We start from the raw sequence: 55,089 nt of genomic DNA on the forward strand, positions 1-55,089 counted from the left end.
GCCGCTGGTGTGCTGCACGGCGGTCATGAGCGGCGCGTACTCGGACTTGAGCGCGTGCTCGTAGGTGAGGGCGATGGCGTTGATGCCGGGCTGGAAGGCCGGCTCGTCGGCCACGCTGGCGACGCGGCGGCCGTCGACGAACACGGTGGGCGTGTAGCGGCGCAGCGATTCACGGTAGTCGGCGCCGGACATGAGGAGGGCGTCGGAAGGTGGGGCATTCATGCGTGTTGTCTCCAGGGGCTCGTGGGGATTTTTTGGACCGTCGGCGTGAAGATTTAAACACTGTTCAATTTTTAGATCAACGTTCGAAAAAATGATCGGCGACCAGATCGAGGGCTATAGTCCCGCCCATGCACGCCAAGCTCCAACGCCGCCAGACCCTCACCGACGCGCGCCGCGCCCTGGTGCTCGACGCCGCCCGAACGGTGTTTGCCGAGGCGGGCATCGAGGGCGCGAGCATCCGCGAAATCGCGAAGAAAGCCGGGTACACGCCGGGCGCCATCTATTCGTACTTCGAGAGCAAGGAGGCGATCTACGCGGCCTTGCTCGACGAGTCGCTGCTGCGCCTGCAGGCCGCGGTGGCCGAGGTGGCGGTGTCCGAGCGCCGGCCCGACCAGACCCTGGCCGCCAAAGCGCAGGCCTGGTTCAACTTCTACGCGGCGAACCCGCGCGACCTCGACCTCGGCTTCTATCTGGTGCATGGCATGCGTCCCCGGGGACTGACGCACGCGCTCGACCACGAACTGAACGACCGCCTCTACGATGCCCTGCGCCCCTGCGAGGAGGCGCTGCTCGCCCTGGGCCTCGATGCCGACCTCGCGCAGCAGGAGAACACGGCGCTGTTCGCGCACGGCGTCGGGCTGCTGCTGATGCAGCACACGGGGCGCATCCGCATGTTCAGGCAGTCGGCCGATGCGCTGTTCAAGACCTACCTCGCGCAGCTGGTGCAGCGATCGACCCCTGCCGCAACGGCGGAAGACGGTGCAAAACCCGCGCTTTTCGGTGGTACGGTTCAGCCCAGTTCAACCGATACCTGAAAGAAGAAGTCCATGCTGCTCGACGCCACGCAATCCCAACTCGTCCTGGTCGATTACCAGGCGCGGCTGATGCCGGCGATCTTCGAAGGCGAAGCGGCGGCGCGCAATGCGGCGCGCCTGGGCCAGATGGCGCAATGGGTCGACGTGCCGGTCTGGGGCACCGAGCAGAACCCGTCCAAGCTGGGCGAGAACCTGCCCGAGATCCGCGCCTTCTGCCGCAAGACGCTGGCCAAGATGCATTTCAGCGGCGTGGAGGAGGGGCTCGGCGAATGGCTGCGTCCGCCCGCCAAGGCGGCGCCGCAGGGCAACGCCCGCAGCCTGCCCAAGCACCTGCAGAAGCCCCCGGCCGCGGCCGAAGAGCGCAACACCATCGTCATCGCCGGCTGCGAAGCCCATGTCTGCCTGCTGCAGACCGCGCTCGACCTGCTCGAGGACGAGTTCGACGTGTGGGTCGTCACCGACGCCTGCAGCTCGCGCACCGAGCGCAACCGCGACGCCGCCTTCGACCGCCTGGCTGGCGCGGGCGCGGAACTCGTGACCACCGAGATGGTCGGCTTCGAGTGGCTGCGCACCGCCGAGCATCCGGCGTTCCGCGACCTGCAGGCGCTGATCCGCTGATCTACTGAATTGCTGTTGAGGGGCGGCCCGGCAAGGGGGTCGCCCGGATTGCCGCGGCTGTCAGCTTCCCGCAAGATCGACTCCCATAATTATGAATTCAGTTTCGGCGCGAGTCCGGAACGGCATCCATAAAACAGGAGACAGATCCCGATGAGCCGCTATGAAGAGTTCTACCGCCAGTCCGTCGACGCGCCCGAGGCCTTCTGGGCCGAGCAGGCGAAGCTGATCGACTGGCACACGCCCGCGCAGCAGATCCTCGACGCCAGCCAGCCACCGTTCGCGCGCTGGTTCGTCGGCGGCACCACCAACCTCTGCCACAACGCCGTCGACCGGCACCTGGCCGATCGGGGCGACCAGCGGGCGCTGATCTTCGTGTCGACCGAGACCGGCACCGAGAAAAGCTACAGCTTCGCCGAGCTGCATGCCGAGGTGCAGCGCACCGCCGCCAGCCTCGTCGAACTGGGCGTGGGCAAGGGCGACCGCGTGCTCATCTACATGCCGATGATTCCCGAGGCCGCCTTCGCGATGCTGGCCTGCGCGCGCATCGGCGCCATCCACTGCGTGGTGTTCGGCGGCTTCGCCAGCGGCTCGCTGGCCACCCGTATCGAGGACGCCGAGCCCAAGGTGGTCGTGAGCGCCGACGCCGGTTCGCGCGGCGGCAAGGTCATCGCGTACAAGCCGCTGCTCGACGAAGCCATCCGCCTGTCGAAACACAAGCCCGAGGCCGTGCTGCTGACCGACCGCGGCCTGGCGCCGATGACGCTGGTGGCCGGCCGCGACCATCTGGCGGGCGAACTGAGACACAAGCACCTGGATGCGCAGGTGCCCTGCACCTGGCTGGCCTCGACCGAGATCAGCTACACCATCTATACCAGCGGCACCACCGGCAAGCCCAAGGGCGTGCAGCGCGACGTGGGCGGCTACGCCGTGGCGCTGGCCGCGAGCATGAAGCACATCTTCGACGGCCGGCCCGGCGAAACCTACTTCTCGACCAGCGACATCGGTTGGGTGGTAGGCCACAGCTACATCGTCTACGGCCCGCTGATCGCGGGCATGGCCACCATCATGTACGAGGGCCTGCCCACGCAGGGCATCGACCAGCAGCCCGACGGCGGCATCTGGTGGCGCCTGGTCGAGAAGTACAAGGTGACGGTGATGTTCAGCGCGCCCACCGCCGTGCGCGTGCTCAAGAAACAAGACCCGGCGCTGCTCAAGAAGTACGACCTGTCGACCCTGCGCGCGCTCTTCCTGGCCGGCGAGCCGCTGGACGAGCCGACCGCGCGCTGGATCAGCGACGGCCTGGGCGTGCCGATCATCGACAACTACTGGCAGACCGAATCGGGCTGGCCGATGATCACCATCGCCAACGGCGTGGAAGCCAAGCCCAGCAAGTTCGGCAGCCCCGGCGTGCCGATGTACGGCTACCGCATCAAGATCCTGCACGAGTCGACCGGCGAAGAACTGACGGCGCCGAACGAGAAGGGCGTGGTCGTGGTCGAGGGGCCGACGCCGCCGGGCTTCATGCAGACCGTGTGGAAGGACGATGCGCGCTTCGTCAACACGTACTGGAAGAGCGTGCCGGGCAAGATGGTCTATTCGACCTTCGACTGGGGCATCCGCGATGCCGATGGTTATTTCTACATCCTGGGCCGCACCGACGACGTGATCAACGTCGCCGGCCACCGGCTGGGCACGCGCGAGATCGAGGAGAGCATCTCGGGCCACGCCAACGTGGCCGAGGTGGCCGTGGTCGGCGTGGCCGACACGCTCAAGGGGCAGGTGGCGATGGCCTTCGTCGTGCCGAAGGACGGTCTGGCCGTGACCGACGCCGATGCGGCGCTCAAGCTCGAGGGCGAGATCATGAAGGTCGTGGCCGACCAGCTCGGCGCCTTGGCGCGGCCTGCGCGCGTGCGCTTCGTGAGCGGCCTGCCCAAGACCCGCAGCGGCAAGCTGCTGCGCCGGGCGATCCAGGCCGTCTGCGAGCAGCGCGACCCGGGCGACCTGACCACCATCGACGATCCGGCCACCCTCCAGCAGATCAAACAGTTACTGTCCGCCACCTGACCGCAGGCGCGAATCGGGGTAGGGTTGCGGGCCTTGCGCAGCCGCGTTCTGTCGTCATATGGTTGACGTGGCACAATGCCAAGGTACTCAGGCCCTTCCCCAGCCACAGTCGCATCCGCCAATCGGTCCAGCCGTGTCGCGGAAGGTTTCTTAACCAACTCGTGCTTCCTCCAGGGAAGCGAAGGTCAGCGGATCATGAGCGATTCCTCTACGCCCACGGCGTACACCGCCTATCAAGGCAACACCTACCTCTTCGGCGGCAATGCGCCCTATGTCGAGGAGATGTACGAAAACTACCTCGCCAACCCCGGCAGCGTTCCCGACAACTGGCGCACGTATTTCGACGCCCTGCAGAACGTTCCCGCCGCCGACGGCACCAGCGCCCGCGACGTCCCCCACCTGCCGGTCATCAACGCCTTTGCCGAACTGGCCAAGCAGGGCACGACCCGTGTCGTGCAGGCCAGCGGCGCCGACTCCGAACTCGGCCGCAAGCGCACGGCAGTCCAGCAGCTGATTGCCGCCTACCGCAACGTCGGCGCCCGCTGGGCCGACCTCGACCCGCTCAAGCGCGCCGAGCGTCCCGCCATTCCGGAACTCGAGCCCTCGTTCTACGGTTTTGCCGACGCCGACCTCGAGACGGTGTTCAACACCAGCAACACCTTCTTCGGCAAAGAGACCATGTCGCTGCGCGACCTGCTCAATGCCCTGCGTGAAACGTACTGCGGCACGATGGGTGCCGAGTACATGTACACCACCGACCAGAACCACAAGCGCTGGTGGCAGCAGAAGCTCGAAAGCGCGCGCACGAACCCCAAGCTCAGCGCCGAGCAGAAGAAGCACGTGCTCAACCGCCTGACGGCCGCCGAAGGCCTCGAGCGCTTCCTGCACACCAAGTACGTCGGCCAGAAGCGTTTCTCGCTCGAAGGCGGCGAAAGCTTCATCGTCGCGATGGACGAGCTGATCAACCAGGCCGGCGTCAAGGGCGTGCAGGAAATCGTGATCGGCATGGCCCACCGCGGCCGCCTGAACGTGCTGGTGAACTCGCTGGGCAAGATGCCCGCCGACCTGTTCGCCGAGTTCGACCACACCGCCCCCGAAGACCTGCCCTCCGGCGACGTCAAGTACCACCAGGGCTTCAGCTCGGACGTGACCACCCCCGGCGGCCCGGTCCACCTGAGCCTGGCGTTCAACCCCTCGCACCTGGAAATCGTGAACCCCGTGGTCGAAGGCTCGGTGCGCGCTCGCATGGACCGCCGCGGCGACCCGCTGGGCAAGCAGGTGCTGCCCGTGATCGTGCACGGCGATGCCGCCTTCGCAGGCCAGGGCGTCGTGATGGAAACGCTGGCGCTGGCCGAAACCCGTGGCTACTCCACCGGCGGCACGGTGCACATCGTCATCAACAACCAGATCGGCTTCACCACCAGCGACCCGCGCGACAGCCGCTCGACGCTGTACTGCTCGGACATCGTCAAGATGATCGAAGCGCCGGTGCTGCACGTGAACGGCGACGACCCCGAAGCCGTGGTGCTCGCCACCCAGTTCGCTCTTGATTTCCGCATGGAATTCCAGAAGGACGTGGTCGTCGACATCATCTGCTTCCGCAAGCTGGGCCACAACGAGCAGGACACGCCTTCGCTCACCCAGCCGCTGATGTACAAGAAGATCGCGGCCCACCCCGGCACGCGCAAGCTGTACGCCGACAAGCTGGCCGCGCAAGGCCTGGGCGACACGCTCGGCGACGACATGGTGAAGGCGCAGCGCGCCGCCTTCGACGAAGGCAAGAACACCGTCGACCCCGTGCTCACCAACTTCAAGAGCAAGTACGCCGTCGACTGGAGCCCGTACCTCAACAAGAAGTGGACCGACGCCGGCGACACCGCCATTCCCTCCGCCGAGTGGAAGCGCCTGGCCGAACGCATCACCAAGGCACCCGAGAACTTCACCGTGCATCCGCTCGTGAAGAAGGTGCTGGACGACCGCGCAGCCATGGGCCGTGGCGACGTCAACGTCGACTGGGGCATGGGCGAGCACATGGCGTTCGCCTCGCTGGTGGCCAGCGGCTACCCGGTGCGCCTGTCGGGTGAAGACTCGGGTCGCGGCACGTTCACGCACCGCCACGCCGTGCTGCACGACCAGAACCGCGAGAAGTTCGACACCGGCACCTACACGCCGCTGCAGAACGTGGCCGAGAACCAAGCCCCGTTCGTCGTCATCGACTCGATCCTGTCCGAAGAAGCCGTGCTGGCCTTCGAATACGGCTACGCCTCGAACGACCCCAACACGCTCGTCATCTGGGAAGCCCAGTTCGGCGACTTCGTGAACGGCGCGCAAGTGGTGATCGACCAGTTCATCGCCTCGGGCGAAGTGAAGTGGGGCCGCGTCAACGGCATCACGATGATGCTGCCGCACGGCTACGAAGGCCAGGGCCCCGAGCACAGCTCGGCCCGCCTGGAGCGCTTCATGCAGCTGAGCGCCGACACCAACATGCAGGTGGTGCAGCCGACCACGGCCAGCCAGATCTTCCACATCCTGCGCCGCCAGATGGTGCGCAACCTGCGCAAGCCGCTGATCATCCTCACGCCCAAGTCGCTGCTGCGCAACAAGGACGCGACCTCGCCGCTGTCCGAGTTCACCAAGGGCAGCTTCCAGACCGTCATTCCCGACAGCAAGGGTCTGAAGGCCGAGAAGGTCAAGCGCCTGATCGCCTGCTCGGGCAAGGTCTACTACGACCTGGCCAAGAAGCGCGAAGAGCAGGGCAGCGACGACGTGGCGATCATCCGCGTCGAGCAGCTCTATCCGTTCCCGCACAAGGCGTTCGCCGCCGAGGTCAAGAAGTACCCCAACCTCGTGGACATCGTGTGGTGCCAGGACGAGCCGCAGAACCAGGGCGCCTGGTTCTTCGTGCAGCACTACATCCACGAAAACATGCAGGAAGGCCAGAAGCTCGGCTACTCCGGCCGTGCCGCCTCGGCATCGCCTGCGGTCGGCTACTCGCACCTGCACCAGGAACAGCAGAAGGCGCTGGTCGATGGCGCATTTGGCAAACTCAAGGGCTTCGTGCTGACCAAGTAAGAACCGTCCCTTTTCACACGAACACCCTCAAGAACAAAACGGAGCTCACTCCAAATGTCTATCGTAGAAGTCAAAGTCCCCCAGCTGTCCGAATCCGTGGCCGAGGCCACCATGCTCACGTGGAAGAAGAAAGCCGGCGAAGCCGTCGCCGTCGATGAAATCCTGATCGAGATCGAAACCGACAAGGTCGTGCTCGAAGTGCCGGCACCCTCGGCCGGCGTGCTGGTCGAGATCGTTCAGCCCGACGGCGCCACCGTGGTGGCCGAGCAGCTGATCGCCAAGATCGACACCGACGGCAAGGCCGCCGCTGCAGCGCCTGCTGCTGCAGCTGCACCTGCCGCCGCGCCGGCCGCTGCTGCCCCCGCAGCGGCAGCCGCCGCCACCGGTGGTTCGAAGGCCGACGTGGCCATGCCCGCCGCCGCCAAGCTGCTGGCCGACAACAACCTGAAGACCAGCGACGTGGCCGGCACGGGCAAGGACGGCCGCGTGACCAAGGGCGACGTGCTCGGCGCCGTGGCTGCCGGCGCCAAGCCTGCCGCCACCATCGCCGCACCGGCTGCCAAGCCCGCGCTGCAACAGGTCGCCGCGCCCGCCGCACCCGACCTGGGCGAGCGCCCGGAACAGCGCGTGCCGATGAGCCGCCTGCGCGCCCGCATCGCCGAGCGCCTGATCCAGTCGCAATCGACCAACGCCATCCTGACCACCTTCAACGAAGTGAACATGGCCCCGGTCATGGACCTGCGCAAGAAGTTCCAGGACGCGTTCACCAAGGAACACGGCGTGAAGCTCGGCTTCATGAGCTTCTTCGTGAAGGCCGCGGTGCACGCGCTGAAGAAGTACCCGGTGCTCAACGCGTCGGTCGACGGCAACGACATCCTGTACCACGGCTACTTCGACATCGGCATTGCCGTCGGTTCGCCGCGCGGTCTGGTGGTGCCCATCCTGCGCAATGCCGACCAGATGAGCTTCGCCGACATCGAGAAGAAGATCGCCGAGTACGGCAAGAAGGCGCAGGACGGCAAGCTGGGCATCGAAGAAATGACCGGCGGCACCTTCTCCATCTCCAACGGCGGCACCTTCGGCTCGATGCTCTCGACCCCGATCATCAACCCGCCCCAGTCGGCCATCCTAGGCGTGCACGCCACCAAGGACCGCGCCGTGGTGGAAAACGGCCAGATCGTCGTTCGCCCGATGAACTACCTCGCCATGAGCTACGACCACCGCATCATCGACGGCCGCGAAGCCGTGCTGGGCCTGGTCGCCATGAAGGAAGCGCTGGAAGACCCGTCGCGCCTGCTGTTCGACATCTGATCCGGGGAGCAAGAACCAGATGGCAAACAAGCAATTCGACGTCGTCGTCATCGGCGGCGGTCCTGGCGGCTACATCGCGGCGATCCGCGCTGCGCAGCTCGGCTTCAACGTGGCCTGCATCGACGAGTGGAAGAACGGCAAGGGCGGCCCCGCACCGGGCGGCACCTGCACCAACGTCGGCTGTATTCCCTCGAAGGCGCTGCTGCAATCGTCGGAGCACTTCGAGCAGGCCGGTCACCACTTTGCGGACCACGGCATCAAGGTCGAAGGCCTCGGCCTGGACATCGACAAGATGCTGGCCCGCAAGGACCAGGTCGTGAAACAGAACAACGACGGCATCCTGTACCTGTTCAAGAAGAACAAGATCAGCTTCTTCCACGGCCGCGGTTCGTTCGTGAAGACCGACGAAGCCGGCTACGAGATCAAGGTGGCAGGCGCCGCTGAAGAGTCGATCAGCGGCAAGCACATCATCGTCGCCACGGGCTCCAACGCCCGCGCGCTGCCGGGCACGCCGTTCGACGAGGAAAACATCCTCTCGAACGACGGCGCGCTGCGCATCGGTGCGGTGCCGAAGAAGCTGGGCCTGATCGGCTCGGGCGTCATCGGCCTCGAAATGGGCTCGGTGTGGCGCCGCCTCGGTGCCGAGGTCACGGTGCTCGAAGCACTGCCGACCTTCCTGGGCGCCGTGGACGAGCAGATCGCCAAGGAAGCCAAGAAGGCCTTCGACAAGCAGAAGCTCAAGATCGAACTCGGCGTCAAGGTCGGCGAGATCAAGTCGTCGAAGAAGGGCGTGAGCGTCGCCTGGACCAACGCCAAGGGCGAAGCCCAGACGCTGGAAGTCGACAAGCTGATCGTCTCGATCGGCCGCGTGCCCAACACCATCGGCCTGAACGCCGAAGCCGTGGGCCTGAAGCTGGACGAGCGCGGCGCCATCGCCGTGGACGACGACTGCAAGACCAGCCTGCCCAACGTGTGGGCCATCGGCGACGTGGTGCGCGGCCCGATGCTGGCGCACAAGGCCGAGGAAGAAGGCGTGGCGGTGGCGGAGCGCATCGCGGGCCAGCATGGCCACGTGAACTTCAACACCGTGCCGTGGGTGATCTACACCAGCCCCGAGATCGCATGGGTCGGCCAGACCGAGCAGCAGCTCAAGGCCGCGGGCCGCGCCTACAAGGCCGGCACCTTCCCGTTCCTGGCGAACGGCCGCGCACGCGCGCTGGGCGACACGACCGGCATGGTCAAGTTCCTGGCCGACGCCGCCACGGACGAGATCCTGGGCGTGCACATCGTGGGCCCGCAGGCCAGCGAGCTGATCTCCGAAGCCGTGGTGGCGATGGAGTTCAAGGCCAGTGCCGAAGACATCGCGCGCATCTGCCATGCGCACCCGTCGCTGTCGGAAGCCACCAAGGAAGCGGCCCTGGCCGTGGACAAGCGCACGCTCAACTTCTGATCTCTGGTTCTTGAGCGAACCCGGCCCCGATCGACCCTCGCGGGGCGGTCGGGGCTCTCCATTTTTGAAGCGATCCGATCCCTTGAGCGTCAAACAGGCTTACGAAGCGGAACTCGCGGCACGCGGGTTCAAGAGCGATCCCGCACAACTGGCGGCCGTCGAGGCGCTCGACCGCTGCGCCACCGAGTGGGGCGAGTACAAGGCCCGGCGCTCCAATGCGCTGAAGAAGCTCATCAACCGTCCGGAGCTGCCGCGCGGCGTCTACATGTACGGCGGTGTGGGGCGCGGCAAGAGCTTCCTGATGGACCTGTTCTTCAACGCCGTGCCGCTGCGGCGCAAGACACGCCTGCACTTCCACGAGTTCATGCGCGAAGTGCACCGCGAGCTGCGCGACCTGCAGGGCACCGTGAACCCGCTCGACGAGCTGGGACTGCGCATCTCCAAGCGCTACAAGCTGATCTGCTTCGACGAGTTCCATGTCGCGGACATCACCGACGCGATGATCCTGCACCGGCTGCTCGTGGCACTGTTCGACAACGGCGTGGGCTTTGTTACCACCTCGAACTTCAAGCCCGACGACCTGTATCCGGGCGGCCTGCACCGCGACCGCATCCTGCCCGCCATTGCATTGCTCAACCAGAAGCTCGAAGTGCTGAGCGTGGACAACGGCACCGACTACCGGCGCCGCACGCTGGAGCAACTGCGCATGTACCTCACGCCGAACGACGCGGCGGCCGAGAAGGAAATGCGCCACGCCTTCGACAAGCTGGCCGAGACGGCCGACGAAAACCCGATCCTGCACATCGAGCAGCGCGAGATCCGCGCGCTGCGCAAGGCCGGTGGCGTGGTGTGGTTCGATTTCAAGACGCTGTGCGGCGGCCCGCGCTCGCAGAACGACTACCTCGAGATCGCGAGCCAGTTCCACACCGTGCTGCTGTCCGACGTGCCGCACATGCCGGTGCGCATGGCCTCGGAAGCACGCCGTTTCACCTGGCTGGTCGACGTCTTGTACGACCGGCGCTGCAAGCTCATCATGTCGGCCGAGGTTCCGCCCGAGGCGTTGTACACCGAGGGGCCGCTGGCGCACGAGTTTCCGCGCACGGTGTCCCGGCTCACCGAAATGCAGTCGAGCGAATTCCTCGCCCTGGAACGCCGCATCGTCGACACCCGACTCACATGAAAAAAACCGCTCTTGCCCTGTTCCTGGCCTTGGCCAGCCTGCCGCTGTGGGCCCAGTCCAATGCGGCGGCGGGCAACGCCGACCTCGAAGCCGAACGCAGCCGCCTGGCGGCCGAGCGCGAGGTCATCGAGTCGCGCTACGCGAAGGAGCGCGCGGCCTGCTACAAGAAGTTCGCGGTCGAAGACTGCCTGCGCGAAAGCCGCAGCCGCCGTCGCAAGGAAACCGACCACATCAAGCGGCAGGAAACCGCGATCAACGACATCCAACGCCAGCGCAGCGGCGCGGCCGAGCTGCAGAAGCTCGACCAGAAGGCCGCCACCCAGCGCCCGCAGGACTCGCGCGAACAGCGCGAGAAGTCGCAGGAAGACCAGAAGGCGCGCGAGCAGCGCGCCGCCGACCACGCCGCGAGCCGGGCCGCGACCGCGGCCGACGCGGCCGAGCGCCAGCGCCAGTTCGAGAACAAGCAGAAGGCCCACGCCAACGAGCAGGCCAAGGCGGCCCAGCGCCGCGCCGAAGCGCCGGCCGCGACCACGCGCTTCGAGGACAAGCAGAAGCGAGCGGCGGAACACCGCGCCAACCGCGAACGCCAGAACGCCGAGCGCACCAAGCCGCGCGGCGCACCGTTGCCACCGGCACCGGCGGCTTCTTCGCCCTGATCCTTGAAAGAGGGCGGGCGCTCAGGCCGCCGCGGGCAGCCGGTCGAGCTTGAGCACCGCGATCGAGATGTTGTCGCCCGTGCCGCGCGCACGGCGCCGCGCTTCTCCCACCAGGATTTCCACTGCGTCGCGCGGCGGCTGCGCGTACAGCACGCTGGCCAGTTCCTCGGGCGAGAAGTAGTGCCACAGGCCGTCGCTGCAGGCCATCAGCAGGTCGCCCGGCTGCAGCTTGGCAATGTGGTGCGGATCGACGGGCGGCGGCGTGGTCGTCATGCCCAGGCAGCCCAACAGGATGTTGCCCTGCGGATGGATGTTGGCCTCGGCCTCGCTGATCTGGCCGCGATCGACCAGGGCCTGCACGTACGAATGGTCGCGCGTGCGCTTGACCAGCGCGCCGTCGTTGAAGTGATAGATGCGCGAGTCGCCCGCATGGATCCAGGCGCAGTCGCCCTTGGGGTTCATCAGGAAGGCGGCCAGCGTGCTGTGCGGTTCCTGCTCGCTCGACAGCGCCGTGAGCTTTATCACCGTGTGGGCGTCTTCGAGCAACTGGCGCAGCACGACGGCGGGGTCGTCGCGTTCGGGGCTGTAGCGGGTGAAGAGCTGGCGCGCGGTCATGAGCACCTGGTCGGACGCCTTGCGCCCGCCGCTGCGTCCGCCCATGCCGTCGGCGATGACACCGAGCACGCAGCCTGGCGTGCGAGGGTGGCTCATCAACAGCACCTGGTCCTGCTGGTAGGGGCGATCCCCCTTGTGGAGGCCGGTGGCGGCGGCGAGTCGAAAGCCTTGGGTCATGAGCGCTGGGGCGCCAGAGGCGCGCTTTCTGTCTTCTCTGGGGTTCGTGTCAGGACGTATTATCGAATGAACACGCGCGGCCCCATGCGGCACGCGCACCCCCACCGTTGGACTCCAATCTTCATTCCCTTTCCCGTCAGCTGATCGAGCTGCGCATCGCGCATGCCGACCTGGACGCCACCATCGACCGGCTCTCGGAAGATGGCACGCCGCAGGACGAATTGCTGATGCGCCGCCTGAAAAAGCGCCGCCTCGCCCTGCGCGACCAGATCGCTCAGCTCGAGAACGCGCTCGACCCGAAAGAACCGGCGTGACGTCGCCGCTCGAAAACCAGGTGCGCGATGCGTTCGCGCAGGACGGGGTGCTGTCGCAGGCCGCCGAGCAGTTCCGCGAACGCGGCGGCCAGACCGAGATGGCGATGGCCGTGGCCCGCACCATCTCCGACGGCGGCATGCTCGTGGTCGAGGCCGGCACCGGCGTGGGCAAGACCTTCTCGTACCTCGTGCCGGCGCTGCTGAGCGGCGAGCGCGTGCTGCTCTCGACCGCCACCAAGACCTTGCAGGACCAGCTGTTCGGCCGCGACCTGCCGCGCCTCGTCGAGGCCTTCGCACTGCCGATACGCACGGCGCTGCTGAAAGGGCGGGGCAGTTACCTGTGCCTGCACCGCCTCGACATGGCGCGCCACGACGCCTCGCTGCCTGAGCGCGGCAGCCTGCGCACGCTGGCAAAGATCGAGCAGTGGTCGAAAGCCACGCGCACCGGCGACCTCGCCGAACTGCCGGGGCTCGACGAACGTTCGCCGCTGATCCCGCTGATCACCTCCACGCGCGAGAACTGCCTGGGCGCGCAATGCCCGCAGTTCAAGGCCTGCCACGTCAACTTGGCGCGGCGCGAAGCGCTGGCGGCCGACATCGTGGTCATCAATCACCACCTGTTCTTCGCCGACCTCGCGGTGCGCGAGACCGGCATGGCCGAGTTGCTGCCGACCGTGAGCGTCGTGGTGTTCGACGAGGCGCACCAGCTCAACGAGACCGGCGTGCAGTTCCTGGGCGCGCAGCTCGGCAGCGGGCAGGCGCTCGACTTCGCGCGCGACATGCTCGGCGCGGGCCTGCAGCATGCGCGCGGGCTGGTCGACTGGCAGCAGCTGGTGGCGGGCGTCGAACGCGCGGCGCGCGAGCTGCGGCTGGTGGTCGGCAAGCAATGGCCGGGCGCCAAGCTGCGCTGGATCGGCCCGGCCCCCGAGGGTGTGAATGCCGAAGCCTGGCAGGGCGCGCTCGACGACCTGCAGGACGCCTTCGTGCTGGCCGCCGACGGGCTGGACACGGTGAGCGAGATCTCGCCCGACTTCGTGCGCCTGCACGAGCGCGCGCGCCAGCTCGCCAAGCGCACGGCGCGCTTCGCGCAGCCGTGCGAACTCGACTCTGTGCGCTGGGTCGACGTGGGCACGCAGCTGCGGCTGATCGAGTCGCCGCTCGACATCGCCGATGCGATGCGCAAGCGGGTGCTCAAGCTGGCCGACGAGCCCGAGGAGTCCGACCTGCCCTACGGCGACGACGACGAAGACCCCGAGCACGGCGCCGTCCCGCCGCCTCCGCAGGAAGACAGCCGCCGCGCCTGGGTCTTCACCTCCGCCACGCTGGGCGACGACCCGACGCTGCGCTGGTTCACCGAACCCTGCGGCCTGCGCGATGCCGAAGTGCTGCGCGTGCAAAGCCCCTTCGACTACGCCTCGCAAGCAGCAATCTATGTGCCGCGGGCCTTTCCGAAGCCCAACGATCCCACGCACAGCCAGCAGGTGGCCAAGCTGGCGGCGCACGGCGCCGCCGAGCTCGGCGGGCGCACGCTGGTGCTGACCACCACGCTGCGCGCGCTGCGCACCATCGGCGATGCGATGCGCCAGCAGTTCGAACTGCTCCAGACGGAAGCGCGCCCCGAGGTGCTGGTGCAGGGCGAGCTGCCCAAGCGCGTGCTCATGGACCGCTTCCGCGAAGGCGCGAGCAACGGGCGCGCGGGCTGCGTGCTGGTCGCGTCGGCGTCGTTCTGGGAAGGCTTCGATGCGCCGGGCGACGCGCTGCAGTTCGTGGTGATCGACAAGCTGCCGTTCCCGCCGCCCAACGATCCGCTGGTGGAGGCCCGCTCGCAGCGGCTCGAAGCGCAGGGGCGCAGCTCGTTCAGCGATTACTCGCTGCCCGAGGCGGCCGTGGCATTGAAGCAGGGGGCGGGGCGCCTCATTCGCCGTGAAACCGACAGCGGCGTGCTCGCGATCTGCGACACGCGCCTCGTGGCGATGGGCTATGGCCGGCGGCTGCTGGCGGCGTTGCCGCCGATGCGCCGGCTGGAAACCGAAGCGGATTTCGAGAGCGCGATCGACGCGCTCAGGAAACCCTATTGATATCTACCGGGAGGCGCTGGATTACCAGAGCTTCCACCAGGGGTCGGTGCTGCCCTTGAAGCCGTTCGCCAGGTAGGTGCTCTGCGGATAGTTGGTGGTCAGCACGCGTTGTGCGTCGTCGCGCAGGTCCTTCATGCCGAGCGCGTCGTACGACTTCACCATGATGTACAGGGCTTCTTCGAGCGCCGGCACTTCGCGGTAGTCGGACAGCGCGATCTGCGCCCGGTTGATGGCCGCCAGGTAGGCGCCACGCGAGTAGTAATAGCGGGCCACGTGAACTTCGTACTGCGCGAGCGAGTTCACGATGTAGTTCATGCGCTGGCGCGCGTCGGGCGCGTAGCGCGACTCGGGAAAGCGCGTCACGAGGTCGCGGAAGGATTCGAACGATTCCTTGGCGGCCTTCTGGTCGCGCTCGGACAGGTCCTGGCGCGTCAGGAACGCGAACATGCCCAGGTCGTCGTTGAAGTTGATCACGCCCTTCAGGTAGAGCGCGTAGTCGAACGCCGGGCTGGCCGGGTGCAGCTTCATGAAGCGGTCGAGCGTGGCGATGGCGTTGGCCTTTTCGCCGGCCTTGTGCTGGGCGTAGGCCTTTTCGAGCTGGGCCTGCTGGGCCAGCGGCGTGCCGGCGGCACGGCCTTCGAGCTTCTCGTACAGCGGCACTGCCTTGTCGTAGGCGCCGGAGCCGACTTCGTCCTTGGCTTCCGAGTAGATGCGGTTGGGGCTCCAGTTCGCGGTCTTGTCTTCCTTGGTGGTGGAACCGCAACCGGCGACGAGAAGGGCCGCCGCGCTGAGCGCGATCCAGGCAGGGACCGATAATTTGGCGCGAAACATCACATACGGCTTTCGTGAAACAGTTGCCCTCAATTATATCGACCGCCCCCCTGACCGATCCCCCGGAAGGGCCTGAACCTGAAGAGGGCGCCGATCTCGCGGAGCCCAGCGAGCTGCGGCCCTTCGCCATCGACGCCGCACAGCACGGGCAGCGGCTCGACCGCGCCTTGGCGGCGCTGGTGCCCGAGTTTTCGCGCAGTTACCTTCAGCAACTCATTGAGGCCGGCGCCGTCGAGCTGCAAGGGCGCACGCTCACCAAGGTCTCTGCCACGGTGCGTGCGGGCCAGTCGGGGCGCATCGAGCTGCGGCCGACGCCCCAGAGCCAGGCCTTCCGGCCCGAGGCGATGGCGCTGGTCACGGTCCACGAAGACGAGCACCTGCGGATCATCGACAAGCCGGCCGGCCTGGTGGTGCACCCGGCGCCGGGCCACTGGAGCGGCACGCTGCTGAACGGGCTGCTGGCGCTCGACCCGAAGGCCGTGCTGCTGCCGCGCGCGGGCATCGTGCACCGCCTCGACCGCGACACCAGCGGCCTGATGGTGGTGGCGCGCACGCGGGCCGCGATGGACGCCATGGTGGCGCTGATCGCCGCGCGCGACGTGAAGCGCCAGTACCTGGCGATGGGGCACAAGGCCTGGGAAGGCGCGGCGGCCCGGCAGGTCGATGCGCCGATCGGCCGCGATCCGCGCAACCGGCTGCGCATGGCCGTGGTCGACCTGGAGCGCCATGCGGGCAAGACCGCGCGCACGCTGATCGAGCGACTCGACAGCCATACCGACGGCTGCGCGGTGCGCTGCACGCTCGAAACCGGTCGCACCCACCAGATCCGCGTGCACATGGCGTCGATCGGCCATCCGCTGGTCGGCGACGCGCTGTATGGCGGCGCGCCCGCGGCGGGACTGTCGCGGCAGGCGCTGCATGCGTTCCGGCTGGCGTTCGTGCATCCCGTCACGCAGCAGGCGATGGAGTTTCGTTCGCCACCGCCGCCCGATCTGGCCCAGGCTTTGCAGACCTGGGGGCTGGATTACAATCGCGCCTGACGGCCCGAGGGCCGCGCCGGCCACCCGATGCCGGCCTTGCGTTGCACTCGCCGCGTGCCGGCAACGCCTACCCCTTCCATCCATCTGAACAAGCGTCGCCAGGCGCCTTTTTCCGGATAACGCGAACCATGAATACGGCGGATGCCAAGCGCATTCTCGAAACCGCCTTGATCTGTTCGAGCCAGCCGCTGCCGGTGCGCGACATGCGCGTGCTGTTCGACGACGAGCTGGGCGTGGACACGATCAAGGTGCTGTTGCTCGAACTGCAGGAAGACTGGGCGCAACGCGGCCTGGAGCTGGTGAGCGTCGGCAGCGGCTGGCGTTTCCAGAGCCGGCCCGAGATGCGCGATGCCCTCGATCGCCTGCATCCCGAGAAGCCGCCGCGCTACACGCGCGCCGCGCTCGAGACGCTGGCCATCATTGCCTACCGGCAGCCAGCCACGCGCGGCGACATGGAAGACATCCGCGGTGTCACGATCAACTCGCTGATCCTGAAGCAGCTTGAAGACCGCGGCTGGGTCGAGGTGATCGGCCACCGCGAAACGGTCGGCCGGCCCGCGCTCTACGCGACCACCCGCCAGTTCCTCGACGACCTGGGGCTGGCCTCGCTGGACCAGCTGCCGCTGGTGGAAACGCCCGCGCAGCAGGCGGCACTGGTTGACGCACTGCAGCAGGCCTCGGGCGACCAGCCGGGGCTGCCGATCGACGGCGATGCGGCGGAAGAGGCCGTTGCGGAATCTGCAGAGCCCGCAGCGCTGGTGGATGGAGAAGAAGGTGTGCAGCCCGAACTCGCCATGGTCGATGCGCCGCCCGAGTCGGCTGAGCTGGCGGAAGTCGTCTCGACCGATGCGGCGGAGTTTGTCGAAGAGGTGGTGGCGATCGCCGAGGCCGCCGAGCCCGTCGATGAGGCGTTGCCTGTGTCCGAGCCAGAAACCGGCGAGCCGCCCGCCGAACCCGAAGTGGCCGCCGCGCCCGAAGAACCCGAATCTGAGGTCCCGTCCCCCGCAGCGGACGAGACCGACCCCCACGACCCCCACGCTGTTTCTCCCGGAAAAACCCCATGAGCTCATCCGACACCGACGACGCAGCGATGCTGCCGGTCGAACCCGAAGTCAAGAAGCGGAAGCGGGCCGCCACGCCCAAGAAGGTGACGGAAGTTGCTGTTGAATCCGTCGCTGCGCCCGCAGAGCCGGCAGGGGCCGAGACCGGGGAAGCGCCGAAGAAGCCGCGTGCACCCCGCAAGAAGAAGGTGGTCGAGGCGCCGGCTGCCGATGAGCAATTGCTGAGCGCGGCGGAAGTCGCTCCTGCTGCGGAAGCTCCCGCGACGGTCCAGCCCGATGTGGCGCCCGTGGCTGCGGAAGTGGTGGCAGCCGAGGCAGACGAGCCGGCGCCGGTCGAAGCACAGCGTCCCCAGATGTCCGACGAGGACCAGGGCGACGACCGCGGGGATGACGAAGACGACGAGGAAGACGAGCCCGACGAAGAGGAAGACGACCTCGACCGCGCCCGTCGCGCCGCCGAGCGCGAGCAGCGCAATGCGCCGCCGACCGAGCCGATCCGTTTTGCCGACGTCATTTCCGGCCAGTTCGACGCCGACGAAGAAAGCCCCGAGGTGCCGCCGCTCAAGCGCGTGCTGCTGCCCGAAGCGGATTCGCCCAAGCTGCACAAGGTGCTGGCGCAGGCCGGCCTCGGCTCGCGCCTCGAGATGGAGCAACTCATCTTGCAAGGCCGCATCTCGGTCAACAATGAGCCGGCCCACATCGGCCAGCGCATCCAGTACGGCGACCAGGTCAAGATCAACGGCAAGCCGATCCGCTACCGCATCGCACCGCCGCCGCCGCGCGTGATCGCGTACCACAAGCCCGTGGGCGAAGTCGTCACGCACGACGATCCGCAGAACCGCCCGACGGTGTTCCGCAAGCTGCCGCGTCTGCAGCAGGGCAAGTGGCAGTCGGTCGGCCGGCTCGACCTGAACACCGAAGGCCTGCTGCTGTTCAGCAGCTCCGGCGACCTGGCCAACCAGCTCATGCACCCGCGCTTCGGCTTGGAGCGCGAGTACGCGGTGCGCGTGCTGGGCGCGCTCACCAGCGAAGAAAAGAAGAAGCTGCTCGAGGGCGTGCGACTGGACGACGGCATGGCGCAGTTCGGCACCATCGAAGACGGTGGCGGCGAAGGCTCCAACTGCTGGTACCGCGTGACCATTTCCGAAGGCCGCAACCGCGAGGTGCGCCGCCTGTTCGAGTCGGTGGGCCATGCGGTCAGCCGACTCATCCGCATCCGCTACGGCGCGATGGTGCTGCCGCGCGGTCTCAAGCGCGGTGCCTGGATGGAGCTCGACGAGCGCGATATCCAGGCGTTGTTCCAGGCCTCGGGCGGTGCGCAGGCGCGACCGGCGGGTCCGTCGCAGCGCGGTCCCGGCGGGCCGGAGGGTGGCAGTCGCAACGGCCGCAACAAGAAGCGTCGCGGCAACAACAACAACCGCAACGGCGGCATGGGTGGTGGTCAGCCGCGTGAAGCGCGCGGCGAAGCGCCGATCCCGAGTCCGCTGGGTGACGGTCGTCCGCCGCGCGGTGAGCGTGGAGGGCGCGGTGGTCCCAATCGGGGCGGTGGCAACGGTGGCCCGCCACAGCAGGGGCGCCGCGGCAACGCAGGTCCCGGCAACCGTCAGGGCAGCCAGGGGCAAGGGCAGGGCGGCGGTGGCAACCGGTCGGCGGGTGCTGGCGGTGGCGGCGGTGCGAACCAGCCCGATCCGATGAAGACCTCGCTCGGCTACATCGGTGCCGACAGCTTCTCGCGCCAGCGCAAGGAACAACGCGGCGGCCCGGGACGCCGCGGCGGTGGTGGCGGCTCGCAAGGCGGCGGTGGTGGCTTTGGCGGTGGTGGCGGCGGACGCCGCCGCGGACGCTGAAAGCCAGCCGTCGGAGCGCGGCCTTTCGCGGGGTTTTCACCAATCCCGCAGGTCGCGCCGGTTAAAATCAGAGGCTTTGTCGACGTGCCACGAAACAAACTCGTTGCAGTTGTGACAAAACACTTCAAAATCAAAGCTCAGGAAGCATTTCAATGGCTATCGAACGTACCCTTTCCATCATCAAGCCCGACGCCGTCGCCAAGAACGTCATCGGCAAGATCGTTTCCCGCTTCGAGGCTGCCGGCCTCAAGATCGTCGCCGCCAAGCTGGTTCACCTGTCGCGCAACGAAGCCGAGCAGTTCTACTCGGTGCACAAGGAGCGTCCCTTCTTCAAGGACCTCGTCGAGTTCATGATCTCGGGCCCCGTGTTCGTGCAAGTGCTCGAAGGCGAGAACGCCATCGCCAAGAACCGTGACCTGATGGGCGCCACGGACCCCAAGAAGGCAGCCGCCGGCACCATCCGCGCCGACTTCGCCGACAGCATCGACGCCAACGCCGTTCACGGCTCGGACGCGCCCGAAACGGCTGCCAACGAAGTGTCGTTCTTCTTCGCCGGCCTCAACGTCTACGCACGCTGAAGCCGTTGCTCGCCTGAATTCATGACCACAGCCAATCTGCTCGAATTCGATCTCGACGGGCTGGCTGCGTTCTGCGAAAAACTCGGCGAGAAAAAATTCCGCGCCACGCAGCTGTTCCGCTGGATCCACCAGCGTGGCGCCAGCGACTTCACCCAGATGACCGATCTGGCGAAGTCGCTGCGCGAGAAACTCGCAACCACCGCGCGCGTGGAGGCCCTGTCGGTCCTCACGCAGCATGAATCCAAGGACGGCACGATCAAGTGGCTGTTCGACGTCGGCGGCGGCGATGCGGTCGAGGCCGTGTTCATCCCCGAAGACGATCGCGGCACGCTGTGCGTGTCGTCGCAGGCCGGTTGCGCCGTGGGCTGCCGCTTTTGCTCGACCGGGCATCAGGGCTTCAGCCGCAACCTCACCACGGGCGAAATCGTCGCCCAGCTCTGGTTCGCCGAGCACTTCCTGCGCAAGCACCTGAATCGCAGCGAGCGCGTCATCTCCAACGTGGTGATGATGGGCATGGGCGAGCCGCTGCAGAACTATTCTGCGCTGGTGCCCGCCTTGCGCACCATGCTCGACGACAACGCCTACGGGCTGTCGCGCCGCCGGGTCACCGTGTCGACCTCCGGCGTGGTGCCGATGATCGACCGCCTGGGCACCGATTGCGCCGTGGCCATGGCCGTCTCGCTGCATGCGCCCAACGATGCGCTGCGCGACGACCTCGTGCCGCTCAATCGCAAGTACCCGATCGCCGAACTGCTCGAGGCCTGCAAGCGCTACCTCGTGCATGCGCCGCGCGACTTCATCACCTTTGAATACTGCATGCTCGACGGCGTCAACGACCAGCCCGAGCATGCGCGGCAACTCATCGAACTCGTGCGCACCCATGGGGTCTCGTGCAAGTTCAACCTGATTCCGTTCAACCCGTTCCCGGCGTCGGGCCTGCTGCGCTCGCCGCAACCGCGTGTGCTGGCCTTCGCCCGCACGCTGAGCGAAGCGGGCCTCGTGACCACCGTGCGCAAGACGCGCGGTGACGACATCGACGCCGCCTGCGGACAGCTCGCCGGCGACGTGAAAGACCGCACCCGTGCGGCCGAACGCATGGCCCAACGCCGTGCGGCGGTGGCCGAGCGCCCCGTCGTTCTGCACCCGACCCGCGCCAAGACCCCCAAGACCACCGTTCCCCAGGAGCATTGACGCAATGAGCATGGCCTTTCCGACGACGACCGCGAGCGTGCAGCGAGTGCTGGGCGCAGGAATCGCGAGCGTCGCCGTGGCGCTTCTTCTCGCGGGCTGCGTCAACACGCGAACCACCACCACCGGGCTTGTCGGCAGCGGGGCCGACAGCGGTACCACTGCCGTGACCGACGTCGACGAGAACAACCGTCGCCGTGCCCGCCTGCGGATGGAGCTGGCGGCCGGCTACTTCGAACACGGCCAGCCCTCGGTCGCCCTCGAAGAGCTCAAGCAGGTGCTGGCCATCGACCCGAACTACGCCGACGCCTACAACCTGCGCGGCCTGGTCTACATGCGACTGGACGACGCCGGCCAGGCCGAAGACAGCTTCCGCCGGGCGGTCGCGATCAATCCGCGCGACGCCAACACGCGCCACAACTATGGCTGGCTGCTGTGCCAGCAGAACCGCTACGGCGACGCCGCGCAGCAGTTCGCCGCTGCACTGGCCGTGCCCAGCTATGCCGATCGCGCCAAGACGCTCATGACCCAGGGGGTCTGCGAGCTCAAGGCCGGCCAGCGGCCGCAAGCCGAGCGCAGCCTCCTGCAGGCCTACGAGCTCGATGCCGGCAATCCGGTGGTCGGCTTCAACCTGGCCTCGGTGCTGGCGCAGCGCGAAGAATGGTCGCGCGCGCAGTTCTACGTCCGCCGTGTCAACAACAGCCCCTCGGCCAATGCCGAGACGCTCTGGCTCGGCATCAAGATCGAACGGAAGCTCAACAACCGCGAGGCTGTCGCGCAGCTGGGCGGTCAACTGCAACGACGTTTCCCTCAATCGCGGGAGGCAATGGCGTACGAGCGCGGGAATTTCAATGACTGAACGGGTTTCGGAGTTCGGGACGTCCGCGGCGCTGCCGCTGGCAGAAGGCGACGTCGCGCACAAGACGGCCGGCGACATGCTGCGCGAGGCGCGCGAAGCGCATGGCCTGCACATCGAGATGGTGGCCGCGGCGCTCAAGGTGCCGCCGCAAAAGCTGATCGCGCTCGAGGCCGATGACATCGCCTCGCTGCCCGACCCGGTGTTCGCCCGGGCCCTGGCCAGCAGCGTGTGCCGCGCACTGCGCATCGATCCGGCGCCTGTGCTCGCCAAGCTGCCGGGCGCGCAACGCGCACCGCTCGCTGAAACCAATCGCACACTGAATGCCCGCGTGGTCTCCGACACGCCGCGCTGGAACGGTGGGCGTTCCGGCGGCCTGCCGTCGCGCGCGCTGCTGACGGTCGTGGTGCTGCTCTTGATCGGCGCCGGCGTGCTGTTCTGGATGCCGCAATCGGCGTTCGACCAGATCGGCGCCTCCGTCGCGCGGCTGACTGCAAAGAACGAGGGCGAGACCATGCCGCCGCCCGCCGATCCGGCCGATGTCTCGGAGCCCGTGCCGACGCAGGCCATGGCGCCGACCGGCCCCGTGGGCGCCGCACCGGCCGCTGGCGTGGCGGCTGCCGCACCAGCCGCCCCGGCCTCCGCGCCCCTCGCGGCCGTCGCCAACACCAGCACCGCCAGCAGCCAGCAGCTCGTCTTCGTGGCGCGCGAGGAATGCTGGATCACCGTCACCGAGGCTGGCGGCAAGCAGCTGCTGCGCCGCAGCCTGCAAGTCGGCGAGACCGTCGGCCTGTCCGGCACGCTGCCGCTGTCCGTGGTGGTCGGGCGTGCATCGGCGGTCGATGTGCAAGTGAACGGAAAGCCCTACGATCTGAAGCCTGTCACCCGCGGAGGCGGCGTGGCGCGTTTCGAGGTGAAATCGTGACAACCGACTGCACTCCCCAACCCATCGAATCGGCGGCGCCCAAGGCGCGCCGCTCGCGTCAGGCCAGCGTGGTCTGGGGCCCGCGCATCGTCACGGTGGGGGGCGACGCGCCCACGCGCGTGCAGTCGATGACCAACACCGACACGGTCGATGCCATCGGCACCGCGATCCAGGTCAAGGAGCTCGCCATCGCGGGCTCCGAGATGGTCCGCATCACCGTCAACACGCCCGAAGCCGCCGCCCAGGTGCCCTACATCCGCGAGCAGCTCGATCGCATGGGCATCGACGTGCCGCTGATCGGCGACTTTCACTACAACGGCCATCGCCTGCTCACCGACTATCCGGCCTGCGCCGAGGCGCTGAGCAAGTACCGCATCAACCCCGGCAACGTGGGCAAGGGCGACAAGAAGGACAAGCAGTTCGGCCAGATGATCGACGCGGCCATGCGTTGGAACAAGCCGGTGCGCATCGGTGTGAACTGGGGCAGCCTCGACCAGGAACTGCTCGCCAGCCTGATGGACACCAACAGCCAGCGCGCCGAGCCTTGGGACGCCAAGCAGGTGATGTACGAGGCGCTGATCACCTCGGCCATCGAGTCCGCCAAGCTGGCCGAATCGATGGGCATGGCCGGCAACCAGGTCATCCTGTCGTGCAAGGTGAGCGGCGTGCAGGACCTGATCTCGGTCTACCGCGAGCTTGCAAAGCGCTGCGACAACCCGCTGCACCTGGGCCTGACCGAAGCCGGCATGGGCACCAAGGGCACGGTGGCCTCGGCCACGGCGCTGTCGATCCTGCTGCAAGAGGGCATTGGCGACACGATCCGCGTGTCGCTCACGCCGCAGCCGGGCGAGTCCCGCACGCAGGAAGTGCTGATCGCCAACGAAATCCTCCAGGCCCTGGGCCTGCGCGTGTTCGTGCCGAGTGTCACGGCCTGCCCGGGCTGCGGCCGCACCACGAGTACCACCTTCCAGGAACTGGCCAAGCAGATCGACGATTACCTGCGCCTGCAGATGCCGGTCTGGCGCAAGAAGTACCCCGGCGTCGAGACGTTGAAGGTGGCCGTCATGGGCTGCATCGTCAACGGCCCCGGCGAGAGCAAGCACGCCGACATCGGCATCAGCCTGCCCGGCACCGGCGAGGCACCGGCCGCGCCGGTCTTCATCGACGGCGAAAAGGCCCTCACGCTGCGCGGCGACAATATCGCCAACGAGTTCCACCAGCTCGTCGAAACCTACATCGAAAAGCGCTTCGGCAGCGAACACGCTGTCTTGGCCTGACACCTCCGCAGACTCATGGCTGAAAAACTGAATGCCGTCAAAGGCATGAACGACATATTGCCGCCCGAATCGGCGCGCTGGGAGTGGCTCGAAGCCACTGTGCGCGAGCTGATGGGGCGCTATGCGTACCGCAACGTCCGCACCCCGATCCTGGAGCACACGGCGCTGTTCGTGCGCGGCATCGGCGAGGTGACGGACATCGTCGAGAAGGAGATGTACGCCTTCGAAGACCGTTCGGACAAGCATGGGCAGTCGGAGCACCTGGCGATGCGCCCGGAGAACACGGCCGGCCTCGTGCGCGCCGTGATCGAGCACAACATGCTCTACGAAGGCCCCAAGCGCCTCTGGTACACGGGCCCGATGTTCCGCCGCGAAAAGCCGCAGCGCGGGCGCTTCCGCCAGTTCCACCAGATCGGCGCCGAGGCGCTCGGTTTTGCCGGACCCGATGTCGACGCCGAACTGATCCTGCTGGCCACCGCGCTGTGGAAGGCCATCGGCCTGACCGACGTGCGCCTGGAACTCAACAGCCTGGGCCAGCCGGCCGAGCGCGCGCTGCATCGCGCCCAGCTCATCGCCCACTTCGAGCAGCACGCCGACAAGCTCGACGAGGACGGCAAGCGCCGCCTGCACAGCAACCCGCTGCGCATCCTCGACACGAAGAACCCAGCGATGAAAGATGTGGTCGAGTCGGCGCCGAAGCTGATCGACTTTCTCGGTGCCGAATCGCTGGCGCACTTCGAGGGGCTGCAGGCCATCCTCAAGGCCAACGACATCGCCTTCACGATCAACCCGCGCCTCGTGCGCGGGCTCGACTACTACAACCTCACGGTGTTCGAGTTCGTGACCGATCGCCTCGGCGCGCAGGGCACGGTGTGCGCCGGTGGCCGTTACGACGACCTCATCGCCCAGATCGGCGGCAAGCCGGCGCCCGCGGTGGGCTGGGCCATCGGCGTCGAGCGCGTGCTCGACCTGCTGAAAGAGCAGGGCACCGAAGTGCCGGCACCGGTGCCCGATGTCTATGCCATCGTGCCCGACGCCGCTTCGATGCCTGTCGTGCTGCGCGCCTTGCAGCAGTTGCGCGAAACCGGCGTGCGCGTGCAGATGCACGCCAGCACCGCCGAAGGCCTGGCGAGCTTCAAGGCGCAGATGCGCAAGGCGGACGCCAGCGGCGCCACCTACGCGTTGATCTTCGGTGCCGATGAACTTGCACGCGGTGAAGTGACTCTCAAGGCCTTGCGCGACGCCAGCGTCGCGCAGTCCGCCCGTTCACTTGCTGAAGTGACCACCTGGGCCGCCACCCTACAATCGCCGGCTCCCAACCTCTGACAGCGCATGGCCACCCATCTCGACCTCGAAGAACAGGAACAGCTCGACCAGCTCAAGCATTTCTGGAACACCTACGGCACCCTGATCACCTGGACCGTGCTGCTTGTCGCCGGCGCCTTCGTGGCCTGGAATGGCTGGCAGTACTACCAGCGCACCAAGGCAGCCCAGGCCGCGGCCCTTTATGACGAGGTCGAGCGCAGCACGCAGTCGGGCGACGTCGAGCGCATCCAGCGCGTGATGACAGACATGAAGGACCGCTTCGCAGGCACCGCCTACGCGCAGCAAGCCGGCCTGCTGGTCGCCAAGACGCTGTTCGACAAGGGCAATGCCGACGGCTCGCGCGCCGCGCTGGGCTGGGTCGCGCAGAACGCCGTCGACCCGGGCTACCAGGCCATCGCCAAGCTGCGGCTCGCGGCCGAACTGCTCGACGCCAAGTCCTACGACGACGCGCTCAAGCAACTCGACGGCAAGGTGCCGACCGAATTCGAACCGCTGGTGGCCGACCGCAAGGGCGACATCTACATGGCGCAAGGCAAGCGCGACGAGGCGCAGGCCGAGTACCGCAAGGCCTGGACCGGCCTTGGCGCCGGCTCGGACTACCGCCGGCTGGTCGAGATCAAGCTCAACGCGGTCGGTGTCGACCCGAAGACCCTGGCGCCGACCGTCACCGTGACGCCCGCCGTCCCCAAGAACTCCTGATCGCACATCCTCATGAATTTCAAGCGTTTCATGCCTGAATCGACCGCCCTGCGCGCGGGTTCTGCTCTTGTTCTGGTAACGCTCCTGGCCGCCTGCTCGGGCTCCGGCAAGCCCAAGCCCGCCGAGCTGCCGGCCAATCCGTCCCTGATGGGTGTGCGCCAGGCCTGGAACGTGCGGATTCCGGGCGTCGAATTCCCACTCACCGCCGATGTCAGCGGTGACATCGTGACCGTGGCCGGCAGCGACGGCACGGTCGTCGCCATCGATGCCCGCGCCGGTCGCGAGACCTGGCGCGCCAGCGCCGGTGCGCCGCTGGCGGCCGGCGTCGGCAGCGACGGTTCGCTGACGGCCGTGGTCACCACCAACAACGAAGTGGTCGCCATCGAGAACGGCAAGGTGCTGTGGAAGCAGCGCCTGTCGGCCCAGGCCTTCACCGCACCGCTGGTGGCCGGCCGCCGCGTCTTCGTGCAGACCGCCGACCGCAGCGTCAGCGCCTGGGACGGCCAGAGCGGCCGTCGCCTGTGGCAGCAGCAGCGCCCGGGCGAAAACCTGGTGCTGCGCAAGTCGGGCGTGCTGATCGCGGTGGGCGACACGCTGGTCGCCGGTCTGGGCGGCCGACTCGTCGGCATGAATCCCGGCAACGGCAGCTCGCGCTGGGAAGCGCCCATTGCCGCCCCGCGCGGCACGAACGACGTGGAACGCCTGGTCGACCTGACCGGCAGCGTGAGCCGCTACGGCGACACGGTCTGCGCACGCGCCTACTACGCCAGCGTCGGCTGCGTCGACACGCTGCGCGGCCAGCTGCTCTGGAGCAAGCCGGCCTCGGGCGCTGATGGCGTGAGCGGCGACGAGCGCTTTCTCTATGGCACCGAATCGGATGGCAGCGTCACCGCCTGGCGTCGCGCCGACGGCGAACGCGCCTGGCAGATGAGCCGCCTGAAGAACCGCGAACTGACCGCGCCGCTGGCCGTGGGCCGCTCGCTGATCATCGGCGAGAGCACCGGCACGCTGCACTTCGTGTCGCGCGAAGACGGTGCGCTGCTGAACCGCGTCACGCCCGACGGCTCGGCCATCACCGTGACGCCGGTCCTGGCCGGCAACACGGTGGTCGTCGTGACCGCCAAGGGCGGTGTCTTCGGCTACCGTCCTGAATAATCATTTTTTGTCTTTCTCTTACTTCCAAGGCCCGACCATGAAAACCGCGCCATCGAAAGGCCGGCCATGAAGCCGGTCGTGGCCCTGGTCGGCCGTCCCAACGTCGGCAAGTCGACGCTCTTCAACCGCCTGACCCAGACGCGCGACGCCATCGTCGCCGACTTCGCCGGCCTCACGCGCGACCGCCACTACGGCAACGGCCGCCTGGGCAAGCACGAGTTCATCGTGATCGACACCGGCGGCTTCGAGCCCGATGCCGGCAGCGGCATCTACAAGGAAATGGCCAAGCAGACGCGGCAGGCCGTGGCCGAGGCCGACGTCGTGATCTTCGTGGTCGATGCCCGCGAAGGCCTGTCGGCGCAAGACCACGACATCGCCAACGAGCTGCGCCGGCTGGGCAAGCCCTGCGTGCTGGCGGCCAACAAGGCCGAAGGCATGCACGACGGCACCAAGCTGGTCGACTTCTACGAGCTGGGCTTCGGCGACGTGCACGGCGTGTCCGCGGCGCACGGGCAGGGCATGCGCGACCTGGTCGAGCTGGCGCTCGCGCCGCTGAACCTGGCTGACCCGGACGACGAGGAAGACGAAGACGATGTCAACAAGCCGATCAAGCTGGCCGTGGCCGGCCGGCCCAACGTCGGCAAGTCGACGCTGATCAACACCTGGCTGGGCGAAGAGCGCTTGGTGGCCTTCGACATGCCCGGCACGACGCGCGACGCCATCTCGGTGCCGTTCGAGCGCAACGGCCAGCGCTTCGAGCTGATCGACACCGCTGGCCTGCGCCGCAAGGGCAGGGTCTTCGAGGCGATCGAGAAGTTCTCGGTGGTCAAGACGCTGCAGGCCATCGAGTCGGCCAACGTCGTGCTGCTGCTGCTCGACGCCACGCAGGGCGTGACCGACCAGGACGCGCACATCGCCGGCTACATCCTCGAAAGCGGACGTGCGGTGGTGATCGCCATCAACAAGTGGGATGCGGTCGACAGCTACCAGCGCGAGCAGATCCAGCGGCAGATCGAAACCCGCCTGCCGTTCCTGAAGTTCGCGTCATTGCATTTCATCTCGGCCATCAAGCGCCAGGGCCTGGGTCCGGTGTGGCAGGCCATTGCGCAGGCCCACAAGTCGGCCACGCGCAAGATGTCGACGCCGGTGCTGACGCGCCTGCTGCTGGAGGCGGTGCAATTCCAGGCGCCCCAGCGCGGTGGCATGTTCCGACCCAAGCTGCGCTATGCGCACCAGGGCGGCATGAATCCGCCCGTGATCATCATTCACGGCAATTCGCTGGAGCATGTGACCGACGCCTACAAGCGTTTCCTGGAAGGGCGTTTCCGCAAGGAATTCGACCTCGTGGGCACACCCTTGCGGATCCAGTTCAAAAGCTCGCAGAATCCGTTCGTGGACAAGGACAACTGAGGGCGCTTGGCTGCCGATGGCAGCCGTTGAGCCGCAGCAGGAGCGGAAGTTCCGTCTTTTGAGAACCGTTATTTTCTCAAGGCTTTTGACCCCGATTGCTGCGGCGCAGAAACCCTGTGTTAAGGTCATCTCTCCAACAACTACTCTTGAACACGGAGAATATCGTGAGCAATAAAGGGCAACTTCTGCAAGACCCGTTTCTGAACACCTTGCGTCGCGAGCATGTGCCGGTTTCCATTTATTTGGTGAACGGCATCAAGCTGCAAGGCCAGATCGAGTCCTTCGATCAATACGTCGTGTTGCTTCGCAATACAGTGACGCAAATGGTCTACAAGCACGCCATTTCCACCATCGTGCCGGGTCGTGCCGTCAACTTCTCGGCCAACGAGAACGACGACGCCGCCGCCTGATCGCGCGGAGCGCGGCGGCAACCCCGCCGCGCTTTTTCCATATCTGATTCCGCTTGTCTGATTCGATCCCCCGCCAGGAAGGCGCCGCCGTTCTCGTCGGTGTCGATTTCGGGCTGCCCCATTTCGACAGCGAGCTCGAAGAACTCGGCCTGCTCGCACAAACCGCGGGCCTGACGCCCGTTGCTCGCCTGGCCTGCAAGCGCAAGGCGCCCGATGCGGCGCTGTTCGTCGGCAGCGGCAAGGCCGAAGAGATCAAGGAACTCGCCGCCATGCACCGGGCGAGCGAGGTCATCTTCGACCAGTCCTTGAGTCCTGCGCAGCAGCGCAACCTCGAACGCCAGCTCGATGTCGCGGTCTACGACCGCACCTTCCTCATCCTCGAGATCTTCGCCCAGCGTGCCCGCTCGCACGAAGGCAAGCTGCAGGTCGAGCTGGCTCGCCTGCAGTACCTGAGCACGCGGCTGGTCCGCCGCTGGTCCCACCTGGAGCGCCAGACCGGCGGTGCGGGTGTGCGCGGCGGCCCGGGTGAGAAGCAGATCGAGCTCGACCGCCGCATGATCAACGAGTCGATCAAGCGCACGCGCGAGCGCCTGGCCAAGGTGCAGAAGCAGCGCAGCACGCAGCGCCGCCAGCGCGAGCGCCGCGAGACCTTCAACATCTCGCTCGTCGGCTACACCAACGCGGGCAAGTCGTCGATCTTCAATGCGATGGTCAAGGCGCGCGCCTATGCGGCCGACCAGCTGTTCGCCACGCTCGACACCACCACGCGCAACCTCTACCTGGGCGATGCGCGCCGGCAGGTGTCGATCTCCGACACGGTGGGCTTCATCCGCGACCTGCCGCACGGCCTGGTCGATGCGTTCAAGGCCACCTTGCAGGAGGCGGTCGATGCCGACCTGCTGCTGCACGTGATCGATGCCTCCAACCCGCACTATCCCGAGCAGATGGCCGAGGTCCAGTCGGTGCTGCAGGACATCGGCGCAGGCGACGTGCCGCAACTGCTGGTGTTCAACAAGCTCGACGCCCTTGAAAGCGCGCAACATCCGCTGCATCTGCAGGACGAGATGGAAATCGACGGCGTGCAGGTTCCCCGCATCTTCCTCAGCGCCAAGACCGGTGAAGGCCTGCCGTTGCTGCGGGCCGAGCTGGCCCGGCAGTCGGGTTCCGTCGCCGATACGATGACCCCTGAGGCGGACGCTGAATTGCACGATGCGGCCCCTTGATTGGGCACAATCCCGCCACTGACACGAGAACGAAGCGAATGAATGCAAAGCCAGCGCGGAGAGGGTTTCTGGGCATGTTCAACCTGAACGATGGCCGATGGGGTCGCGGCGACGAGCCGTCCTCCAACGGCGACCGCCCGGCCGGCAACCGGCCGCCCGATGCCGATCCCCCCGGCGCCCCGATCCCGCCGCCTTCGAGCGGCAACCAGAACAACAACGGCAACGGCAATCGCCCGCGCGGCCAGGGCCCGAACCAGGGTCCGCCCGACCTCGACGAACTCTGGCGCGACCTCAATCGCAAGCTCGGCGGTTTCTTCGGCGGTGGCAAGGGTGGCGGCAATCGCCCCAACGGCACCGGCAGCGGTGGCGGCAACGGCTACAAGCCCGACATGAAGAACGCCGGCTTCGGCATCGGCCTCGTGGCCGCCGTGGCGGTCCTGATCTGGCTCGGCACCGGCTTCTTCATTGTGAACGAAGGCCAGCAGGCCGTGGTGACGCAGTTCGGCCGCTACAAGTCGACGGTGAATGCTGGCTTCAACTGGCGCCTGCCGTACCCCATTCAACGCCACGAAGTGGTGGTGACCACGCAGATCCGTTCCACCGACGTGGGCCGCGACGCCATCGTGCGTTCCACCGGCCTGCGCGAATCGGCCATGCTGACCGAAGACGAGAACATCGTCGAAATCAAGTTCGCCGTGCAGTACCGCCTGAGCGATGCGCGCGCCTGGCTCTACGAGAGCAAGTCGCCCGCTGAAACCATCGTGCAGGTGGCCGAAAGCTCCGTGCGCGAAGTGGTCGGCAAGATGAAGATGGACGCGGCGCTCGCCGAAGAACGCGACCAGATCGCCCCCCGCGTGCGCGCACTGATGCAGACCATCCTCGACCGCTACAAGGTCGGTGTCGAAGTCGTCGGCATCAACCTGCAGCAGGGCGGCGTGCGTCCGCCCGAGCAGGTGCAGGCCGCCTTCGACGACGTGCTCAAGGCCGGCCAGGAACGCGAACGCGCCAAGAACGACGCCGAGGCCTACGCCAACAATGTCGTGCCGCTGGCCACCGGTACCTCGTCGCGCCTGAAGGAAGAGTCCGAGGCCTACAAGGCCCGCATCGTGGCGCAGGCACAGGGTGACGCCGGTCGCTTCAGCTCGGTGCTGACCGAGTACCAGAAGGCGCCGCAGGTGACGCGCGACCGCATGTACACCGACGCCATGCAGCAGATCTACGCCAGCACGACCAAGGTGCTGGTCGACAGCAAGCAGGGCTCCAACCTGCTGTACCTGCCGCTCGACAAGCTGATGCAGCAAGGCGGCGGCAATACAGCCACGCCCGTGGATGCCGCCAGCCCCAGCGTGGCCGGCACCGCACCGACCCAGTCGTCGGTGATCCCGGTGGCGCCCGCCACCACCGACGTGCGCGCCCGTGACGGCCGCTCGCGTGACCGCGACGTGCGCTGAGAAAGGCCCGGAACAACATGAACAGAATCGGTTTCATCGCCACCTCGGTCCTCGTCCTGCTCGTGCTGCTGAGCTCGACCCTCTTCGTGGTCGATCAGCGCCAGTTCGGCGTGGTCTATGCCCTCGGCCAGATCAAGCAGGTCATCACCGAGCCCGGCCTCAACTTCAAGCTGCCGCCGCCGTTCCAGAACGTGTCGTACATCGACAAGCGCCTGCTGACGCTCTCGAGCCTCGACACCGAGCCCATGCTCACCGCTGAAAAGCAGCGCGTGGTGATCGACTGGTACGTGCGCTGGCGCATCTCCGACCCGCAGGCCTACATCCGCAACGTCGGCCTCGACGAGAACGCGGGCGCCATGCAGCTGAACCGCGTGGTGCGCAACGCCTTCCAGGAAAACATCAACAAGCGCACCGTGCGCGACCTGATCTCGGTGCGCCGCGAAGCCCTGATGGCCGACGTGCAGCGAGAAGTGCTGGCTGTGGTGAAGGGTGCCAAGCCCTGGGGCGTCGATGTGGTCGATGTGCGCATCACCCGCGTGGACTACGTGGAAGCCATCACCGAGTCGGTCTACCGCCGCATGGAAGCCGAGCGCAAGCGCGTGGCCAACGAGCTGCGTTCCACCGGCACGGCCGAAGGCGAGAAGATCCGCGCGGACGCCGACCGCCAGCGTGAAGTGATCGTGGCCAACGCCTACCGCGACGCCCAGAAGATCAAGGGCGAGGGCGACGCCCAGGCTGCCGCGACCTACAGCGAGGCCTTCGGCCGCGATCCGCAGTTCGCCCAGTTCTATCGCAGCCTCGAGGCCTACAAGCAGAGCTTCAACAAGAAGAGCGACGTGATGGTGCTCGACCCGTCCTCGGACTTCTTCCGCGCCATGCAGAGCTCCGGCTCGGCGCGCAAGTAACAACAGGCCGTCCGTTTCCGCTGTCCTGCCTGGAGCCGTGAGCGCCGACACCTTCTGGAGCGCGTTGGCGCTGGTCCTGGTGATCGAAGGCATCCTGCCTTTCGTCTCGCCGGGCGGGTGGCGGCGCGGCTTCAGCCAACTGCTGCAGCTGCGCGATGGCCAGCTGCGTTTCTTCGGTCTTTGCAGCATCCTGCTGGGTTTGGTACTGCTCTGGGTTCTGGGGTAGCTCGGGCCCGGTAGAATCCCGGTTTAACCACGCCCCCGATCCCCATGTCCGCCTGGGTCCTCCCGGATCACATTGCCGATGTGCTGCCCTCCGAGGCGCGCCACATCGAAGAACTTCGACGCCAGCTGCTCGATACCGCCCGTGGCTATGGCTACGAGTTGGTGATGCCGCCGCTGCTCGAGCACCTGGAGTCGCTGCTTTCGGGCACCGGCGAGGCGCTCGACCTCCAAACCTTCAAGCTCGTCGACCAGCTCTCCGGCCGCAGCATGGGCCTGCGTGCAGACACCACCCCCCAGGTGGCGCGCATCGATGCCCACCTGCTGAACCGCGACGGCGTGGCCCGCCTGTGCTACTGCGGCCCGGTGGTCCACACCCGGCCCGACCGCCCGCACGCCACCCGCGAGCCGCTGCAGTTCGGCGCCGAAATCTACGGCCACGCCGGCCTGGAAGCCGACACCGAAACCCTGCTGCTGGCGCTCGACTGCCTCGACGCCGCCGGCCTGCGCGACGGCGTGATCGTCGACCTGGCCGACGCCCGCATCGTGCGCGCGCTGTTCGCCGGCGTGCCGGTCGATGCCGCCGCGATCGCCCGCGTGCACGCCGCGCTGGCCGCCAAGGACGCGAGCGAGCTGCAGGCGCTCACCAAGGATTTCCCCGCCGCCTCACGCGACGGCCTGCGCGCCCTCGTGGGCCTGTACGGCGATGTGGCCGTGCTCGACGAGGCCGCCAAGGCCCTGAAGGGCACGCCCACCGTGGCAGCGGCGCTGGCCGACCTGAAGCAATTGGCCGCCGGCCTGAACGGCACGGCAGGGCGCCAGATCAGCTTCGACCTGGCCGACCTGCGCGGTTACGCCTACTACAGCGGCATGCGTTTCGGCATCTACGTGCCGGGCGCGGCCGACTCGCTGGTGCGCGGTGGCCGCTATGACGAGGTGGGTGCCGTGTTCGGCCGCAACCGTCCGGCCGTCGGCTTCAGCCTCGATGTGCGCGAACTCGTCGGCGTGCTGCCGGCCCGTCCGCTGCGCGCCGCCATCCGTGCGCCCTGGAGCGACGCGGCCGGCCTGCGCGAGGCCATCGCCCAACTGCGCAAGGCCGGCGAAACGGTTGTCTGCGTGCTGCCCGGACATGGCAGCGAAATCGATGAATTCCATTGCGACCGCGAGCTCGTCGAGCAGGCCGGCCAATGGAGTGTCCGAGCGATCTGAATTTTTAAGCAATGGAACGAGCATGAGCGTAACCACCGGAAGAAACGTGGTCGTCGTCGGGACCCAGTGGGGCGACGAAGGCAAGGGCAAGCTGGTTGACTGGCTGACGGAAAGCGCCCAGGGCGTGGTCCGTTTCCAGGGCGGCCACAACGCGGGCCACACGCTGGTCATCAACGGCGTGAAGACGGCGCTGCACCTGATCCCGAGCGGCATCATGCGGCCCGGCGTCAAGTGCTACATCGGCAACGGCGTGGTGCTGTCGGCCGCCAAGCTCTTCGAGGAAATCGAAGGCCTGGAGAAAGCCGGCGTCGAAGTGCGTTCGCGCCTGCGCATCAGCGAGGCCTGCCCGCTGATCCTGCCGTTCCACGCCGCGCTGGACATCGCGCGCGAGGCCTACCGCGAAAAGGGTGGCATCGAGAAGATCGGCACCACCGGCCGCGGGATCGGCCCGGCCTACGAAGACAAGATCGCCCGCCGCGCGCTGCGCGTGCAGGACCTGAAGCACCCCGAGCGTTTCGCCGCCAAGCTGCGCGTGCTGCTCGAGCTGCACAACCACGTGCTCACGCAGGTGCTGGGCGCGCCCGCCATCGACTACGACACCGTGTTCGACGAGGCCATGCGCCATGCCGCGCTGCTCAAGCCCATGATGGCCGACGTGTCGCGCGAGTTGAACGACGCCCACAAGGCTGGTGCCAACCTGCTGTTCGAAGGCGCGCAGGGCACGCTGCTCGACGTCGACCACGGCACCTACCCGTACGTCACCTCGAGCAACTGCGTGGCCGGCAACGCCGCCGCCGGTTCGGGCGTGGGGCCGGGCATGCTGCACTACGTGCTGGGCATCACCAAGGCCTACTGCACCCGCGTGGGCGGCGGTCCGTTCCCCACCGAGCTCGACTGGGCCACGCCGGGCACCCCCGGCTACCACATGAGCACCGTGGGCGCCGAGAAGGGCGTGACCACCGGCCGCAGCCGCCGTTGCGGCTGGTTCGACGCCGCGCTGCTCAAGCGCTCGGCGCAGGTCAACGGCCTGTCGGGCCTGTGCATCACCAAGCTCGACGTGCTCGACGGCCTCGAGAAGCTCGAGCTGTGCACCGGCTACGAACTCGACGGCGAAACCACCGACATCCTGCCGATGGGCGCGGACGAGATCGAGCGCTGCACGCCGATCTACGAAACGCTCGAAGGCTGGACCGAAAGCACCGTGGGCGTCACGCAGTACGACAAGCTGCCGGTCAACGCGCGGCTGTACCTGCAGCGCATCGAGCAGGTCACCGGCGTGCCGATCCACATGGTGTCGACCAGCCCTGACCGCGACCACACGATCATGATGCGCCATCCTTACTTGGCCGACTGAAGAGGAAGAAAAGACCCATGTTGACCGAAGACGGCAAACATCTCTACGTCAGCTACGACGAGTACCACAACCTGATCGAGAAGCTCGCGATCAAGGTGCACCAGTCGGGCTGGGAGTTCGACACCATCCTGTGCCTGGCGCGTGGCGGCATGCGCCCGGGCGATGTGCTCTCGCGCATCTTCGACAAGCCGCTGGCGATCATGTCGACCAGCTCCTACCGCGCCGACGCCGGCACGATCCAGGGCCATCTCGACATCGCCCGCTACATCACGACCCCCAAGGGCGAGATCGCCGGCAAGGTGCTGCTGGTGGACGACCTGGCCGATTCGGGCCACACGCTGCACGCCGTGATGGACATGCTGCGCAACAACTACCAGCCGATCACCGAGCTGCGCAGCGCGGTCATCTGGACCAAGGCACTGTCGACCTTCACGCCCGACTACTCGGTGGAGTTCCTGGCCACCAACCCGTGGATCCACCAGCCCTTCGAGGGCTACGACTCGCTCGGCGCCGAGAAGCTGATCGAGAAGTGGTCGGTCTGATGACCGGCCCTGGCACCACCGGCTGGCGCGCTCAGCTGCTGCTGCAGCTGCCGCCGCCGGGGGTGTCGAACATCGCGGTGTAGCGCCGCTGCATTTCCTCCGGCGTCACCTTCTCGATGCTGTGACCCACGTTCCACCGGTGACCGAAAGGGTCGCGGAAGACGCCGGAACGCTCCCCATAGAACTGATCCTGCGGTGCCATGTCCAGCGTGGCACCCGCGGCGACCGCGCGCGCGACCAGCGCATCGGCGTCGTCCACGTGCAGGTGCAGCGTCACGGCGCTGCCGCCGAGCGCCTTGGGCGAGCGGATGTTGAACTCGGCGAACTCGTCCGAGATCATCAGGATCGCGCCGTTGTGAAAGTCCAGTTCGACGTGCCCGATGCGGCCGTTGGGCTCGGTCAGTCGAAAGATTTCCTTCACCTCGAACACGTGGCAATAGAAGTCGACGGCGGCGGCGGCGTTGTCGACGCAGAGGTACGGAAACAGCTCGTGAATGGCCATGGCGGGACCTGCCTTTCTTTCTTGAATCGGATGTTGAAACGGGGACCGTGGCGCCGATTCTGCGCAGCCCCGGCGCTAGCGTCTTGAAGGAATTTGACCTGCCGCGCCGACAGCCGGCACATGACGCGGCGACGCGGCACCCGTCTGCCGCCAGGCCTGCGGCGACAGGCCGGCCAGTGCCGAGAACTCGCGGCTCAGGTGCGCCTGGTCGCTGTGGCCCGCGGCGAGCGCGATGTCGGCCCAGGCGCGCGCGGGATCGTCGGCGGCCAGCGCCAGCACGCGGTCGAAGCGCATCACGCGGGCGTATTCCTTGGGCGCGAGCCCGACCGCCGCGCGAAACAGCGCGATGAAGCGCCGGTGGCTGTAGCCGCTGCGCGCCACCAGCGTGGCGATCGACGCGGGCGTGTCGCGCGTCATCTGGCCCAGCGAGGCGGCCACGGCCGGGTGCAGGCCGCGCGGGCTGGTGCGGGGCAGGGCGACGGCGGCCAGGCGCCGGGTCAGCAGGGCCTCGAACACGTCCAGTTGCCGGGCCGGGTCGTCGGACGATGCATGCAGCTGTTCGAGTGCGTCGGCGGTCTGCCGCTCGCCCCACAGCGCGTCGAGCGGCGTGTGGCGGCCACTCAGAGCGTCTTCAGGTGCGCCGAGCAGTAGCCGGGCGGCACCGGGGTGCAATTGCGCGCCGACCGAGCGTGTGGCCACCGACACATCGCGCAGGTAGAAAGCGGCGCGCGCGCCGCCGACGATGGCATGGCCGACCGTGTGGCCGCGCAGGTCGCGCGTGTCGTCGAAGAGCCGCAGCGGCGGCCCCGAAAGCCGGAACACCAGGTGCATGCCGCCCGTGGGCAGCACGTGCTCGCGGGCGCCGGTGCGTGTGTCGGGTGTGCCCTCGGGCGCCGAGGCCCACAGCAGCCGCAGGAAGGGCCGCAGATGAGGGGACGGGGGCCGCGTCAGCTGCATGGCGCGACGGGCCCCGGCAAGGGCGGGTGGGTGAGCATCGGCGCATTGTGCGCCGAGGAGCCGCCCCGGCCCAGGCTGCTTACTTGCTCGTTGCGAGGCGCTTCTGGATGTTGGCGGCGCGGTCGCCGGAGGCCGGGTGCGAGCTGAGCATCGAGCTCTTGCCGCCGTCGAGCTTGGCCAGCTTCTGGAACGCGGTGACGAGGCCTTCGCGCTTGAGCTTCTGCGTGGTCAGCAGGTCGAAGGCGTAGTTGTCCGAATCGGTTTCCTGCGACTGCGAGAACTGCGCGTTGACCAGCTTCTCGGCGAAGTCGCCGATCTGCGAGGACGACAGCTGCGTGATCGCCGCATTGCCGGTGGCGCCGGCCAGGCCGCGCGCGGCCGACACCGCGTAGGCGGTCTGCATGGCCTTCTTGCTGTGGCCCAGGGCGACGTGGCCGATCTCGTGGCCGATGATGCCGCGCAGCTCGTCGTCGTTCATGAGGTCCATGAGGCCGCTGTAGACGCGGATGCAGCCGTTGCCCATGGCCCAGGCGTTCACGTCCTTCGTGAGGTAGACCTTGTAGCTGGCGGGCTGGCCACCGATGGTGGTCGGCAGGCCCTGGCGCACGCGCTCCAGGCGCTTGCTGTAGGCATCGGCGGGGCCCGCGACCTTGGAACTCTTGTCGAGCTCGGCGCAGGACTGGTTGGCCAGTGCCTGCACGTCGCCGTCGGTGAGCGACATGGCCTTGAAGGCGCTGCCGCCGGCGCCCGCGAGCGCGTTGGAATCCAGGTTCTTCATGCCGCCGCAGGCGGACAGGGCTGCAGCGGCCGTGATGGTGATGAGCAGATGACGCATCGAGAAAATCCTCCCTTTATTTTCGGAGGGGCAACTCTATCCGCAATGCGCGTGCGATCCGGCCAAGGCCGTCGACATCGAACGGAGAATGTCACGGCCGTCGAGGGTTCCTCGCGGGGCGCTAGCATCGGCACATGAGCAAGCCTTCCACGACCCTGATCCACCATCCCTACACGCCGCCGGCCACCTTCGCTGCGCCGCAGCCCGGCGTGTTCAAGGCCTCGACCGTGTTCTTCGCCGACGTCGCCGCCATGCGCGCGCGCGACTGGAAGACCAAGGCCGGCTACACCTACGGCCTGCACGGCACACCCACCACCTTCACGCTCGAGGAGCGCCTGGCCACGCTCGAAGGCGGCACCGAATGCCTGCTCGTGCCCAGCGGGCTGGCCGCGATCTCGCTGGTCTCGTTCGCGTTCCTCAAGACCGGCGACGAGGTGCTGATTCCCGACAACGCCTACGGCCCCACCAAGGCGCTGGCCACGGGCGAGCTTGCCAACTTCGGCATCACGCACCGCCTGTACGACGCCATGAATCCGTCCGACCTGGAAGCCAAGCTCTCGCACCGCACGCGGCTGGTGTGGCTCGAAGCGGCCGGCTCGGTGACGATGGAATTCCCCAACCTGCCGGCGCTGGCCGAGGTCTGCCGCGAACGCGGCGTGATGACCGCGCTGGACAACACCTGGGGCGCGGGCCTGGCCTTCGCGCCCTTCGATTTCAACGGCACGGGGCAGGGCGTCGACGTGTCGGTGCACGCACTCACCAAGTACCCGAGCGGCGGCGGCGACGTGCTCATGGGCAGCGTGGTCACGCGCGACGAGCGCCTGCACCGCGCGCTCAAGCTCACCCACATGCGCACCGGCTTCGGCATCGGCGTGGGCGACGTCGAAACCCTGCTGCGCTCGCTGCCGAGCATGGCGCTGCGCTACGCCGCGCACGACCGCGCGGCGCGCGAGCTGGCCGGCTGGCTCAACGGCTGCGAAGAGATCGCGCAGGTGCTGCACCCCGCGCTCGAGGATTCGCCGGGCCACGCCAACTGGCGCGCGCTGTGCGGCGCCACCGACCTGGCCGCGGGCCTGTTCTCGGTGGTGTTCGACGAACGCTTCAGCACCGAGCAGGTCGATCGCTTCTGCGACAGCCTGAAGCTCTTCCGCCTCGGCTATTCGTGGGGCGGCCCGATCAGTCTCGTCGTGCCCTACGACATCGGCCTGATGCGCGACGCCAGCGTGGCCCGCTGGCCCTACAAGGGCACGCTGGTGCGTTTCTCGGTCGGCCTGGAGGATGTGGACGACCTGCGTGCCGACCTGCAGCAGGCGCTGCTGCAGATGTAGGCGCTGTTACGCGCCGTGGGCAGGAAACACCGCAAGAGCCAGCGTGTCGGGCCGCCGGCTGCGCGCGATGCGGCGGCGCCCGCGTCACGCGCCGTCGCGTCGCGGGTGCTGGACGTGCCCGCGCAGGTGCTGGAGGCACTTGCACGGTCCGGCCCGCTGGAAGGCGTGCCCGACCTGCGCGGTACGCGGCTCTTCATCGGTGGCTTCGTGGCGTTTTTCGCGTTGATCGCGGCAGGGCTCGTCGCCGCCGTCATGTTGGAGGAGGACTGGTCCAACGCGCGCGGCAACGAAGCGATCCTCCTGCTGCTCGGACTGTTGCTCTTCGGGGTGCTGGGCGGCGGCATCTGGTATTTGCTGCGCCAGTTTCCGCGCGTGGGCGAGGGGATGCTGCGGGTCGACGCGGACGGCATGCACTGGGGCGACCCGGCATCGCCGCAGGTGGTGCGTTGGCGCGAGGTGTGCCGTGCGCGCGCGGGTTTCCATGACGTGAAGACCGAGTTCGTATCGAGCGAAGCTATCGTCAAGCGGCTGGTGTTCCAGCAGGCGGCACGGGGTGGCGAACCCAGGGAAATCCGGCTGCCCCTGGCGCTGACCGTCGACACCGGCCGTGTCCTTCGCTTTCGCAACCGGGCCGTGCTGCTGCGTGCGTTGCTGCTGCACCTGGCCACCCAGCCGAGGCCACGCCTGCGCTTCGACGCCGAGGTGTTCATCGATGCCGGCATCGACCCGCAAACCTGGGCGCCCATGCCCGCCCCGAGGCGCTGGATGTGGCTGTCATCGCTCGCCGGGCTGTTGCCGGTGCTGGCCGTGATCGTTCTCTGGCCGATGGGCGAACACATCGGATGGATGGTGGCCACGACGGTCCTGGCCCTGGTGGCCGGCGCGGGGGCCATGGGCTGGTTCATGCACCAGCGTTATCCGGGTTTGCAAGGTGTGTTCGAGTTCGAAACGGCCGCCGGTGCCGCGTCTTGAGACTGCACCGTTATCGCTTACAGTAGGCTGAAGCGCAGTCACCCTGACTGCCTCGCCTGAAGGAGAAGCAGTGGCAACACCCAATTACGGCTACGAGAAGCGCCAGAAAGAGCTGGCCAAGAAGAAAAAGAAGGAAGAAAAGCTCCGGGAGAAGGCGAACCGCAAGCTCAATCCGAGCAGCGACGGGCTGGCCCCCGGAGACCCGGAGACCGACGTGGCATCGCTCGAACGCGATCCCCCCACGGCGCCCGAGTTGCCGACCAAGAACGGATGACCCCTCGTTCCTGGCACCCCTGAAAACAGAAAAGCCGCTGCAGGCGCAGGCCTGCGGCGGCTTTTTCTTTGGGGCGCGCAAGGAGAAGAAATTATTTGGGCAGCAGCTTGCGCAGCTCCGGCCAGACGTTGTCCAGGATCTGCGGCTGCGCCGCGGCGGTCGGGTGGATGCGGTCGGACTGGAACAGCGTCATGGCGTCGGGCGCATCGGCCACGCCCTTGAGCAGGAACGGCACCAGCGCCGACTTGGTCGCGCCTGCCACCTTCGCGAACACGGCCTCGAAGCGCCGCGTGTAGTCGCCGCCGTAGTTCGGCGGCACCTGGATGCCGACGATCAGCACCCGCGCGCCCGCGGCCTGCGCGGCCTTGGTGATCTGCAGCAGGTTGTCTTCGGTGTTGGACAGCGGCAGGCCGCGCAGCGCGTCGTTGGCGCCCAGCTCCAGCACCACGTGGCTGGGCTTGTGCTGCGCCAGCAGGGCGGGGAAGCGGGCGCGACCGCCGGAGCTGGTGTCGCCGCTGATGCTGGCGTTGACCACCGAGGCCGCGATCTTCTGCTGCGCAAGCCTTTTTTCCAGCAAGGGTACCCAGCCTTCGCCGCGCTTGAGGCCGTACTCTGCGCTCAGCGAATCACCGAGCACGAGGATCACCGGCTTGCCGGCCGATGCCGTCTGTGCCTGGGCTGCAGCACCCGTCCATGCCCCCGCGCTGCCGAGCGCGGCGGTGGTCAAGATAAAGTCACGTCGATTCAAAACGAAAAGCCTTTCATGTCCCAACCCCCGTCTGATGCCATTGTCGCCGTCGAGCATGTCTTCAAGTCCGTCACCGACTCGGCCGGCACGCTGGACATTCTGCAGGACATCCATTTCACCTTGGGCGCGCGGGAAACCGCCGCCATCGTCGGCGCCTCGGGCTCCGGCAAGAGCACCTTGCTGTCGATCATTGCCGGGCTGGACACGCCCACGCGCGGCACCGTGAAGCTGGCGGGCGACGACATCTTCGCCATTGACGAGGACGAGCGCGCCGCGCTGCGCGCCCAGCGCGTGGGCTTCGTGTTCCAGAGCTTCCAGCTGCTGGGCAACCTGAGCGCGCTCGAGAACGTCATGCTGCCGCTGGAGCTGGCCAACCGCAAGGACGCGCGCAAGGCCGCCACCGAGATGCTGGGCCGCGTCGGGCTGGGCCAGCGCCTGGGCCACTACCCCAAGGTGCTGTCGGGCGGCGAGCAGCAGCGCGTGGCGCTGGCGCGGGCCTTCGTGGTGCAGCCGGCCCTGCTGCTGGCCGACGAGCCTACCGGCAGCCTCGACTTCGCCACCGGCGAGCAGGTCATGAAGCTCATGTTCGACCTGAACCGCGAGTTGGGAACCACGCTGGTGCTGGTCACGCACGACCGCAGCATCGCCTCGCAGTGCGAGCGGCGCATCACCATCGAAGCCGGGCGCGTGGCGCTCAACGAAAAAACGCCAGAATCGACCGTCGCCCAGGCCGCCTGAGTCAGTAGAAAGACAGCGCCCGGCTCCCGCGGCGCTCCCCCTGAACACGAGGAGAGTTCATGACCCAGCTTCCCCCCGAAGCAATTGCCGCGCTGGAGCGCGGCAACCTGATCGAGGCCATCAAGATCGTGCGCGACCGCACCGGCATGGACCTCAAGTCGTCCAAGGAAGCCGTCGAGCGGTATGCCCACAGTGGCGCAGTCGCAACCAGCGCGCCGGCCGACTGGCAGGAAGGTGACTGGGGCCGGGGCGAGGCTGCCGCCGAGACCGGCAGCGGCATGCAGGGCAACGGCCCCGCCGCGGTGCCGGCCGCCGCGCTCGCGGCCCTGGCGCGGGGCCAGAAGGTCGAGGCCGTGCGCCTCACGCGCGAGGCCACCGGCCTGGGCCTGGCCGAGGCCAAGCAATTGGTCGAGGCGCACCAGAACCCCGCCGCCGGCGACTTCGGGCACCTGCCGTCGAGCCCGGCGGTGAACCCGATGGCCGAGCCGGGCCGCGTGACGGGCGGCGGCTTCAAGTGGCTGCCGGTGATCGTCGTGCTGCTGATCGCGGCCGCGGCGTGGTCGTATTTCAAGGGCGCCTGAGGCCGTGATCGTTCCCCAGTTCTGGGCCGAAGGCCGCATCCAGGAGCGGGTGGCCGGCCGGCAGGTCACGGTGCGCCGTTTCGGCTGGTCCGACGACAGCCCGCTGGCCGCGCAGGCCCATGCCGACCAGCGCACGCGCGAGGCCTATGACCGCATCGTGGTCGACGGCGAAAAGCTGGAGCGCCGCGAACGCAAGCTGGCCTACAACGGCGCCAATGGCGTGCCGATCCGCGAGGAGATCGTCGAACGCCAGGGCGACAGCGTCGTCACCCGCAACGGCTACGGCGCGCGCTGCCTCAACACGCCCGACGTGCTGTTCGTCGATGTCGACTTCGAGGTCCAGGATTTGCGCGACAGTACGCGCGGATTGACGGTGATCGGCATGGCGTTCATTGGGGCGCTGGTTGCGGGTTACGGCACGCGTTCGGCGATGGCGGGCGTGGCTGCCTTCATGCTGGTGGCAGCCTTCGGCTTCTGGCGCGCCCGCTACGAGGGGCTGCGCCTCACCGAGGACAAGAGCGATCCGCTGGAGGGCGCACGGGCGCGTGTCGAGCGCTTCATTCACCAGCATCCCGACTGGCACCTGCGGCTGTACCGCACGCCGGCCGGGCTGCGCGTGCTGGCCATGCACGATGTCTTCGCACCGTCCGACGCCGCCGTGACCGACGTGTTCCAGACGCTGGGCGCCGACAAGGTCTACGCGCGGATGTGCCGCAACCAGAACTGCTTTCGCGCCCGCCTGAGCGCCAAGCCCTGGCGTGTGGGCATCGCCGAACACCTGCGGCCGCGCCCGGGCGTCTGGCCCGTGTCGCCCGACCGGCTGCCCGCGCGCGACGCCTGGGTGGCACGTTACGAAAAGGCCGCCGAAGGGTATGCCGCCTGCCAGTACCTGGGCAGCGTGGGCAACACGCTGAAGGTGCACATGAACGCCCTGGTGGTGCAGGAACTGCACGACGAACGCACCCGCGCGAACAGCGGTTTGCCGCTGGCCTGAGGGCGAGGGCGCCGCGCCCTCGATAATCAGGGGATGTCTTCCCCTAAAGTGATCTTCGGCTTCCATGCCGTGGGCGTGCGCATCAAGACCGCGCCGAAATCGGTGCTCGAAGTGATGTTCGATGCCAGCCGGCGCGATGCGCGCATGAAACAGTTCATTGCGCGTGCGCAAGAAGCCGGCGTGCGGCTGGTCGAGGCCGACGGCCTGCGGCTGTCCAAGCTCAGCGGCAGCCACGGCCACCAGGGCGTGGTCGCGCGGGTCGAGCCCGTGGCCCAGGTCCGTTCGCTCGACGAGCTGCTCGAAGGCCTCGAAGAGGCCGGCATCGTGCCGCTGCTGCTGGTGCTCGACGGCGTGACCGACCCGCACAACCTCGGCGCCTGCCTGCGCGTGGCCGACGGCGCTGGCGCCCATGCGGTGATCGCGCCCAAGGACCATGCGGCCGGCATCAACGCCACCGTCGCCAAGGTGGCGAGCGGCGCCGCCGAGACGGTGCCGTACTTCATGGTGACCAACCTCGCGCGCACGCTCAACGAGCTCAAGGAGCGCAGCATCTGGTGCGTGGGCACCAGCGACGACGCGCCGGGCACCATCTACCAGAGCGACTTCAAGCGCCCGCTGGCGCTGGTGCTGGGCGCCGAGGGCGAGGGCATGCGCCAGCTCACGCGCAAGACCTGCGACGAGCTGGTGAGCATTCCCATGGCCGGCGCGGTCGAGAGCCTGAACGTCTCGGTGGCCAGCGGCGTGTGCCTCTACGAGGCGATGCGCCAGCGCAGCGCCTGAGCGGGGCCTAGCGGGCCACGGGCCCGCGGCCCTTGCGGTGGAAGTACACCAGCTCCGCCGCACGCCGCATCGGCGCCGTGCCGAGCAGGCGGTTGAACATCCAGTCGCTCTGGAAGTGGTCGAAGGCCCAGCGCAGCGTGCGCTTCGTCAGAAAGCGTGGGTAGCCGCGCACGAACCACGTCGCGGGGTCGTCCGCCTCGCCGCGCACGAAGCGCGCCACGGCCTCACCGGCGCGCTCGCCGTGCTGCAGCGCCGTGTGGATGCCGCCGGCCGTCACGGGCGACACCATGCCCGCCGCATCGCCCACCAGCAGCGCCCGTTCGCGAGCCACCACCGGCAGCACGCCGCCGCAGGGGATCATCCCGGCGCGCACGGCGACCGGCGGCGCGTCGCCGGGCGACACCACCGAGGCGATCTTGCGCAGCAGCGGGTCCAGGCGCAGCGCGCCCGTGTCGTGGCGGCCCATGCGGCGCGCCAGGCCGATCTGGCTCACGCCGACGCCGTCGAGCGCCCAGCCGATGTAGCCCGGCGCGAGTTGGCGGTCGATGAAGCAATGGAGCAGATCGGGCGCCATGCGCGCGCCCTGGTATTCGTGCTCCACGCCGTAGAGAAAGCGCGTGTTGCGCGACAGGCCCAGTGCCTTGGCGACGCGCGAGTGCGGGCCGTCGGCGCCCACGAGGTAGGTCGCGCGGATGCACGGGCCCTGCGCCACCGGCACCTCCCAGCGGCCGTTCGCCCACAGCGCCTGCTCGAACAGCGTGCCCAGTCGCACCTCGACGCCGCAGGCCCGGGTGGACTCCACCATCCAGTCGAGCAGCGCGGGCGCGTCGGTGGCCCAGAACCAGTAGCCGGGCGCGTGCAGGTCGACGTGGTGCATGTCGGGCGCGTACAGCCGCACGCCTTCGATGCGGCGCACCAGCGCGGGCGGCACGTCGGCCAGCCACGGCACGCTGTCGACCGCGTCCTTGACGATGATCCCGGTGGTGTGCAGCTTGGCGCCGGCGGCGGCCTTCTTCTCGAGCACCATCACGCGCAGGCCGGCCTTGGCGGCGGCGCGGGCGCAGGCCAGCCCGGCAAAGCTCGCGCCGATGACGAGCAGGTCGACCTGGGTGCAGGCCGTACCCGGGTCGCTCACGAAGGCCGGCGCGGGGCAGGGCGCGACCGACGAGGAAGGCGCGTGGGGAGAAAAGAGACAGGAAGAAGAGGCGTGCATGGGAGGCTGACTTGCAAAGCGCACCACGGGGTGTGGTGCGCCTGCGAAGTTAGCGACGCCATGTGCGCCGGGCGTGAAGCCTGTGTGAACTGATCTGTGAAGCGATCAGGCTCGTTCAGGACGGGTCTTTGCTGCGCGTGCGGGCCACGGCGCTGAAGACGCCGATGCCCAGCAGGATCAGCGCGCCGATGCCGATGTAGAGCGTGGGCACGCCGGCCACCGAGGCGCCCCAGGCGACCCCGGCCAGGAAGATCAGAAAGCCGATCATGTAAAGCGCAAAGGACATCGTGCGGCTCCGGTAGCTGAGATGCCTTGCAGTATCCCGACGCACCCCGATGCCCGGACCGGCCTGAGTCGTCTCTGCGTGTGGGAGCTTGCCTACCGCATCGGTCAGGCAATCGTTCAATCAATCGGGAACGGCGACCAGCAGGTAGCGGCAGGCGGTGGCCCCCAGCGCCTTGAAGACCAGCGGCCGGTCGACGCCGAAGTCGAGGCAGTCGCCCGGGGCGAGCTCGAAGCGCTCGTCGCCGTAGTCGACCTGCAGCGCGCCTTCGAGCATCCACAGGCTCTGCCGGTACGGCGTGCCGCTCCATCGCGGGTAGCCGACCTGCGCGGCGCGCGGCAGTTCGACCTCGACCAGCTCCACGCCGCTGCCCGCGCCGCGCTCGGCGACCTGGCGGCGCAGGTAGCCTGCCTCGGGGTCGCGCCAGACCTCCTGCGCGGCCCGTTTGCGCAGCCGTTGCGGCTGCGCCTTGTCCTCGGTGAGAAGCTGCGCCAGCGAAACGCCGAGGCCGGCGGCCAGCTTGCCCAGCAGCACGGCGGTGGGGCTGCTCTGCGCGCGCTCGACCTTGGAGATCATCGCCTTGCTCACGCCCGACAACCCGGCCAGGTCGGCGAGGCTGAGCCCCTGGGCCTGGCGCAGCGCCAGCAGCCGGGTGGCGATGAGCGCGTCGATGTGGCCATCGGCCGGCGCCGGCGAGGGGGTGGAAGGTGAAGTGTTTCCCATATGAGATTATTATTCTCTTATATTAAACGACAGAGAAACACCATGCGTCTCATCGCCTGCACCGAAGAAGCCCATTCAGGCGCCATCCTGGCGATCCTGAACGAGGCCATCGTCAACTCCACCGCGCTGTACGACTACAAGCCGCGCACGCCCGAGAACATGGTGACGTGGTTCGCCGCCAAGCGCGCCGGCGGCTTTCCCGTGATCGGCGCGGTGGACGACAACGGCAAGCTGCTGGGCTTCGCAAGCTACGGCACGTTCCGCGCCTTTCCGGCCTACAAGTACACGGTCGAGCACTCGGTGTACGTCGATGCCGCGCACCGCGGCGAGGGCCTGGGCCGCACGCTGATGGAGGCGATCGTGGCCGAGGCGATCGCGCGCGAGGTGCATGTGATGGTCGGCGCCATCGACGCCTCGAACGCCGGCAGCATCGCGCTGCACGAGCGCCTGGGCTTCACGCATGCAGGCACCGTGCAGCAGGCCGGCTTCAAGTTCGGCCGCTGGCTCGACGTGGCGTTCTACCAGCGCATCCTGGCGACGCCGCTGAACCCCGTCGACGGTTGAGATTCAGGCCGGCGTCTCGGCGCTGGCTCGGTCGAGCATGTCGATGGTGCCCGCGTCCAGCTTGAGCTGCGTGGCCACCACCAGTTCTTCGAGCTGCGCCAGCGAGGTGGCGCTGGCGATCGGCGCCGTCACGCCGGGCCGTGCGATCTGCCAGGCGATGGCGACCTGGCCGGGCTTGGCGTTGTACTGCTGGGCCACCTTGTCCAGCGCATCGAGGATGCGCAGGCCGCGCGGGTTCAGGTACTTCTTGGTGGTGTTGGCGCCGCGCGCGCTCTTGGCCGCATCGGCCTCTGTGCGGTACTTGCCGGTGAGAAAGCCCGCCGCCAGCGCGTAGAAGTTGATCACGCCCACTTCGCGCTTGAGGCACAGCGGCTCCAGCGCGTCTTCGAACACCGCGCGGTCGTACAGGTTGTACAGCGGCTGCAGGCTCTCGTAGCGCGCGATGCCCAGGCGTTCCGACACGTCGAGCGCCTCGGCCAGCCGCGGCGCCGTGTAGTTCGAGGCGCCGATGGCGCGCACCTTGCCCTCCTTGATGAGCGCGTCGAAGGTGCCCAGCGTGTCTTCGAGCGGCGTGTTCGCGTCGTCGTCGTGCGACTGGTACAGGTCGATGTAGTCGGTCTGCAGGCGCTTGAGCGACGCCTCGACGGCTTCGCGGATGTAGGTGGGCGACAGGCCCACCTTGCCTTCGCCCATCGGCTTGCCGACCTTGGTGGCGAGCACCACGCGGTTGCGCTTGCCGCTGTGCTTGAGCCACTTGCCGATGATCGTTTCCGACTCGCCGCCCACATGGCCCGGCACCCAGGCCGAGTAGACGTCGGCCGTGTCGACGAAGTTGAAGCCGGCGTCGAGCCAGGCGTCGAGCAGCTTGAACGAGGCCGCCTCGTCGACGGTCCAGCCGAACACGTTGCCACCGAAGGCGAGGGGAGACACCCGAAGGCTGGAACGGCCGAGCGGACGAAGTTGCGACATGGCAGAGGGCTCCTGAAAGAAAAAGTATGCAGAAAGGAAAAAGGCTCAAACGAAGCCTACCGCGCCCAGCGCCGCGCCGCAGCCCAGCAGCCACAGCAGGTGGATGCGCGTGCGCCAGACCACCAGCGCGGCCACGCCGCTGAGCAGCCACAGGTGCCAGGCCGGCACGCCGGTCGACTGGTTGCCGCCGGCCAGCACCCAGCCGGTGGCGATGAGCAGCCCGACCACCACCGGCGCCATGCCCTGCTTGAAGGCGCGCACCTCGCGGCGCGTGCGGTTGCGGTGGCCCCAGCGCGTGGCGACGTAGGTGAGGGTGGTGCTCGGCAGCATGATGCCGACCATCGTGACCATCAGGCCGAAGAAGCCCAGCAGCCAGGCCATGGGCCCGGCGCCGATGCCGCCACCTGCGTTGAGCCCGACGTTCCAACCCATCAGCGCGACGAACAGCACGTTGGGCCCGGGCGCGGCCTGGGCGATGGCGACCGAGGAGGTGAACTGCGCCTCGGTGAGCCAGCCGTGCTGCGCCACGAGATAGCGGTGCATGTCGGGCACCGTGGTGATCGCGCCGCTGATCGACAGCAGCGACAGCAGCAGGTACTGCCCGAAGAGGGCCAGCCAGTCGTGCCATTGCATGACGATGTTCATGGGGCGATCTTCTTCCAGGTCCACACGCAGGCCACGCCGCCCACCGCCAGCAGCACCCACCCCAGCGGAATCTTCAGCAGCGCGATGGCCGCGAACACCAGCGCCACGAACGCCAGGCAGGTCGCAAAGCCCAGCGGGTGCTTGCGCAGTTGCGGGATCAGCTTGATGCCCGTGGCCGCGATGAGTCCGCCCGACACCGCGCCCATGCCGCGCAGCGCTGCCGCCACCTGGGGGTTGGCGGCGTAGTGCGCGTAGAGCACGGCCAGCGCGAGGATCACGAACAGCGGCACGGTGAGCATGCCCGCCACCGCGGCCACGGCGCCGCGCAGGCCGAAGTAGCGGTCGCCGATCATCAGCGCGAGGTTGATCACGTTCGGCCCCGGCATCACCTGCGCCACGGCCCAGTCCTCGAGGAACTGGTCGGGCGTGAGCCACTTCTTCTTCTCGACCATCTCGCGCTGGACGATGGCGAGGACGCCGCCGAAGCCCTGCAGCGCGAGCCAGGTGAACGAAACAAAAAGGTCGCGTGGCGACGCGGGCTGCGGGTGGTCGGGCGGCGATGCCGCGGCGGGGGCGGACGGATGCATGTGGAACGATTATCGTAGGCGCACTGCTTCACCGGGACCCGACGCCATGCTCATTCGACTTCGCGCACTCTTCGATCTCTGCCGGCGCGCCTTCGCTTCCTGGTCCAACGACTACGCCCCGAGCATGGGCGCCGCGCTGGCCTACTACACGGTGTTCTCCATTGCGCCGCTGCTGCTGATCGTGATCGCGGTGGCCGGCCTCGTCTTCGGGCAGGAGGCCGCGCGCGGCGAGATCTTCGCGCAGCTCTCGGGCCTCATGGGCGAGCAGGGCGCGGCGGCGGTGCAGGGCATGCTGCAGGCGGTCAACAAGCCGACCGAGGGCATCGTGGCGACGGTCGTCGGCATCGCGCTGTTGATCGTGGGCGCGACCACCGTCTTCGGCGAGCTGCAGGACGCGCTCGACCGCATTTGGCGTGCCCCCGCGCGCACCCGCAACAAGGGCGTCTTCAACATGCTGCGCGTGCGCCTGCTGTCGTTCAGCATGATCATGGGCATCGGCTTCCTGCTCATGGTGTCGCTGGTGGCGAGCGCGGCGCTGGCCGCGCTGGGCAAGTGGTGGTCGCCGATGTTCGGTGCCTGGGCCACGCTGGCGCAGGTGGTGAACTTCGTCTTCAGCTTCGCGATGGTCACGGTGATCTTCGCGATGATCTACAAGATCATGCCGCGCGCCAAGGTGCAGTGGCGCGACGTGTGGGTGGGCGCGGCGGTGACGGCGCTGCTGTTCACCGTGGGCAAGCACCTCATCGGCCTGTACATCGGCAAGAGCAGCGTGGCCTCGGGCTACGGCGCGGCCGGCTCGCTGGTGGTGGTGCTGGTGTGGGTGTACTACTCGGCGCAGATCTTCCTGCTGGGCGCCGAGTTCACCTGGGTCTATGCGCGCACCTACGGCTCGATGAAGGACGCCATCGGCGAGCCGGCGGGGCAGGCGTCGCCGACGCGCGACGTGCCGTTGCCCGCGCACGTCGACACGGCCTAACCGGCGAAGCCGCCTTCGTCGAGAAACTTCTGCTCCTCTGGCGTGGAGGTGCGCCCGAGCATCCGGTTGCGGTGCGGAAAGCGCCCGAAGCGCGCCACGATGTCGCGGTGCAGCACGGCAAAGTGCTGCGTGCTGGCGTCCTGCGTGGCGTTGAGTTCGACCGAGCGTTCCTGCTCGGCCAGCACCTCCGAGTGCATGAAGGGCAGGTAGAAAAAGCGCTGCATCAGCGCCTCGGCCTGCCGGTCGAAGCCGGCCTCGACGGCGCGGCGCGCCACGGCCAGCGCGAGGCCGTCGGTGGCGAGCATGTGCGGGTTCTGGCGCCAGGCGTTGCGCGGGAACTGGTCGAGCAGCACCAGCAGCGCCAGCGCGCCTTCGGCGGTGTCGGCCCAGTGGTCGAGCCGGCCGCTGGCCGCGGCCTGGTGGGCGGCGGCCAACTGGTCGATGCATGCGGCATCGAAGGCATCGCTTTTCGCGAACCAGCGCTCGGGTCCGGCATCGCGCCAGAAGGCGACCACGTCGTGTGCGGAAGGGAGTGTGTCGTCGGAAATCATCGTTGCATTCTCTTGCACAGGCGTGCGAAGAAGGGGTGCTGGCCGACAAGGCCGCAGGCGGCGTCTGCCTATGCTGAATGCTTTCATCCACAGGAGACCCCGACCATGAACAACACTCGCACACTCTGGCGCAGCACCCTCGTCGCGGGCCTGGCCGCCGTCGCACTGGCCGGCTGCGGAATGATGTCGAAGTCGAACGTCGCGAGCTTCAGTGGCGCGATGAACGCGGCCAGCCAGGTGCCGCCCAACATGACGCGCGGCAGCGGAATGGCCGAGGCCTGGCTCAACCGCGACACCAACGTGCTCAAGTACAAGATCACCTACGAAGGCCTGAGCGGCCCGGCCACGGCGGCCCACTTCCACGGGCCCGCCGCCGCGGGCGCGAATGCCGGCGTGGTGTTGCCCTTCGCGAGTCCGGCCAGCCCGATCGAGGGCCAGGCCACGCTCACGCCCGCGCAGGCGGCCGACCTCGTGGCCGGCAAGTGGTACGCCAACATCCACACGGCCGCCAACCCGGGCGGCGAGATCCGCGGGCAGATGCTGCCGAAGATGTGAGATTCGTCCGGGCTGAAGCCGCGAAAAGGCCCCTGGTCAGGTGGCTGTCGCGGGGCTGGTGTCCAATGACCACATGACGACGACACCCAAGAAAAAGCCTCGCGCCGCCACCGCTGCTTCCTCTTCTTCATCCTCAGCTTCTCCCGCCGCACCAACCCATCCGTTCATCGCCCGCCGCGAAGGCATGCGCGCCGCCCGCAAGGCGCTGGTGCTGCAGGGCGGCGGTGCGCTCGGCGCCTACCAGGCGGGCGTGTACGCCGCGCTCAGCGAGACCGACCTGCAGCCGCACTGGATCGCGGGCGTGTCGATCGGCGCCATCAATGCCGCGCTCATCGCCGGCAACGCGCCCGCGCAGCGGGTCGACCGGCTGCGCGAGTTCTGGCACCTGGTGTCTTCGGGGCCGGCGCAGCGCCTGCCGTCGTGGCTGGGCGACCGCGCCACGCAGAACCAGTGGAGCGCCACCATGGCCTCGCTGGTCGGCATCCCCGGTTTCTTCGAGCCGCGCTATTCGCCGGCCCTGCTGCTGGGCGGTGCCGCGCCGCTCCTGAGCTATTACGACACCTCGCCGCTGAAGGCCACGCTGGAGCGGCTCATCGACTTCGACCGCATCAACGCCTGCGAGGCACGCTTCAGCGTGGGCGCCGTCAATGTGCGCACCGGCAACTCGGTGTACTTCGACAACACGCGACAGCGCATCGGCCCCGAGCACATCATGGCCAGCGGCGCGCTGCCGCCGGGCTTTGCGCCGGTGCACATCGACGGCGACGACTACTGGGACGGCGGCATTGTCTCGAACACGCCGCTGCAGTACGTGCTCGACACGCACCCGCGTTCCGAGGCGCTGGTGGTGCTGCAGGTCGACCTGTTCAATGCGCGCGGCGAGATGCCGCACACGCTGTCGGGCGTGATGGAGCGCCAGAAGGACATCACCTATTCGAGCCGCACGCGCCTGAACACCGATGCGCTGGCGGCCAACATGAACCTGCAGCAGGCCATTGCCGACCTGATCGCCAAGCTGCCGCCCGGCCTGCGCAACGACCCGAGCGTGGTCGAGGTGCAGGCGCAGCTCACGCACGAGCCGATCGACATCTTTCACCTGATCTACCGCGACAAGACGTACGAGCTCGAGTCGAAGGACTACGAGTTCTCGCGCGCCGCGGTCGAGGAGCACTGGGAATCGGGCGTGCGCGACATGGGCAAGACGCTCGCCCACCCCGAGACGCTGCGCGCCGACGCCACGGTGAACGGCGTGACCACCTTCGACCTCGGCGAGCCGGGCACCGGGCGCATCAAGCGGCCGGGGCTGTCGCGCTGAGGGAAGACAGCCGGGCGCTTGCCCGGTTCTTGCTCGCTTTTTTCCTATCCACCACTTCCAAGGACGCTTCACCATGCAACTCAAGGACAAGGTCGCCTACATCACCGGCTCGGCCAGCGGCATCGGCAAGGAAATCGCCATCCTGTTCGCGCAGGAAGGCGCGAAGATCATCATTGCCGACCTCAACAAGGAAGCGGCCGACGCCACCGCCGCCGAACTGAAGGCCACGGGTGCGCAGGCCATCGGCGTGGGCGTCGACGTGACGAACGAAGACCAGGTCAATGCTTCGGTGGAAGAGGGCGCGAAGGCCTTCGGCGGCATCGACATCCTCATCAGCAACGCCGGCATCCAGATCGTGCATCCGGTCGACGAGTTCAGCTTCGCCGACTGGAAGAAGATGCTCGCCATTCACCTGGACGGTGCGTTCCTCACCACCAAGGCATGCCTCAAGCACATGTATGCGCAGGGCCGCGGCGGCAGCGTGATCTACATGGGCTCGGTGCACTCCAAGGAGGCGTCGCTGCTGAAGGCGCCGTACGTGACGGCCAAGCACGGCCTCATCGGGTTGGCCAAGACCGTCGCGAAAGAAGGCGCCAAGCACGGCGTGCGCGCCAACGTGATCTGCCCGGGCTTCGTGCGCACGCCGCTGGTCGAGAAGCAGATTCCCGAGCAGGCGAAGACGCTGGGCATCACCGAGGAGCAGGTCGTCAAGAACGTGATGCTCAAGGAGACGGTGGATGGCGAGTTCACCACCACCGATGACGTGGCGCGCGTGGCGCTGCTGTTCGCGGCGTTCCCGACCAATGCACTCACCGGCCAGTCGCTGGTGGTGAGCCACGGCTGGTACATGCAGTAGGCGCTACAGCTTCAGTTCCCACGTCTCGCCCACCTGCGGCTGCCCGTAGCCCTCGTGCGGCTCCGAGTGCGTGAGCTGGAAGCCGCGCTTGGCGTAGATGCTGCGCGCGGCCGTGAGGCAGCTGTTGGTCCACAGCGTCATCTTCTTGTAGCCCTTGCGGCGCGCGAAGGCGATGCACTCGTCCACGAGGCGCCCGCCCAGGCCCAGGCCGCGCGCGGCCGGCGTGAGGATCAGCATGCGCAGCTGTGCCACGGTGGCCGACTTGCGCACCACGAAGATCGCGCCGACACGCTCGCCGTTGAGCTCGGCGATCCAGCAGCGCTCCCATTCGGGCTGGAACTTGAGCAGGAACTCGCCTGCGATGCCCGCCACGAGCGCCTCGAAGCGGAGGTCCCAGCCGTATTCGCGCGCATACAGCTCGCCGTGCTGCTGCACCACCCAGCCGATGTCGCCCGGCGCCGGGTCGCGCAGCACGGCGGCCTGGGGCCGGGCCGGCGGCGCGGCCGGTTCGAGCAGCGCCTGCACCGTGTCCATGGCCTGCACCAGCTGGTTCTGCTGCGCCGGCGGCAGCGCCGCGAGCAGGGCGGCGGCCTCGTCGCGCGATTTCTGTTGCAGCGGCGCAAACGCGGCATGGCCGGCTTCCGTCAGGCGCAGCACGCTCTGGCGCGCGTCGCGCGGGTGCGGCTCGCGCGTGAGCCAGCCGTGGGTTTCGAAGCGGCGCAGGATGCGGCTGAGGTAGCCGGCGTCGAAGCCCAGGTCGCGCCCGATCTCGCTGGCGACGGGGGTTTCGCGGTGCGCCAGCTCGTAGAGCACGCGCACGTCGGTCAGCGACAGGTCGCTGCCCAGGTAGGGGTCGAGGGCGCCGATGCGGCGCGTGTAGAAGCGGTTGAACCGGCGGATGGCCTTGACGGCGGACGGGTCGACGGAGGGCGTTGGCGTGGACATGGTTGCCATTGTCATTCAAGTTGCTTGACTTTGGCAATCAAATAAGAGCCCTCGCATCCCGGGGCAAGGGATCTTCAGGGCGACAGAAATGCTGGAAAACCCTAAAATCGAGGGTTG

57 protein-coding genes (1 of these 57 cut by a window edge) are annotated in these 55,089 nt (G+C 67.8%); 42 read left to right on the forward strand and 15 right to left on the reverse strand.

Annotated features, from left to right (window positions below; all coding sequences use genetic code 11):
• Positions 1 to 222, reverse strand: the 5' portion of a protein-coding gene (locus tag AC57B8_RS03380; protein WP_496478650.1) for a 4-hydroxyphenylacetate 3-hydroxylase family protein. Its footprint begins 1,404 nt before the window's first position; the window shows 222 of its 1,626 coding nt (coding positions 1-222); it begins with the start codon at positions 220 to 222; its stop codon lies beyond the left edge, outside the window.
• A gap of 128 nt (positions 223 to 350) precedes the next feature.
• Here AC57B8_RS03380 and AC57B8_RS03385 point away from each other — a divergent pair, with 128 nt between their 5' ends.
• The 8 genes from AC57B8_RS03385 (at position 351) to AC57B8_RS03420 (ending at position 11,388) form a co-directional block, all read left to right on the forward strand.
• A complete protein-coding gene (locus tag AC57B8_RS03385) occupies positions 351 to 1,037 on the forward strand; it encodes a TetR/AcrR family transcriptional regulator (RefSeq protein WP_496478651.1) in 687 nt (228 codons plus the stop codon).
• Between the two features lie 12 nt (positions 1,038 to 1,049).
• Entirely contained in the window at positions 1,050 to 1,655 is a 606-nt protein-coding gene (locus AC57B8_RS03390; protein WP_062480816.1) for an isochorismatase family protein, read from the forward strand.
• 150 nt (positions 1,656 to 1,805) lie between these two features.
• Positions 1,806 to 3,719 (forward strand): propionate--CoA ligase, encoded by a 1,914-nt coding sequence (locus tag AC57B8_RS03395; protein ID WP_496478652.1) that lies wholly within the window; start codon positions 1,806 to 1,808, stop codon positions 3,717 to 3,719.
• Between the two features lie 195 nt (positions 3,720 to 3,914).
• Entirely contained in the window at positions 3,915 to 6,791 is a 2,877-nt protein-coding gene (locus AC57B8_RS03400; RefSeq protein WP_062480820.1) for a 2-oxoglutarate dehydrogenase E1 component, read from the forward strand.
• A gap of 54 nt (positions 6,792 to 6,845) precedes the next feature.
• Complete coding sequence (gene odhB / locus AC57B8_RS03405) at positions 6,846 to 8,102, forward strand: 2-oxoglutarate dehydrogenase complex dihydrolipoyllysine-residue succinyltransferase (RefSeq protein ID WP_070061019.1); 1,257 nt, start codon at positions 6,846 to 6,848, stop codon at positions 8,100 to 8,102.
• A gap of 19 nt (positions 8,103 to 8,121) precedes the next feature.
• Positions 8,122 to 9,552 carry a dihydrolipoyl dehydrogenase gene (lpdA, locus tag AC57B8_RS03410; RefSeq protein ID WP_354342205.1) on the forward strand — a complete coding sequence of 477 codons (1,431 nt, stop codon included), beginning with the start codon at positions 8,122 to 8,124 and terminating at the stop codon, positions 9,550 to 9,552.
• Between the two features lie 82 nt (positions 9,553 to 9,634).
• Positions 9,635 to 10,732, forward strand: a complete 1,098-nt coding sequence (zapE, locus tag AC57B8_RS03415) for a cell division protein ZapE (RefSeq protein ID WP_062480826.1) — start codon at positions 9,635 to 9,637, stop codon at positions 10,730 to 10,732.
• The gene (locus AC57B8_RS03420; RefSeq protein WP_496478653.1) at positions 10,729 to 11,388 is read left to right on the forward strand and encodes a hypothetical protein; all 660 of its coding nucleotides are present in this window, start codon (positions 10,729 to 10,731) and stop codon (positions 11,386 to 11,388) included. Before zapE ends, AC57B8_RS03420 begins: the two co-directional genes overlap by 4 nt.
• A 21-nt stretch (positions 11,389 to 11,409) precedes the next feature.
• Here AC57B8_RS03420 and AC57B8_RS03425 read toward each other — a convergent pair whose 3' ends face one another.
• A complete protein-coding gene (locus AC57B8_RS03425; RefSeq protein WP_095745659.1) occupies positions 11,410 to 12,180 on the reverse strand; it encodes a PP2C family protein-serine/threonine phosphatase in 771 nt (256 codons plus the stop codon).
• A 107-nt stretch (positions 12,181 to 12,287) separates the two neighbouring features.
• Between AC57B8_RS03425 and AC57B8_RS03430 the strand changes: the two genes are divergently transcribed.
• Positions 12,288 to 12,494 carry an HP1242/YdcH family protein gene (locus AC57B8_RS03430; protein WP_062481953.1) on the forward strand — a complete coding sequence of 69 codons (207 nt, stop codon included), beginning with the start codon at positions 12,288 to 12,290 and terminating at the stop codon, positions 12,492 to 12,494.
• Positions 12,491 to 14,572, forward strand: coding sequence for a DNA repair helicase YoaA (yoaA, locus tag AC57B8_RS03435; protein ID WP_496478654.1), 2,082 nt, complete (start codon positions 12,491 to 12,493; stop codon positions 14,570 to 14,572). The genes AC57B8_RS03430 and yoaA overlap by 4 nt, the downstream gene beginning before the upstream one ends.
• 21 nt (positions 14,573 to 14,593) lie before the next feature.
• Here yoaA and AC57B8_RS03440 read toward each other — a convergent pair whose 3' ends face one another.
• The gene (locus AC57B8_RS03440; RefSeq protein ID WP_070061014.1) at positions 14,594 to 15,403 is read right to left on the reverse strand and encodes an outer membrane protein assembly factor BamD; all 810 of its coding nucleotides are present in this window, start codon (positions 15,401 to 15,403) and stop codon (positions 14,594 to 14,596) included.
• A gap of 14 nt (positions 15,404 to 15,417) precedes the next feature.
• On the opposite strand from AC57B8_RS03440, the gene AC57B8_RS03445 reads away from it, so the two are divergent.
• From AC57B8_RS03445 to AC57B8_RS03540, 20 genes are all read left to right on the forward strand, one after another.
• Positions 15,418 to 16,443, forward strand: a complete 1,026-nt coding sequence (locus tag AC57B8_RS03445; protein WP_496478655.1) for an RluA family pseudouridine synthase — start codon at positions 15,418 to 15,420, stop codon at positions 16,441 to 16,443.
• A 128-nt stretch (positions 16,444 to 16,571) separates the two neighbouring features.
• Positions 16,572 to 17,507, forward strand: coding sequence for an SMC-Scp complex subunit ScpB (gene scpB / locus AC57B8_RS03450; protein WP_496478656.1), 936 nt, complete (start codon positions 16,572 to 16,574; stop codon positions 17,505 to 17,507).
• Positions 17,504 to 19,351 (forward strand): pseudouridine synthase, encoded by a 1,848-nt coding sequence (locus tag AC57B8_RS03455; RefSeq protein ID WP_496478657.1) that lies wholly within the window; start codon positions 17,504 to 17,506, stop codon positions 19,349 to 19,351. The genes scpB and AC57B8_RS03455 overlap by 4 nt, the downstream gene beginning before the upstream one ends.
• Before the next feature lie 152 nt (positions 19,352 to 19,503).
• A complete protein-coding gene (ndk, locus tag AC57B8_RS03460; RefSeq protein ID WP_013542117.1) occupies positions 19,504 to 19,929 on the forward strand; it encodes a nucleoside-diphosphate kinase in 426 nt (141 codons plus the stop codon).
• A gap of 21 nt (positions 19,930 to 19,950) precedes the next feature.
• Positions 19,951 to 21,120, forward strand: a complete 1,170-nt coding sequence (gene rlmN, locus AC57B8_RS03465; protein ID WP_496478658.1) for a dual-specificity RNA methyltransferase RlmN — start codon at positions 19,951 to 19,953, stop codon at positions 21,118 to 21,120.
• 4 nt (positions 21,121 to 21,124) lie between these two features.
• The gene (gene pilW, locus AC57B8_RS03470) at positions 21,125 to 21,976 is read left to right on the forward strand and encodes a type IV pilus biogenesis/stability protein PilW (RefSeq protein ID WP_159271536.1); all 852 of its coding nucleotides are present in this window, start codon (positions 21,125 to 21,127) and stop codon (positions 21,974 to 21,976) included.
• Positions 21,969 to 22,898: a helix-turn-helix domain-containing protein gene (locus AC57B8_RS03475; RefSeq protein ID WP_496478659.1), complete on the forward strand. Its 930-nt coding sequence runs from the start codon at positions 21,969 to 21,971 to the stop codon at positions 22,896 to 22,898. The genes pilW and AC57B8_RS03475 overlap by 8 nt, the downstream gene beginning before the upstream one ends.
• Positions 22,895 to 24,175: a flavodoxin-dependent (E)-4-hydroxy-3-methylbut-2-enyl-diphosphate synthase gene (ispG, locus tag AC57B8_RS03480; RefSeq protein WP_070061008.1), complete on the forward strand. Its 1,281-nt coding sequence runs from the start codon at positions 22,895 to 22,897 to the stop codon at positions 24,173 to 24,175. The genes AC57B8_RS03475 and ispG overlap by 4 nt, the downstream gene beginning before the upstream one ends.
• A 15-nt stretch (positions 24,176 to 24,190) precedes the next feature.
• Positions 24,191 to 25,501: a histidine--tRNA ligase gene (gene hisS / locus AC57B8_RS03485; protein WP_496478660.1), complete on the forward strand. Its 1,311-nt coding sequence runs from the start codon at positions 24,191 to 24,193 to the stop codon at positions 25,499 to 25,501.
• A gap of 6 nt (positions 25,502 to 25,507) precedes the next feature.
• Positions 25,508 to 26,200, forward strand: a complete 693-nt coding sequence (locus tag AC57B8_RS03490; RefSeq protein WP_159271539.1) for a YfgM family protein — start codon at positions 25,508 to 25,510, stop codon at positions 26,198 to 26,200.
• 12 nt (positions 26,201 to 26,212) lie between these two features.
• Entirely contained in the window at positions 26,213 to 27,355 is a 1,143-nt protein-coding gene (gene bamB, locus AC57B8_RS03495) for an outer membrane protein assembly factor BamB (protein WP_496478661.1), read from the forward strand.
• Positions 27,356 to 27,421: 66 nt separating this feature from the next.
• The gene (gene der, locus AC57B8_RS03500; RefSeq protein ID WP_062480763.1) at positions 27,422 to 28,765 is read left to right on the forward strand and encodes a ribosome biogenesis GTPase Der; all 1,344 of its coding nucleotides are present in this window, start codon (positions 27,422 to 27,424) and stop codon (positions 28,763 to 28,765) included.
• A gap of 164 nt (positions 28,766 to 28,929) precedes the next feature.
• Positions 28,930 to 29,175 (forward strand): RNA chaperone Hfq, encoded by a 246-nt coding sequence (gene hfq, locus AC57B8_RS03505; RefSeq protein ID WP_056582504.1) that lies wholly within the window; start codon positions 28,930 to 28,932, stop codon positions 29,173 to 29,175.
• Between the two features lie 53 nt (positions 29,176 to 29,228).
• Positions 29,229 to 30,398 (forward strand): GTPase HflX, encoded by a 1,170-nt coding sequence (gene hflX, locus AC57B8_RS03510; protein WP_070061004.1) that lies wholly within the window; start codon positions 29,229 to 29,231, stop codon positions 30,396 to 30,398.
• 74 nt (positions 30,399 to 30,472) lie between these two features.
• A complete protein-coding gene (hflK, locus tag AC57B8_RS03515; RefSeq protein ID WP_496478662.1) occupies positions 30,473 to 31,849 on the forward strand; it encodes an FtsH protease activity modulator HflK in 1,377 nt (458 codons plus the stop codon).
• 17 nt (positions 31,850 to 31,866) lie between these two features.
• Complete coding sequence (hflC, locus tag AC57B8_RS03520) at positions 31,867 to 32,754, forward strand: protease modulator HflC (protein WP_062480758.1); 888 nt, start codon at positions 31,867 to 31,869, stop codon at positions 32,752 to 32,754.
• A 37-nt stretch (positions 32,755 to 32,791) separates the two neighbouring features.
• A complete protein-coding gene (locus tag AC57B8_RS03525) occupies positions 32,792 to 32,980 on the forward strand; it encodes a DUF2065 domain-containing protein (protein ID WP_062480756.1) in 189 nt (62 codons plus the stop codon).
• Between the two features lie 44 nt (positions 32,981 to 33,024).
• Positions 33,025 to 34,185 carry an ATP phosphoribosyltransferase regulatory subunit gene (locus AC57B8_RS03530; protein WP_070061002.1) on the forward strand — a complete coding sequence of 387 codons (1,161 nt, stop codon included), beginning with the start codon at positions 33,025 to 33,027 and terminating at the stop codon, positions 34,183 to 34,185.
• Positions 34,186 to 34,207: 22 nt separating this feature from the next.
• Entirely contained in the window at positions 34,208 to 35,539 is a 1,332-nt protein-coding gene (locus tag AC57B8_RS03535; RefSeq protein ID WP_062480752.1) for an adenylosuccinate synthase, read from the forward strand.
• Between the two features lie 17 nt (positions 35,540 to 35,556).
• Positions 35,557 to 36,081 carry a phosphoribosyltransferase gene (locus AC57B8_RS03540; RefSeq protein ID WP_062480750.1) on the forward strand — a complete coding sequence of 175 codons (525 nt, stop codon included), beginning with the start codon at positions 35,557 to 35,559 and terminating at the stop codon, positions 36,079 to 36,081.
• A 31-nt stretch (positions 36,082 to 36,112) separates the two neighbouring features.
• Here the strand turns inward: AC57B8_RS03540 and AC57B8_RS03545 are convergent, their stop codons facing one another.
• From AC57B8_RS03545 to AC57B8_RS03555, 3 genes are all read right to left on the reverse strand, one after another.
• Positions 36,113 to 36,583 carry a VOC family protein gene (locus AC57B8_RS03545; RefSeq protein ID WP_496478663.1) on the reverse strand — a complete coding sequence of 157 codons (471 nt, stop codon included), beginning with the start codon at positions 36,581 to 36,583 and terminating at the stop codon, positions 36,113 to 36,115.
• A gap of 75 nt (positions 36,584 to 36,658) precedes the next feature.
• Complete coding sequence (locus AC57B8_RS03550) at positions 36,659 to 37,540, reverse strand: helix-turn-helix domain-containing protein (RefSeq protein ID WP_496478664.1); 882 nt, start codon at positions 37,538 to 37,540, stop codon at positions 36,659 to 36,661.
• A 79-nt stretch (positions 37,541 to 37,619) separates the two neighbouring features.
• Complete coding sequence (locus tag AC57B8_RS03555) at positions 37,620 to 38,375, reverse strand: M48 family metallopeptidase (RefSeq protein ID WP_062480745.1); 756 nt, start codon at positions 38,373 to 38,375, stop codon at positions 37,620 to 37,622.
• Between the two features lie 134 nt (positions 38,376 to 38,509).
• On the opposite strand from AC57B8_RS03555, the gene AC57B8_RS03560 reads away from it, so the two are divergent.
• The 3 genes from AC57B8_RS03560 to AC57B8_RS03570 all read left to right on the forward strand — a co-directional run bounded on the left by AC57B8_RS03560 (position 38,510) and on the right by AC57B8_RS03570 (position 40,949).
• Entirely contained in the window at positions 38,510 to 39,703 is a 1,194-nt protein-coding gene (locus AC57B8_RS03560) for a PLP-dependent transferase (protein ID WP_070060997.1), read from the forward strand.
• Positions 39,704 to 39,718: 15 nt separating this feature from the next.
• Positions 39,719 to 40,675 carry a hypothetical protein gene (locus tag AC57B8_RS03565; RefSeq protein ID WP_496478665.1) on the forward strand — a complete coding sequence of 319 codons (957 nt, stop codon included), beginning with the start codon at positions 39,719 to 39,721 and terminating at the stop codon, positions 40,673 to 40,675.
• Positions 40,676 to 40,745: 70 nt separating this feature from the next.
• On the forward strand, positions 40,746 to 40,949 hold the full coding sequence (locus AC57B8_RS03570) for a hypothetical protein (protein WP_062480739.1): 204 nt from the start codon (positions 40,746 to 40,748) through the stop codon (positions 40,947 to 40,949).
• A gap of 91 nt (positions 40,950 to 41,040) precedes the next feature.
• On the opposite strand, the gene AC57B8_RS03575 is transcribed toward AC57B8_RS03570, so the two are convergent.
• Positions 41,041 to 41,676 carry an arylesterase gene (locus AC57B8_RS03575; protein WP_255221200.1) on the reverse strand — a complete coding sequence of 212 codons (636 nt, stop codon included), beginning with the start codon at positions 41,674 to 41,676 and terminating at the stop codon, positions 41,041 to 41,043.
• A gap of 36 nt (positions 41,677 to 41,712) precedes the next feature.
• Here AC57B8_RS03575 and AC57B8_RS03580 point away from each other — a divergent pair, with 36 nt between their 5' ends.
• Genes AC57B8_RS03580 through rlmB form a run of 4 tightly spaced genes read left to right on the forward strand, consistent with a single transcriptional unit; the run spans position 41,713 to position 44,790 of the window.
• The gene (locus AC57B8_RS03580; RefSeq protein WP_062480734.1) at positions 41,713 to 42,435 is read left to right on the forward strand and encodes an ABC transporter ATP-binding protein; all 723 of its coding nucleotides are present in this window, start codon (positions 41,713 to 41,715) and stop codon (positions 42,433 to 42,435) included.
• Positions 42,436 to 42,494: 59 nt separating this feature from the next.
• The gene (locus AC57B8_RS03585; RefSeq protein ID WP_083259154.1) at positions 42,495 to 43,016 is read left to right on the forward strand and encodes a ribosomal protein L7/L12; all 522 of its coding nucleotides are present in this window, start codon (positions 42,495 to 42,497) and stop codon (positions 43,014 to 43,016) included.
• 4 nt (positions 43,017 to 43,020) lie between these two features.
• Complete coding sequence (locus AC57B8_RS03590; RefSeq protein WP_493192086.1) at positions 43,021 to 44,010, forward strand: hypothetical protein; 990 nt, start codon at positions 43,021 to 43,023, stop codon at positions 44,008 to 44,010.
• Between the two features lie 33 nt (positions 44,011 to 44,043).
• Positions 44,044 to 44,790: a 23S rRNA (guanosine(2251)-2'-O)-methyltransferase RlmB gene (gene rlmB, locus AC57B8_RS03595; protein ID WP_496478666.1), complete on the forward strand. Its 747-nt coding sequence runs from the start codon at positions 44,044 to 44,046 to the stop codon at positions 44,788 to 44,790.
• 7 nt (positions 44,791 to 44,797) lie between these two features.
• On the opposite strand, the gene AC57B8_RS03600 is transcribed toward rlmB, so the two are convergent.
• The 3 genes from AC57B8_RS03600 to AC57B8_RS03610 all read right to left on the reverse strand — a co-directional run bounded on the left by AC57B8_RS03600 (position 44,798) and on the right by AC57B8_RS03610 (position 47,009).
• Positions 44,798 to 46,003, reverse strand: coding sequence for an NAD(P)/FAD-dependent oxidoreductase (locus AC57B8_RS03600; protein ID WP_496478667.1), 1,206 nt, complete (start codon positions 46,001 to 46,003; stop codon positions 44,798 to 44,800).
• A gap of 115 nt (positions 46,004 to 46,118) precedes the next feature.
• Entirely contained in the window at positions 46,119 to 46,289 is a 171-nt protein-coding gene (locus AC57B8_RS03605; RefSeq protein WP_167395039.1) for a hypothetical protein, read from the reverse strand.
• A gap of 120 nt (positions 46,290 to 46,409) precedes the next feature.
• Complete coding sequence (locus AC57B8_RS03610; RefSeq protein ID WP_496478668.1) at positions 46,410 to 47,009, reverse strand: helix-turn-helix domain-containing protein; 600 nt, start codon at positions 47,007 to 47,009, stop codon at positions 46,410 to 46,412.
• Between the two features lie 42 nt (positions 47,010 to 47,051).
• Between AC57B8_RS03610 and AC57B8_RS03615 the strand changes: the two genes are divergently transcribed.
• A complete protein-coding gene (locus AC57B8_RS03615; protein ID WP_159271550.1) occupies positions 47,052 to 47,573 on the forward strand; it encodes a GNAT family N-acetyltransferase in 522 nt (173 codons plus the stop codon).
• 3 nt (positions 47,574 to 47,576) lie between these two features.
• Here the strand turns inward: AC57B8_RS03615 and AC57B8_RS03620 are convergent, their stop codons facing one another.
• The 3 genes from AC57B8_RS03620 to AC57B8_RS03630 are packed head-to-tail and all read right to left on the reverse strand — an operon-like array spanning position 47,577 to position 49,774.
• The gene (locus tag AC57B8_RS03620) at positions 47,577 to 48,542 is read right to left on the reverse strand and encodes an aldo/keto reductase (RefSeq protein ID WP_307693105.1); all 966 of its coding nucleotides are present in this window, start codon (positions 48,540 to 48,542) and stop codon (positions 47,577 to 47,579) included.
• Between the two features lie 45 nt (positions 48,543 to 48,587).
• Positions 48,588 to 49,187, reverse strand: coding sequence for a chromate transporter (locus AC57B8_RS03625; RefSeq protein ID WP_062481069.1), 600 nt, complete (start codon positions 49,185 to 49,187; stop codon positions 48,588 to 48,590).
• Positions 49,184 to 49,774: a chromate transporter gene (locus AC57B8_RS03630; RefSeq protein WP_062481071.1), complete on the reverse strand. Its 591-nt coding sequence runs from the start codon at positions 49,772 to 49,774 to the stop codon at positions 49,184 to 49,186. Before AC57B8_RS03630 ends, AC57B8_RS03625 begins: the two co-directional genes overlap by 4 nt.
• Before the next feature lie 46 nt (positions 49,775 to 49,820).
• On the opposite strand from AC57B8_RS03630, the gene AC57B8_RS03635 reads away from it, so the two are divergent.
• Positions 49,821 to 50,750, forward strand: coding sequence for a YihY/virulence factor BrkB family protein (locus AC57B8_RS03635; RefSeq protein WP_487849479.1), 930 nt, complete (start codon positions 49,821 to 49,823; stop codon positions 50,748 to 50,750).
• Here AC57B8_RS03635 and AC57B8_RS03640 read toward each other — a convergent pair.
• A complete protein-coding gene (locus AC57B8_RS03640) occupies positions 50,747 to 51,301 on the reverse strand; it encodes a DUF924 family protein (protein WP_095947233.1) in 555 nt (184 codons plus the stop codon). The two genes, AC57B8_RS03635 and AC57B8_RS03640, sit on opposite strands and share 4 nt — an antisense overlap.
• A gap of 105 nt (positions 51,302 to 51,406) precedes the next feature.
• On the opposite strand from AC57B8_RS03640, the gene AC57B8_RS03645 reads away from it, so the two are divergent.
• From AC57B8_RS03645 to AC57B8_RS03655, 3 genes are all read left to right on the forward strand, one after another.
• Positions 51,407 to 51,856, forward strand: a complete 450-nt coding sequence (locus AC57B8_RS03645; protein ID WP_070060984.1) for a CHRD domain-containing protein — start codon at positions 51,407 to 51,409, stop codon at positions 51,854 to 51,856.
• Between the two features lie 73 nt (positions 51,857 to 51,929).
• Positions 51,930 to 53,171 carry a patatin-like phospholipase family protein gene (locus AC57B8_RS03650; protein WP_496478669.1) on the forward strand — a complete coding sequence of 414 codons (1,242 nt, stop codon included), beginning with the start codon at positions 51,930 to 51,932 and terminating at the stop codon, positions 53,169 to 53,171.
• A 73-nt stretch (positions 53,172 to 53,244) separates the two neighbouring features.
• On the forward strand, positions 53,245 to 54,027 hold the full coding sequence (locus AC57B8_RS03655) for a 3-hydroxybutyrate dehydrogenase (RefSeq protein WP_062481077.1): 783 nt from the start codon (positions 53,245 to 53,247) through the stop codon (positions 54,025 to 54,027).
• Between the two features lie 3 nt (positions 54,028 to 54,030).
• On the opposite strand, the gene AC57B8_RS03660 is transcribed toward AC57B8_RS03655, so the two are convergent.
• Positions 54,031 to 54,972 carry a bifunctional helix-turn-helix transcriptional regulator/GNAT family N-acetyltransferase gene (locus tag AC57B8_RS03660; RefSeq protein WP_496478670.1) on the reverse strand — a complete coding sequence of 314 codons (942 nt, stop codon included), beginning with the start codon at positions 54,970 to 54,972 and terminating at the stop codon, positions 54,031 to 54,033.
• Positions 54,973 to 55,089: the final 117 nt, after the last annotated feature.

The organism is Variovorax sp. BGA-UO-ETr-C22 (assembly GCF_059567965.1).

Coding starts and splice junctions, on each gene's coding strand:
- AC57B8_RS03540 (WP_062480750.1), top strand. CDS start 35,557: ATGTTGACCGAAGACGGCAAACATCTCTACGTCAGCTACGACGAGTAC.
- AC57B8_RS03615 (WP_159271550.1), top strand. CDS start 47,052: ATGCGTCTCATCGCCTGCACCGAAGAAGCCCATTCAGGCGCCATCCTG.
- odhB (WP_070061019.1), top strand. CDS start 6,846: ATGTCTATCGTAGAAGTCAAAGTCCCCCAGCTGTCCGAATCCGTGGCC.
- AC57B8_RS03455 (WP_496478657.1), top strand. CDS start 17,504: ATGAGCTCATCCGACACCGACGACGCAGCGATGCTGCCGGTCGAACCC.
- AC57B8_RS03535 (WP_062480752.1), top strand. CDS start 34,208: ATGAGCGTAACCACCGGAAGAAACGTGGTCGTCGTCGGGACCCAGTGG.
- lpdA (WP_354342205.1), top strand. CDS start 8,122: ATGGCAAACAAGCAATTCGACGTCGTCGTCATCGGCGGCGGTCCTGGC.
- hflC (WP_062480758.1), top strand. CDS start 31,867: ATGAACAGAATCGGTTTCATCGCCACCTCGGTCCTCGTCCTGCTCGTG.
- AC57B8_RS03475 (WP_496478659.1), top strand. CDS start 21,969: ATGACTGAACGGGTTTCGGAGTTCGGGACGTCCGCGGCGCTGCCGCTG.
- AC57B8_RS03555 (WP_062480745.1), bottom strand. CDS start 38,375: ATGCGTCATCTGCTCATCACCATCACGGCCGCTGCAGCCCTGTCCGCC.
- AC57B8_RS03625 (WP_062481069.1), bottom strand. CDS start 49,187: ATGAACATCGTCATGCAATGGCACGACTGGCTGGCCCTCTTCGGGCAG.
- AC57B8_RS03490 (WP_159271539.1), top strand. CDS start 25,508: ATGGCCACCCATCTCGACCTCGAAGAACAGGAACAGCTCGACCAGCTC.
- AC57B8_RS03385 (WP_496478651.1), top strand. CDS start 351: ATGCACGCCAAGCTCCAACGCCGCCAGACCCTCACCGACGCGCGCCGC.
- AC57B8_RS03640 (WP_095947233.1), bottom strand. CDS start 51,301: ATGATTTCCGACGACACACTCCCTTCCGCACACGACGTGGTCGCCTTC.
- hisS (WP_496478660.1), top strand. CDS start 24,191: ATGGCTGAAAAACTGAATGCCGTCAAAGGCATGAACGACATATTGCCG.
- ndk (WP_013542117.1), top strand. CDS start 19,504: ATGGCTATCGAACGTACCCTTTCCATCATCAAGCCCGACGCCGTCGCC.
- AC57B8_RS03550 (WP_496478664.1), bottom strand. CDS start 37,540: ATGCAGCTGACGCGGCCCCCGTCCCCTCATCTGCGGCCCTTCCTGCGG.
- hflK (WP_496478662.1), top strand. CDS start 30,473: ATGTTCAACCTGAACGATGGCCGATGGGGTCGCGGCGACGAGCCGTCC.
- AC57B8_RS03560 (WP_070060997.1), top strand. CDS start 38,510: ATGAGCAAGCCTTCCACGACCCTGATCCACCATCCCTACACGCCGCCG.
- AC57B8_RS03440 (WP_070061014.1), bottom strand. CDS start 15,403: ATGTTTCGCGCCAAATTATCGGTCCCTGCCTGGATCGCGCTCAGCGCG.
- AC57B8_RS03650 (WP_496478669.1), top strand. CDS start 51,930: ATGACGACGACACCCAAGAAAAAGCCTCGCGCCGCCACCGCTGCTTCC.
- AC57B8_RS03530 (WP_070061002.1), top strand. CDS start 33,025: ATGTCCGCCTGGGTCCTCCCGGATCACATTGCCGATGTGCTGCCCTCC.
- der (WP_062480763.1), top strand. CDS start 27,422: ATGAAGCCGGTCGTGGCCCTGGTCGGCCGTCCCAACGTCGGCAAGTCG.
- rlmN (WP_496478658.1), top strand. CDS start 19,951: ATGACCACAGCCAATCTGCTCGAATTCGATCTCGACGGGCTGGCTGCG.
- AC57B8_RS03610 (WP_496478668.1), bottom strand. CDS start 47,009: ATGGGAAACACTTCACCTTCCACCCCCTCGCCGGCGCCGGCCGATGGC.
- AC57B8_RS03635 (WP_487849479.1), top strand. CDS start 49,821: ATGCTCATTCGACTTCGCGCACTCTTCGATCTCTGCCGGCGCGCCTTC.
- AC57B8_RS03655 (WP_062481077.1), top strand. CDS start 53,245: ATGCAACTCAAGGACAAGGTCGCCTACATCACCGGCTCGGCCAGCGGC.
- AC57B8_RS03605 (WP_167395039.1), bottom strand. CDS start 46,289: ATGTCCTTTGCGCTTTACATGATCGGCTTTCTGATCTTCCTGGCCGGG.
- bamB (WP_496478661.1), top strand. CDS start 26,213: ATGAATTTCAAGCGTTTCATGCCTGAATCGACCGCCCTGCGCGCGGGT.
- AC57B8_RS03395 (WP_496478652.1), top strand. CDS start 1,806: ATGAGCCGCTATGAAGAGTTCTACCGCCAGTCCGTCGACGCGCCCGAG.
- AC57B8_RS03630 (WP_062481071.1), bottom strand. CDS start 49,774: ATGCATCCGTCCGCCCCCGCCGCGGCATCGCCGCCCGACCACCCGCAG.
- AC57B8_RS03545 (WP_496478663.1), bottom strand. CDS start 36,583: ATGGCCATTCACGAGCTGTTTCCGTACCTCTGCGTCGACAACGCCGCC.
- rlmB (WP_496478666.1), top strand. CDS start 44,044: ATGTCTTCCCCTAAAGTGATCTTCGGCTTCCATGCCGTGGGCGTGCGC.
- pilW (WP_159271536.1), top strand. CDS start 21,125: ATGAGCATGGCCTTTCCGACGACGACCGCGAGCGTGCAGCGAGTGCTG.
- AC57B8_RS03585 (WP_083259154.1), top strand. CDS start 42,495: ATGACCCAGCTTCCCCCCGAAGCAATTGCCGCGCTGGAGCGCGGCAAC.
- AC57B8_RS03400 (WP_062480820.1), top strand. CDS start 3,915: ATGAGCGATTCCTCTACGCCCACGGCGTACACCGCCTATCAAGGCAAC.
- AC57B8_RS03600 (WP_496478667.1), bottom strand. CDS start 46,003: ATGCACGCCTCTTCTTCCTGTCTCTTTTCTCCCCACGCGCCTTCCTCG.
- AC57B8_RS03425 (WP_095745659.1), bottom strand. CDS start 12,180: ATGACCCAAGGCTTTCGACTCGCCGCCGCCACCGGCCTCCACAAGGGG.
- AC57B8_RS03620 (WP_307693105.1), bottom strand. CDS start 48,542: ATGTCGCAACTTCGTCCGCTCGGCCGTTCCAGCCTTCGGGTGTCTCCC.
- AC57B8_RS03580 (WP_062480734.1), top strand. CDS start 41,713: ATGTCCCAACCCCCGTCTGATGCCATTGTCGCCGTCGAGCATGTCTTC.
- AC57B8_RS03390 (WP_062480816.1), top strand. CDS start 1,050: ATGCTGCTCGACGCCACGCAATCCCAACTCGTCCTGGTCGATTACCAG.
- AC57B8_RS03660 (WP_496478670.1), bottom strand. CDS start 54,972: ATGTCCACGCCAACGCCCTCCGTCGACCCGTCCGCCGTCAAGGCCATC.
- AC57B8_RS03420 (WP_496478653.1), top strand. CDS start 10,729: ATGAAAAAAACCGCTCTTGCCCTGTTCCTGGCCTTGGCCAGCCTGCCG.
- AC57B8_RS03645 (WP_070060984.1), top strand. CDS start 51,407: ATGAACAACACTCGCACACTCTGGCGCAGCACCCTCGTCGCGGGCCTG.
- scpB (WP_496478656.1), top strand. CDS start 16,572: ATGAATACGGCGGATGCCAAGCGCATTCTCGAAACCGCCTTGATCTGT.